Annotated in this window: 49 protein-coding genes and 1 pseudogene (1 of these 50 running past the window's edge); 19 read left to right on the top strand and 31 right to left on the bottom strand. The window is 54.2% G+C overall.

Annotation, left to right across the window (positions count from 1 at the left end):
- Positions 1–43 precede the first annotated feature (43 nt).
- From BUA44_RS02180 to BUA44_RS02195, 4 genes are all read right to left on the bottom strand, one after another.
- The gene (locus BUA44_RS02180) at positions 44–1,129 is read right to left on the bottom strand and encodes a hypothetical protein (RefSeq protein WP_143151828.1); all 1,086 of its coding nucleotides are present in this window, start codon (positions 1,127–1,129) and stop codon (positions 44–46) included.
- A gap of 163 nt (positions 1,130–1,292) precedes the next feature.
- Positions 1,293–2,039: a YebC/PmpR family DNA-binding transcriptional regulator gene (locus BUA44_RS02185; RefSeq protein ID WP_072808032.1), complete on the bottom strand. Its 747-nt coding sequence runs from the start codon at positions 2,037–2,039 to the stop codon at positions 1,293–1,295.
- Between the two features lie 31 nt (positions 2,040–2,070).
- The gene (locus tag BUA44_RS02190) at positions 2,071–2,811 is read right to left on the bottom strand and encodes a hypothetical protein (protein WP_072808035.1); all 741 of its coding nucleotides are present in this window, start codon (positions 2,809–2,811) and stop codon (positions 2,071–2,073) included.
- 29 nt (positions 2,812–2,840) lie between these two features.
- A complete protein-coding gene (locus BUA44_RS02195) occupies positions 2,841–4,454 on the bottom strand; it encodes a phosphohexomutase domain-containing protein (protein WP_072808038.1) in 1,614 nt (537 codons plus the stop codon).
- Positions 4,455–4,759: 305 nt separating this feature from the next.
- Between BUA44_RS02195 and dapA the strand changes: the two genes are divergently transcribed.
- The 3 genes from dapA (at position 4,760) to BUA44_RS02210 (ending at position 6,955) form a co-directional block, all read left to right on the top strand.
- Positions 4,760–5,716 carry a 4-hydroxy-tetrahydrodipicolinate synthase gene (gene dapA, locus BUA44_RS02200; RefSeq protein WP_072808041.1) on the top strand — a complete coding sequence of 319 codons (957 nt, stop codon included), beginning with the start codon at positions 4,760–4,762 and terminating at the stop codon, positions 5,714–5,716.
- Positions 5,717–5,837: 121 nt separating this feature from the next.
- Entirely contained in the window at positions 5,838–6,539 is a 702-nt protein-coding gene (locus tag BUA44_RS02205) for a hypothetical protein (protein WP_072808044.1), read from the top strand.
- Between the two features lie 56 nt (positions 6,540–6,595).
- Positions 6,596–6,955 (top strand): hypothetical protein, encoded by a 360-nt coding sequence (locus BUA44_RS02210; RefSeq protein ID WP_143151829.1) that lies wholly within the window; start codon positions 6,596–6,598, stop codon positions 6,953–6,955.
- 527 nt (positions 6,956–7,482) lie between these two features.
- Here the strand turns inward: BUA44_RS02210 and BUA44_RS02215 are convergent.
- Entirely contained in the window at positions 7,483–8,829 is a 1,347-nt protein-coding gene (locus BUA44_RS02215) for a POTRA domain-containing protein (RefSeq protein ID WP_255370425.1), read from the bottom strand.
- Positions 8,830–8,946: 117 nt separating this feature from the next.
- On the opposite strand from BUA44_RS02215, the gene BUA44_RS02220 reads away from it, so the two are divergent.
- The gene (locus BUA44_RS02220) at positions 8,947–9,414 is read left to right on the top strand and encodes a hypothetical protein (RefSeq protein WP_072808050.1); all 468 of its coding nucleotides are present in this window, start codon (positions 8,947–8,949) and stop codon (positions 9,412–9,414) included.
- A gap of 67 nt (positions 9,415–9,481) precedes the next feature.
- Positions 9,482–12,229, top strand: a complete 2,748-nt coding sequence (locus BUA44_RS02225; protein ID WP_072808052.1) for an ATP-dependent helicase C-terminal domain-containing protein — start codon at positions 9,482–9,484, stop codon at positions 12,227–12,229.
- A gap of 88 nt (positions 12,230–12,317) precedes the next feature.
- On the opposite strand, the gene BUA44_RS02230 is transcribed toward BUA44_RS02225, so the two are convergent.
- Positions 12,318–15,353 carry a CotH kinase family protein gene (locus tag BUA44_RS02230; RefSeq protein WP_072808054.1) on the bottom strand — a complete coding sequence of 1,012 codons (3,036 nt, stop codon included), beginning with the start codon at positions 15,351–15,353 and terminating at the stop codon, positions 12,318–12,320.
- A gap of 141 nt (positions 15,354–15,494) precedes the next feature.
- Between BUA44_RS02230 and BUA44_RS02235 the strand changes: the two genes are divergently transcribed.
- Both BUA44_RS02235 and BUA44_RS02240 read left to right on the top strand, forming a co-directional pair.
- Entirely contained in the window at positions 15,495–16,694 is a 1,200-nt protein-coding gene (locus BUA44_RS02235; RefSeq protein WP_072808056.1) for a glycoside hydrolase family 18 protein, read from the top strand.
- Positions 16,695–16,779: 85 nt separating this feature from the next.
- Positions 16,780–18,336 carry a hypothetical protein gene (locus BUA44_RS02240; RefSeq protein ID WP_072808059.1) on the top strand — a complete coding sequence of 519 codons (1,557 nt, stop codon included), beginning with the start codon at positions 16,780–16,782 and terminating at the stop codon, positions 18,334–18,336.
- Here BUA44_RS02240 and BUA44_RS02245 read toward each other — a convergent pair.
- The 4 genes from BUA44_RS02245 to BUA44_RS02255 form a co-directional block, all read right to left on the bottom strand.
- Positions 18,333–19,295, bottom strand: coding sequence for an ATP-binding protein (locus tag BUA44_RS02245; protein ID WP_255370426.1), 963 nt, complete (start codon positions 19,293–19,295; stop codon positions 18,333–18,335). The two genes, BUA44_RS02240 and BUA44_RS02245, sit on opposite strands and share 4 nt — an antisense overlap.
- A complete protein-coding gene (locus BUA44_RS15850) occupies positions 19,208–19,675 on the bottom strand; it encodes an AlbA family DNA-binding domain-containing protein (protein WP_255370427.1) in 468 nt (155 codons plus the stop codon). Before BUA44_RS15850 ends, BUA44_RS02245 begins: the two co-directional genes overlap by 88 nt.
- Before the next feature lie 142 nt (positions 19,676–19,817).
- Positions 19,818–21,056 carry an SH3 domain-containing protein gene (locus BUA44_RS02250; RefSeq protein ID WP_072808061.1) on the bottom strand — a complete coding sequence of 413 codons (1,239 nt, stop codon included), beginning with the start codon at positions 21,054–21,056 and terminating at the stop codon, positions 19,818–19,820.
- 4 nt (positions 21,057–21,060) lie between these two features.
- Positions 21,061–21,924, bottom strand: a complete 864-nt coding sequence (locus BUA44_RS02255; RefSeq protein ID WP_072808063.1) for a hypothetical protein — start codon at positions 21,922–21,924, stop codon at positions 21,061–21,063.
- A 372-nt stretch (positions 21,925–22,296) separates the two neighbouring features.
- Here BUA44_RS02255 and BUA44_RS02260 point away from each other — a divergent pair, with 372 nt between their 5' ends.
- The 3 genes from BUA44_RS02260 (at position 22,297) to BUA44_RS02270 (ending at position 25,781) form a co-directional block, all read left to right on the top strand.
- Positions 22,297–25,044 carry a valine--tRNA ligase gene (locus tag BUA44_RS02260; protein WP_072808066.1) on the top strand — a complete coding sequence of 916 codons (2,748 nt, stop codon included), beginning with the start codon at positions 22,297–22,299 and terminating at the stop codon, positions 25,042–25,044.
- A 151-nt stretch (positions 25,045–25,195) separates the two neighbouring features.
- The gene (locus tag BUA44_RS02265; protein WP_072808068.1) at positions 25,196–25,414 is read left to right on the top strand and encodes a hypothetical protein; all 219 of its coding nucleotides are present in this window, start codon (positions 25,196–25,198) and stop codon (positions 25,412–25,414) included.
- Positions 25,404–25,781, top strand: a complete 378-nt coding sequence (locus BUA44_RS02270; protein ID WP_072808070.1) for a PIN domain-containing protein — start codon at positions 25,404–25,406, stop codon at positions 25,779–25,781. The genes BUA44_RS02265 and BUA44_RS02270 overlap by 11 nt, the downstream gene beginning before the upstream one ends.
- Positions 25,782–25,867: 86 nt before the next feature.
- Here the strand turns inward: BUA44_RS02270 and BUA44_RS02275 are convergent, their stop codons facing one another.
- Both BUA44_RS02275 and BUA44_RS15225 read right to left on the bottom strand, forming a co-directional pair.
- The gene (locus tag BUA44_RS02275) at positions 25,868–26,464 is read right to left on the bottom strand and encodes a hypothetical protein (protein WP_143151831.1); all 597 of its coding nucleotides are present in this window, start codon (positions 26,462–26,464) and stop codon (positions 25,868–25,870) included.
- On the bottom strand, positions 26,461–26,925 hold the full coding sequence (locus tag BUA44_RS15225; RefSeq protein WP_143151832.1) for a hypothetical protein: 465 nt from the start codon (positions 26,923–26,925) through the stop codon (positions 26,461–26,463). The genes BUA44_RS02275 and BUA44_RS15225 overlap by 4 nt, the downstream gene beginning before the upstream one ends.
- 261 nt (positions 26,926–27,186) lie before the next feature.
- Here BUA44_RS15225 and BUA44_RS02280 point away from each other — a divergent pair, with 261 nt between their 5' ends.
- Positions 27,187–27,384 carry a hypothetical protein gene (locus BUA44_RS02280; RefSeq protein WP_072808076.1) on the top strand — a complete coding sequence of 66 codons (198 nt, stop codon included), beginning with the start codon at positions 27,187–27,189 and terminating at the stop codon, positions 27,382–27,384.
- Between the two features lie 132 nt (positions 27,385–27,516).
- Here the strand turns inward: BUA44_RS02280 and BUA44_RS02285 are convergent, their stop codons facing one another.
- From BUA44_RS02285 to BUA44_RS02315, 7 genes are all read right to left on the bottom strand, one after another.
- Entirely contained in the window at positions 27,517–27,852 is a 336-nt protein-coding gene (locus BUA44_RS02285; RefSeq protein ID WP_072808079.1) for a GerW family sporulation protein, read from the bottom strand.
- A 119-nt stretch (positions 27,853–27,971) separates the two neighbouring features.
- Entirely contained in the window at positions 27,972–28,835 is an 864-nt protein-coding gene (locus BUA44_RS02290) for a hypothetical protein (protein ID WP_254794705.1), read from the bottom strand.
- Between the two features lie 21 nt (positions 28,836–28,856).
- Positions 28,857–29,708, bottom strand: coding sequence for a hypothetical protein (locus BUA44_RS02295; protein WP_072808085.1), 852 nt, complete (start codon positions 29,706–29,708; stop codon positions 28,857–28,859).
- Positions 29,709–29,727: 19 nt separating this feature from the next.
- Positions 29,728–30,579, bottom strand: a complete 852-nt coding sequence (gene asd, locus BUA44_RS02300) for an archaetidylserine decarboxylase (RefSeq protein ID WP_072808088.1) — start codon at positions 30,577–30,579, stop codon at positions 29,728–29,730.
- 110 nt (positions 30,580–30,689) lie between these two features.
- Positions 30,690–31,535, bottom strand: a complete 846-nt coding sequence (locus BUA44_RS02305; protein WP_143151858.1) for a hypothetical protein — start codon at positions 31,533–31,535, stop codon at positions 30,690–30,692.
- Positions 31,536–31,567: 32 nt separating this feature from the next.
- Positions 31,568–32,509 (bottom strand): asparaginase, encoded by a 942-nt coding sequence (locus BUA44_RS02310; RefSeq protein WP_072808094.1) that lies wholly within the window; start codon positions 32,507–32,509, stop codon positions 31,568–31,570.
- A complete protein-coding gene (locus tag BUA44_RS02315) occupies positions 32,509–33,465 on the bottom strand; it encodes a tetratricopeptide repeat protein (RefSeq protein ID WP_143151833.1) in 957 nt (318 codons plus the stop codon). The genes BUA44_RS02310 and BUA44_RS02315 overlap by 1 nt, the downstream gene beginning before the upstream one ends.
- Positions 33,466–33,553: 88 nt before the next feature.
- Between BUA44_RS02315 and BUA44_RS02320 the strand changes: the two genes are divergently transcribed.
- The 5 genes from BUA44_RS02320 (at position 33,554) to fliB (ending at position 38,808) form a co-directional block, all read left to right on the top strand.
- A complete protein-coding gene (locus BUA44_RS02320) occupies positions 33,554–34,375 on the top strand; it encodes a TIGR02147 family protein (protein WP_072808100.1) in 822 nt (273 codons plus the stop codon).
- 5 nt (positions 34,376–34,380) lie between these two features.
- Entirely contained in the window at positions 34,381–35,928 is a 1,548-nt protein-coding gene (locus BUA44_RS02325) for a DUF2341 domain-containing protein (protein ID WP_072808102.1), read from the top strand.
- A gap of 225 nt (positions 35,929–36,153) precedes the next feature.
- Entirely contained in the window at positions 36,154–36,921 is a 768-nt protein-coding gene (locus BUA44_RS02330) for a prohibitin family protein (RefSeq protein ID WP_072808105.1), read from the top strand.
- A gap of 41 nt (positions 36,922–36,962) precedes the next feature.
- Positions 36,963–37,718 carry a fibrobacter succinogenes major paralogous domain-containing protein gene (locus tag BUA44_RS02335; RefSeq protein ID WP_072808108.1) on the top strand — a complete coding sequence of 252 codons (756 nt, stop codon included), beginning with the start codon at positions 36,963–36,965 and terminating at the stop codon, positions 37,716–37,718.
- 67 nt (positions 37,719–37,785) lie between these two features.
- A complete protein-coding gene (gene fliB / locus BUA44_RS02340) occupies positions 37,786–38,808 on the top strand; it encodes a flagellin lysine-N-methylase (RefSeq protein WP_072808110.1) in 1,023 nt (340 codons plus the stop codon).
- Here the strand turns inward: fliB and BUA44_RS02345 are convergent.
- The 3 genes from BUA44_RS02345 to thiL form a co-directional block, all read right to left on the bottom strand.
- Positions 38,805–40,223, bottom strand: coding sequence for an MATE family efflux transporter (locus BUA44_RS02345; protein ID WP_072808856.1), 1,419 nt, complete (start codon positions 40,221–40,223; stop codon positions 38,805–38,807). The two genes, fliB and BUA44_RS02345, sit on opposite strands and share 4 nt — an antisense overlap.
- Positions 40,224–40,385: 162 nt before the next feature.
- A complete protein-coding gene (locus BUA44_RS02350) occupies positions 40,386–42,320 on the bottom strand; it encodes a GspE/PulE family protein (protein ID WP_255370428.1) in 1,935 nt (644 codons plus the stop codon).
- A complete protein-coding gene (gene thiL / locus BUA44_RS02355; protein WP_072808113.1) occupies positions 42,317–43,300 on the bottom strand; it encodes a thiamine-phosphate kinase in 984 nt (327 codons plus the stop codon). Before thiL ends, BUA44_RS02350 begins: the two co-directional genes overlap by 4 nt.
- Positions 43,301–43,453: 153 nt before the next feature.
- Between thiL and BUA44_RS02360 the strand changes: the two genes are divergently transcribed.
- Together BUA44_RS02360 and BUA44_RS02365 are read left to right on the top strand one after the other, a co-directional pair.
- Positions 43,454–43,876 (top strand): hypothetical protein, encoded by a 423-nt coding sequence (locus tag BUA44_RS02360; RefSeq protein WP_072808117.1) that lies wholly within the window; start codon positions 43,454–43,456, stop codon positions 43,874–43,876.
- Positions 43,877–43,939: 63 nt separating this feature from the next.
- Positions 43,940–44,917, top strand: coding sequence for a hypothetical protein (locus BUA44_RS02365; protein WP_072808120.1), 978 nt, complete (start codon positions 43,940–43,942; stop codon positions 44,915–44,917).
- Between the two features lie 19 nt (positions 44,918–44,936).
- Here BUA44_RS02365 and BUA44_RS02370 read toward each other — a convergent pair whose 3' ends face one another.
- The 3 genes from BUA44_RS02370 to efp all read right to left on the bottom strand — a co-directional run bounded on the left by BUA44_RS02370 (position 44,937) and on the right by efp (position 49,454).
- Entirely contained in the window at positions 44,937–46,517 is a 1,581-nt protein-coding gene (locus tag BUA44_RS02370) for a sialate O-acetylesterase (RefSeq protein ID WP_072808123.1), read from the bottom strand.
- A gap of 111 nt (positions 46,518–46,628) precedes the next feature.
- Positions 46,629–48,350, bottom strand: coding sequence for a fibrobacter succinogenes major paralogous domain-containing protein (locus tag BUA44_RS15855; RefSeq protein ID WP_255370429.1), 1,722 nt, complete (start codon positions 48,348–48,350; stop codon positions 46,629–46,631).
- A 519-nt stretch (positions 48,351–48,869) separates the two neighbouring features.
- Positions 48,870–49,454 carry an elongation factor P gene (gene efp, locus BUA44_RS02380; protein ID WP_072808129.1) on the bottom strand — a complete coding sequence of 195 codons (585 nt, stop codon included), beginning with the start codon at positions 49,452–49,454 and terminating at the stop codon, positions 48,870–48,872.
- A 125-nt stretch (positions 49,455–49,579) separates the two neighbouring features.
- On the opposite strand from efp, the gene BUA44_RS02385 reads away from it, so the two are divergent.
- Positions 49,580–50,470, top strand: coding sequence for a KamA family radical SAM protein (locus BUA44_RS02385; protein WP_255370430.1), 891 nt, complete (start codon positions 49,580–49,582; stop codon positions 50,468–50,470).
- Positions 50,471–50,589: 119 nt separating this feature from the next.
- Here BUA44_RS02385 and BUA44_RS02390 read toward each other — a convergent pair whose 3' ends face one another.
- From BUA44_RS02390 to rpsT, 6 genes and pseudogenes are all read right to left on the bottom strand, one after another.
- Positions 50,590–52,263, bottom strand: a complete 1,674-nt coding sequence (locus BUA44_RS02390) for a BamA/TamA family outer membrane protein (protein ID WP_143151834.1) — start codon at positions 52,261–52,263, stop codon at positions 50,590–50,592.
- 254 nt (positions 52,264–52,517) lie between these two features.
- Positions 52,518–55,391: a hypothetical protein gene (locus tag BUA44_RS02395; protein ID WP_072808138.1), complete on the bottom strand. Its 2,874-nt coding sequence runs from the start codon at positions 55,389–55,391 to the stop codon at positions 52,518–52,520.
- A 4-nt stretch (positions 55,392–55,395) separates the two neighbouring features.
- Positions 55,396–55,905 (bottom strand): hypothetical protein, encoded by a 510-nt coding sequence (locus BUA44_RS02400; RefSeq protein WP_072808141.1) that lies wholly within the window; start codon positions 55,903–55,905, stop codon positions 55,396–55,398.
- 11 nt (positions 55,906–55,916) lie between these two features.
- Positions 55,917–56,333 carry a roadblock/LC7 domain-containing protein gene (locus BUA44_RS02405; RefSeq protein WP_072808144.1) on the bottom strand — a complete coding sequence of 139 codons (417 nt, stop codon included), beginning with the start codon at positions 56,331–56,333 and terminating at the stop codon, positions 55,917–55,919.
- Between the two features lie 403 nt (positions 56,334–56,736).
- Positions 56,737–57,300, bottom strand: a pseudogene (locus BUA44_RS16110) (ATP/GTP-binding protein); the annotation flags it as partial.
- A gap of 199 nt (positions 57,301–57,499) precedes the next feature.
- Positions 57,500–57,671, bottom strand: the 3' portion of a protein-coding gene (gene rpsT / locus BUA44_RS02415; protein WP_072808151.1) for a 30S ribosomal protein S20. 89 nt of this gene lie beyond the right edge of the window; 172 of the gene's 261 nt are visible here — the last part of the coding sequence; the start codon falls outside the window, past its right edge; it ends in the stop codon at positions 57,500–57,502.

A 57,671-nucleotide genomic window follows, 5' to 3' on the forward strand; every position in this document is an offset into this window, starting at 1 on the left:
CCAAGTAGATAAAGGCTTGCGGACGATTTCAGGTACCCAAATGTCATATAATCAAAAAGTACCTGTTTTTCAGGTACCTTTTTGTCATATAGACCTGTTTTTCGATTAGATTTAGACATTCCCAAAAGATATCTTCGTACTTTTCCCGATAGAGTTCGGTCATCTCGGGCGTTCCGTCCGCACAGGTCTTGGTCTTCGCGATGTATCCGTTAAACCAGCATTCGGAATCGTACTTCAGGCTCACGTATTCCAATCCATAATACTGCCCCCTTTGATAGGGGTACAGATTCCCTCTCAGGGTCTTCTCTTCTCGATTGATGATGCTATCCAGGAACGCCCTTTTCGCTTCGGGCAAGGTATCGTTTTTATCAAGTTCCTTCACTATCTCTTCGTACAGTCCCTTCTGCACATCGGCAAGGACATCTACAAACATGGCGAAGGAATCCCGCGGGCAGTTCGTGACCAAGTCTTCGGGCACGGAGCTAGAAGAACTTTCCGCCACAGAGCTGGAACTGTGCGTCTCGTAGTATTCCTTTTCTGTAACGTAGGCAACGTCACCCTCTTGCGCATATAAACTGTAATTTTTGCCATCGGAACATTTCAGATACGTGACCTGATAATGGGGGCAGACACGGGACACGATACCGTAAACTGTCACCGGCTCCTGAACGGCGCCGCACGAAAACAGTTTTTCTTCCCACTTGTTCAAAATCTTTTCCGAGACCGTGGTATCCTTTTTCAGGAACTCCTGCAAATCCATGCAAGAATAGTACGGTTCTGTAGATCCGGAGCAGCGTTCCTCCAAGAACTGGAACGTGGAGCAGGTTATGGATGGGTCCTGCGCCAACCTAAGCTGTTCGCCACTTGAAGAGCTCACCCCGTCAGACGAAGAACTCTGCGCGAGGTCAAGCCCGGACGAAGATTCCGGCACCTGCTCCTCCGAAGAAGAACTTGAAGGTTGCTGGGAATCAGAAGAAACACCCCCTAGGGCATCGGACGAACTTTCCGGTTCGAGACCGGGGTTCACTCCCGTCACACCGGTCGAAGAATCAGAATCACTGCCGCAACTTGCCCAAAAAAATCCCATAACGGACAGGCAGCTCAATCGGATAACTCTACGAATATTCATACTTCCTCCTTTTCTCCCATAAATATATTCTTTTTTTCGGCTCGGTAATAATTTATTCAAAAAAATTGTGGACAAAATGTAAAAACCGGATGCATACAGCACCCGGCTTTTAAAGTTTCATGGATTCTATCGGGCCTTCGGCCCTCCAGAATGACACACGAGATTACTCAGCGGCGTCCATGTCGGCTTCGTCGATTTCGGCGTTGTGGTAAACGTCCTGGACGTCGTCGTGGTCTTCGAACTTGTCGATAAGCTTGAGGAGCTTCACGGCATCGTCGTGACCGAGCTTCACCGGATCGTTGGCGACGTAGGTGATTTCGGCGCTCATCATTTCGATGTTCGCGGCTTCGAGAGCCTTGGAAACAGCGTCGAAGGCTTCGGGGCTCGTAGAGATTTCATGCACGCCGTCTTCGGTGCTCATGTCTTCGGCACCCGCTTCAATCACGAGGTCCATGACCTGTTCTTCGGGGTACTTCTCGGCATCGACGACAATCACGCCCTTGTAGGTGAAAGCCCAGGACACGGAGCCGGATTCACCCATGGAACCGTTGTTCTTGTTGAAGATGTTGCGGATTTCGGCAACGGTACGGACCTTGTTGTCGGTCAGGCACTGCACCATGATGGCAACACCTGCCGGACCGCGTCCTTCGTACAGCGGTTCCGTCATTTCGGTACCGGAGTTGGCACCCGTACCCTTGGCGATGGCGCTCTCGATGTTCTTGGTCGGCAAGCTCTGGCTCTTGGACTTGAGGATTGCCGCACGCAGACGCGGGTTAGCATCGGGGTTTCCGCCGCCGAGCTTGGCAGCAATGGAGATTTCCTTAATCAACTTGTTCCAAGCCTTCGCGCGAGCGACGTCAGTCTTGGCTTTCTTGCGTTTGGTGGTGGCCCATTTGGAGTGACCGGACATAGATTACCTCTAATATACTAGGTTGTGAAACTTACTTTTTCTTTTTCATCATGAGGCAGCGCTTCTTCTCCTTGGGAGTCAAGCCCGGATCATCGCATTCATCGCCTCTAGATGCCTTTTTCTTCTTTTTCTTCTTCGGCTGATCTTCTTCGTCAGCCATATCCTTCATGCGCTGCTTCTTCTTCTCGGAAACAGACACCTCAGATTCCTCCGATGCCGCGCTCTTCTTGCGCTTCAGAGCCTTGAGTTTGCCCTTGTCCATCGGGTCGGCAGAAGCCTTCGTGATGGCCTTCTCGTACTTGCCGCCCCAGATATTACCGAGCAGCGAACCCGAAGAGAGCGCATCGTTCAGGCCCGACTTGGACCAGTCGTCATCGACCGGCGGCAACAGCTTGAACTTGAGATTGCGAATCGTGGTAGGTTCGTCATCATAGTAAAGCATGATGTCGAAAAGGCCCACCTGGTATTCCTCGCCGTTCACTTCCACCGGGGAATTGTCGATGTAGGCAAGCACCGCATAGAGGTCGCCCTCGAAGAGCGCCTCGCGGATGGATTCCGCATCGCCTGTCGGGGAACGGACTTCGCCAATCGCCTGGAATGCCCACGGAGCAACGTCCACCTTCAGGGAGAACTTGAGTGTACCGGGCTTATCGGTATCCTTCAGTTTCAGGAGCGCTCCGGAGAACGCCTGGAACTTCGGTTTAATCGAACCTTCCTGTGCATAGCCGGCCATGACCAGCGCTAGCACGAGCATCATGATTATCTTTTTCATAGAACCTATCCTTTTCCCCAATCCAAAAGTTAATTCTTGAAGAACAGAGCCTTGGCAGCCTCGAACATCGGGTCCTTTTCGTCCGGATCGCGGCATTCGGTGTAAATGCGCACCTTCGGTTCGGTACCCGACGGACGCACGAGCATCCAGGAGTCGTCTTCGAAGATGATCTTCACGCCGTCGAGCGTGAGGAGCTGCTTCACGGTCTTTTCGTTCTTGCCGACCATGACCTTCGCACCCGGCTTCGCGATCGTTGCGATGGCATCGACCTTGGCCTTGAGCGGGGCACCCACGAGGGACTTGTCCACTTCGAAGCCCGAGCGGGTCGGGTAGAAGCGGCCGTACTCTTCGTACAGGGCGTCGAGGTATTCACCAAGGTTCTTGCCAGTCACCGCCATAATTTCAAGAGCGATGAGGAGGCCGAACTGGGCGTCCTTCTCGAGCGTGTTGTTGAGGCCAGAGATACCGTCGGATTCTTCGAAGGCAACGAGGGCCTTCTGCTTGGCATTGCGGCTGAGCCACGGGCGGAAGTTCTTGAAGCCCACCGGAGTTTCCATCACGGGTACGCCGAGCTTTTCGGCAATGATGTTCACGAAGTTGGAGGTCGCGACGGACTTGGCCACGCAGCCCTGTTCCTTGCGCCAGGTTGCCATGTAGTGGAACGCGATGGCACCGAACTGGTTCATGTCGATTTCGCGCGTACCGTCGTAGAAGCGGATGCGGTCGCCATCCGGGTCAAAGATTGCACCCAGGCGGAATTCGCTCTTGCTTTCGTCCAGCACCTTGCGGACCTTCTCGAGGTTCTTGCTGGACGGTTCCGGGGCGATGCCGCCGAACAGGGAGTCATCCTCGTTGCGGAGCGTGATGAGGCATTCCGGATTGTCGAGCAGCGCAGCCGGACGGCGGCGGGTAGAGCCGTGCACGTGGTCGCACACGAGGGTCAAACGGCCCTTCTTGATGAATTCCTTGATGCGGTCGAACTTGATGGTGCCCTGCTTGACGAGGAATTCCTTGTAAATCTTGAGGGAGTCGATAATTTCCCAGTCAACCTTGCCCACCGGTTCAAACTTCCAGGTGGCCATCATTTCGTTGCTGAGCTTGGTAATCACGTTCGTGATTTCCGGACCGGCAGGACCGCCGTCGGCCGGGTTGAACTTGATGCCGTTGTAGTGGCTCGGGTTGTGGCTCGGGGTCATGTTGATGGAGCAGGCGGCACCGAGCATCTCGATTGCGGCGCTGAATTCCGGAGTCGGCATTTCGCCACCGTAGTAGACCTTCACGCCGGCCTTCGCGAACTGGTCGGCAACGGCTTCGCAGAATTCGTGACCGAGCAGGCGGTTGTCGTGGCCAACGACCACACCACGCTTCTGGAGTTCGGCAAAATCCTTCACGCCGAGAGCTTCGAAAAGTTCCGGAGTAGCTTCCTTATAGAGGCGGACGATTGCCGCACCCACCACCTGCAGATTGCGGAGCGTAAATTCGGAACCAATTTCACCGCGCCAGCCGGACGTACCAAAGCTCACCTTAGCGGGCTCCTGGGAGGTCAGAGCGACCTGCTTCACCTGTTCGACCAGGCCCATGTCGGTAGCCGGGTTGAATTCGGGGGACTGAATCTTTTTCCAAATCTGCGTAATGTTTTCCATAAGGGTTCCTTTTGAGTTTTAACGCGGAAAATTTAGAAAAAAAAGTGCTTTTGCAGGACACTTCGCGAATGTTTGAGGCACATCAAAACATATTCGAAACGCCCTATTCGACCATTCAACATACTCGTAATCTATTACGTATCAATACTTTACATTTATTGTACAGCAAGCGCCAAGCCGATTTAATTTGCGCCAACGCCCAATCCATAGTTTGTATGTAGTTCCCCGACGGTAGGCCAGTTTCAGCCAAACTCCCGCCTATAACTCTCTCTTTTTCTTTCGTCTAATGCTATATTTACAGCACTATGCAGATTACAAAAGCTTCTCAACTTACTGGTGTTTTCCCCGCGTTGTTCACCCCGCTGATGAACGACGATCCCAAGTGTCTCCGCAACTCCGTCGACTACAAGAAGATGGAAAAGATGATTGACGACCTTATCGCTTCCGGCGTTTCCGGCATTCTCCCTGTGGGTACCACGGGCCAGAGTGCGACGGTCACCCACAAGCAGCACCTCGACATCATCAAGTTCACGCTCGACTACGTGGACGGCCGCGTGCCCGTGATTGCAGGCGCAGGCAGCAACTGCACCCGCGAATCCGTTGAGATGATCGAAGAAGTCCTGAAGATTGCGGAAGTCCCGGTCCTCTGCGTCACGGGTTACTACAACAACCCCTCGCAGGAAGGCATCGAGAAGCACTTCAAGACGCTCAGCTCCGAAACGGGCGCGAAGATTATCATCTACAACGTGCCGGGCCGTACCGCCAGCTACGTCCACCCCGACACCCTCATCGCCCTTTCCGAAGACAAGAACATCATCGGACTCAAGCAGGCGGTCGATTTCCGCATTGGCGAAAAGTTCCACGAAGACACGAAGCGCGTGATTAACGAGACGAAGAACAACGACTTTGCCGTTCTGAGCGGCGAAGACGGATTCTTCATCGACATGCTCGAGATGGGCGGCACGGGCCTCGTGAGCGCAACGGCGAACATCCCCGAAGCGGCAAAGATTTTCGTAGACCTGTACAAGGCTTTCCAGAAGGGCGAGTTCCAGAAGTGCGACGACCTGCAGGACGCCGCCCGCGACTACGTGGAAGCGACCTTCTGCCGCAAGAACCCGATTCCGCTCGGAACCATGTTCAACAGCCCGCTCTTCCAGCCGATGACGAGCGTGAAGGATACCGCCCGCGGTGACGAAGCCGTGGCCCGCATCATGAAGCTCATCAACGAAAAGGCTGAGAGTTTGAAGAAGTACCACGTTTAGCTATTAGTCAATAGTTGTTGGTTACTAGTTGAATATTAGGCGCCTGCGGCGCGATTATAAGAACTAACGACCAATGACCAAAGACTAATGGCCACTGAAGTTTAAAATAGGAGATAATACTATGGCCAAGAAATCCATTATTGACGAAATCTGCGACTACATCAAGAAGCAGAAACTCTCCCCCATTCCTGTCCAGACCCTGAACGAGGAAGCTGAATCGACCCGCTACTTCGGCGGCGACCTCAAGGAATTCATTGCCGCGGCCAAGACGCTCGGCGCAAAGGGAATCTTCGTGGAAGAACTCTACCTCGAAGACGACGAGTTCTACTACGACAGCGGCATGGACGACGACGAGTACATGGCGCTCTACGGCAACGAGAACGTGGAATGCAAGTGCTGCGGCGAAGACTGCAAGTGCGGTGCTTCGGCAGGCTCAGCAACCGGGAAGAAGAAGGCCAAGGACGACGACAGCGATGTCGACGCCGTGTACTTTGAACCCGAGGACCTCGACGGCCTCGACCTCACGCTGTTGAAGCCGCAGATGGCGAAGTTCCTCGACCGCATCGGTGAAGCCTGCGGCGCACGCCTCACGGTTCCGGGTGTCGACCACCTCGAAGTGGAAATCTTCGCCGACTGGTACGACGAGTTCGCCGAACTCGTGGACGAGGCTTCCGAAGCTATCGAAATCGACCCGACCGACGCTCTCCGTCAGGCACAGGCCGTTTACGAAGCCGAAGAGAAGGCTGCAAAGGCCGTGAAGAAGATTGCGGCTCATCCGCCGAAGGGTAATAAGAAGACCGCAAAGTCTAAAGGCAAGAAGTAATACTCCGGTATAGACTTTGCTCTCGCAACCGCCCCTAGTTAATACTAGGGGCTTTGTTGCTCACAGAAGACCGCAAAGTCCAAAGGCAAGAAAAAGTAACTTGGTCTAAAAAACTTTGTATTAAACGGCCCGCACTGCGGGTCGTTTCTTTTTTTTGCGAGCTACGCGCGTTTTTTGGTCAAATTAATGCGGACGAACTGCGGCTTTCGGGCTATCTGGCGGTGAAATCAGGATTTTTTCAGTTTTTTCACCGCCGCTTTGTTACGTTGTTCGCAAAAATTCAACTCAATGAGGATGTTTTTTTGAACATTGTGGCGGTGATTTCTCCATATTTTCTCCAATTTCACCGCCAAAGAAAGCATTTCAGCGCAACAATTTCGCACTTTTACTACATACAAAGTAATTTTTGGCAGTGAAATCAGGATATTTTTTGCAATTTCACCGCCACTTTTGCAATTTAGAGGTTTCAATGCCCGAGACGACGAACGAGCGGTATCACTGTGAGCCGGAGGCGACTCGTATTGACGAGTCGTCGAAGGCGAGAGCGAGCGAGGTGCCGGAGGTTTCAATGCCCGAGACGTCGAGCGAGCGGTCTTACTGTGAGCCGTAGGCGACTCGTATTGACGAGTCGTCGAAGGCGAGAGCGAGTGAGGAACCGGAGGTTTCAATACCCGAGACGACGAACGAGCGGTATCACTGTGAGCCGGAGGCGACTCGTATTGACGAGTCGTCGAAGGCGAGAGCGAGCGAGGTGCCGGAGGTTTCAATGCCCGAGACGTCGAGCGAGCGGTATCACTGTGAGCCGGGGGCGACTCGTATTGACGAGTCGTCGAAGGCGACCTTTGGACACTTGCGCTTTAGCGCTTAGTGTACATGGCCACCTTTAGGTGGGAGCGAGCGAGGTGCCGGAGGTTTAAATGCCCGAGACGTCGAGCGAGCGGTCTCATCTACTACGCCAACGAGATGAAGTCACCTTGTCGAACAGCCCGAAGTAAAACACCGGTTCTCCCCTGTCGGGGCTGTACCCTACCTCGAAGCGAATGCGGTCAAGCGCCGGAATCACGAGATGCACTCCGCCATAGACGGCACCCTCGTAGTTATCCCAGCCGGGGCGGCCCTTGTCCCAGAGCAGGCTCCCGTCGAAGCCCGCCACAAGTTGCACACCGTAGAAGAAGTTCACACCCATCACGCTTGCGGCCCGGCGCTCCAGCAGTACAAAGCGCTCCTCGAGCGTGAGCAGAGCCTCGTGGGTCCCGAGAGAGCCCGAGTCGGCCTCGTGCCCGCGAAACGTATTGGCTCCGCCATGGTAGTAATAGTCGTAAAATTTCACGTCTCCCGGGCGGTAACGCACAAGCGCCGTCGCACCCGTCACAAATCGCCCGAAGGTCTTGTAGGCGCGCGCATCGGTCAGGAGTTCCCAGTAGTTTTCGCCATTATCCGTGTTGCAAAAACGCGATTCCGTTTCGACCGGTTCGTCCGATTCGATATTGGCGCCGCACGCAACATATTCTTCACCCGCGCCCACGTGCGTAAGCATATATTCGAAATACACGCCATCGCGCGTGTCGAGCTTGCTGTCACGATAATCGAAAGCAAAGCCAAGCCCCAATTCAGGAAGATTCGCAAAGTCCCTCAACCGACGGTAGGCGGCAGTCCCCAGCAGCGACAGGTGCGGCAAGAACTTGTATTCCAGATCCAGGTCAAGCAAGATGCTTTTTTCCTGGAAATCGCGGATGTTGTCGTAACTGTCGGTCAAGAGGAACTCGAAGTTCCACCCGAGCGGAAGCCCGAACAGGTAGGGGGAACTCGCATAGAAGGCCGCCTCGTTCTTGTCGAAGAACGGGTCCACCGTCGTGCGGTACTGCACCTCAAGCCGAATGTCCTCGCCCGCAACATTGATGTTCGCAAGCGCGGCTCCCAACATCAGACCATCGCGGTCGGTCTTCTTGCCCGCGGGTGCCGGAATCCAGCGGAAGATTTCCTTGAAGGAATATGTGAGTTTTACGAGACCCGGTTCGGCAGGCTCACCGGCCTTTTCGCAGGAAACGGAAACCTCGGTGAACAGGTCGAGATCCTGCAGGCGGAGCTTTTCTGCCTCGAACTTTTCGGCAGTGAACGGTTCACCCTCACGGTTCACGAGTTCGCGCTCCACCACGCGGGGGTTCGTGTGCTTCAGGCCTTCCAGCCGGATAGACTGGACAACGGTGCCGTCGGTACAGGTAGCCTGGGCGGCAAGGCCAAGCGAAGCCAGCAGAAGCGCGAAGGCCGATATCTTTACATAATTTGTCACCACCTATAAAATAGAAAAAACTCGGTACCCACCGGACAGGTACGGGCTGCCAGCGCACAAGGGCTCCTGCGAAAATTTTTATATTTGCAAGCGAAAAATAGACTGTTGAGGTTCCCTATGCTAGATTTTCTTGCCAACTACTGGCCGTGGCTCATCGCCGTTACCGTTGTCGTCCTCGCCGTATTCGCGTTCCGCGGGCTCCGCAAGGCACTCAAGGAAGGCGGTGGCGCGTTCAACCTTGAAACCATCAAGAGGAACACCGACCCGAACTTTGCCGCTCTCAAGCAGAAGTCCAAGGCCCTCCTCGCCGATGCCGACATGATTTGCGAAACGAAGGAAGGCAGCAACCTCGTGATGCCCAAGAAGGAAGACATGATGTTCTTCCGCCGTGCGGTGAAGCAGAAGTACAAGCTCGCCATGTTCCTCGTGCCGGGCACCAACAAAGTCGTGTACTTCTTCTGCAAGACGGAACAGGGCCTGCGCCGCCGTATCGAGAACCTGGTCATCAACCAGAAGTTCCGCGAAGGCAAGCCGCCCTACATGGACGTGACCACCGGCGAAAAGCTGAAGTACCCGAGGTCGTAATTAGACAAGAGACCGCTGCGCTGGTAGACGAAAGATTTTCTTTCTCGTCTAGCAAAAGCCCCGCCTCATGACGTATAACGATTTAGCATTAGCCGAAGAAGAAGGCAAGCTTGAAGCGGCTCTTGCGGAGTCGCGCAACTTGTTGATAGAGGCGCCCACAGGGTCGGGCAAGTCGCTGTTTATCCCCTACTTTTTAAGCAAGCACTGCAAGGGGCGCGTCGTCGTACTGCAACCGCGCAGGATTGCGGCGCTCTCGCTTGCGCAGTTTTCCGCAAAGTTGCACAACGAGCCCTGCGGTAAAACTGTCGGCTACCAGTTCCGGCAGGACAGTTGCAAGAGTACTGGCACGCGCATTTTATTCCAGACGTACGGAAACTTTCTGCAGGAACTTTTACACGGCAAGTGCGATGCGGAATGGATTGTGTTCGACGAATACCACGAGCGCAAGGCCGACATGGATTTGCTGTTCGCGTATTTTAGGGGAGCCGAACGGCCTCGTGTGAGCCGTAGCGACCAAGCGCAAGCTGGTCGTGGAGGCGAGAGTGAGGCGATGCCGGAGGTTCTTCTTTACGATAGAGCCGAACGGCCTCGTATTGCGGTGATGTCGGCGGCGCTGAACCGCTCCGAACTCGAAACGGTTCTCGGCGTCAAGTGCCTAACGCTCGGCCATCCGCTTTACCCCGTACAGATTATCAACCAGACTCCCGCCACAGGGAACTCGCTCGTCTCGGGCGTGGGCCTTGACGCCGAAGTGGTGCGGGCGCTAAAGACGCTCTACCGCAACAACATCTGGCAGACCACGCTGGTATTTTTACCGGGAAAGGCCGAGATCGCCCGCTGCCACAGCGCCGCCGCCGAAGCGCTCGGGCAAAACTGCGCCGAATTCCTGGAACTATACGGCGGGCAGGACCGCGAAACACAGGACCGTATTTTTGAAGTCACCGAACGCCCGCGGGTCATTTTCACCACGAATATCGCAGAGACATCCATTACCGTCCCGAACGTTACAGGCGTAGTGGATAGCGGCATCGAGCGCGTAAGCATCTACGACGACAGCGAAAAGGTGAGCGTTCTCCGCACGCTCCCCATCTCGATGCAGAACGCCATCCAACGCTCGGGTCGTAGCGGCCGTACGCAGAACGGCTGCGCCATTCGCCTCTGGAGCGAAGAAAGCGAAAAGCGCATGCCGCGCGGAATCATTCCCGAAGTCACGCAGATTGAACCCTCGGAACTGTTGCTGCAGAAAGCGGCACTGGAATCCCTGGACCCTATCAGTCGTCCTACGGACTCCTTCCAGGGTGACAGGCAAGAGCATCCACGGACTCACTGCAGCGACGTGACAAAGCGAGACGAAGGCATAGTTCTTCCTACGGCGATTCCGGAGGCACGCGAGCAGGCCGCCACCAAATTACTTGAGGGTTTCGGAATGCTCAAGGACGGTGCCATTACGGAACTTGGCCTCAGGGCCATCCGCACCCCGGTTTCGAGCATCCCGCTCGCGCTGCTCCTCGCTACGGCAAACGGCCCGCAGGACCTCCCCGACCTGCTTCTCGCAGCGCTCGCGTGGATTCACTCCGGCACGGAGTACCTGCAAAAAACGAAGTACCCGCAAGATGTTTTGACGCTTGCCGCCGACACGCTTTCCAAGACCGTAAGCGCCCCGCGGGAGGTGACGTTTACTCTCCGGCAGTTGCGGGAATACCGTGACACACTTGCCGCTTCGCGGCTTCGGTGTGACGAAGGCGCGACTTCGCAACAGTGTGACGACCCGAATCGTCATACCGCAGTCGAGCGCCAGCGAGACAAGGGTATCCAAAGCGCATTTCTCTGCAAGCAGCTTCTCAAGGCATTCCCGGACAGGCTCGCCACCCCGAGCGGCAATGCATATAAACTTGCAAACCAGAACGTTATCCGGTTGCAGGTCAGCGAACCGCCCTACGCGATTCTCGCTCTCAGCATGCTGCGCACCGGCACCACCAAGTCGGAACTGAAGGTAAACCTGTTTGCCCCTATCGCGCAAGAAATGCTTGCCGGCAAAAGCGCGCAGGCCCGCTACGAACTGCTGTGGCGTAGCGGACAGGAGCGTTTCATCGGGGTCGAAGTTAGCGAAGCCGCAAATGCGGACGGGAGCACTACGGAGCTATCGCGTAAGGAAATCCTCACGCAAGAGGCTCCTCCGAAGGTTCTCGAAGAACTCAAGAAGCTTACCGTCACCGCATGGAAAGAAAAAATCGAGAAGGAAAACTGGAGCGGGCGCTACCTCACCGAATCCGTGCAGACTCTCCTTACCAAGATGCGGCTCGCCGCCAAGCTATACCCGGAATACGGGCTGCCGGAATTCAACGACGAGGACATGGAAATCATCTTCGATGAATTTGCCGACGGGAAATTCCTGCTCCGCGACATCAACGAAGACCGTTACAGGAACATCGTCGAAGATTATTTCGGCAAGTCGATGCTCGCCTGGCTCGGGAAGACATTCCCCGACCATTTTATGCTCCCCAACGGCAAGCGGGCGCGTTACAGTTACCAGGAGGTCGCCACCGACGAGATGCTCGGCGGGCAGGCGGTAGAAAGTGCCGAGGGCGTCCTGGTCGAAATTTCCGCCCGCATCGAAGATTTCATGCAGTTGCGCGGCGAGCACAAAATTGCAGACGGCAAACTGAAAGTGCGCTACGATATCCTGGCACCGAACTTCCGCACCATCCAGAAAACATGGGACCTGACTGGATTCTGGCAGAACACCTACGCCGAAGTGCGCAAGGAACTGCGCGGACGCTACCCGAAGCACCCCTGGCCCGAAAAAGTTATTTAGAAAAGACAAGGGAGGGGCTCGCACGACGGCCACTCCCTAAAAAACGGCTCCCCTTGCGGGGAACCGTCTTGGGGTTGGTTTGGAGTCTTTACTTGAAACTTGCCGTAAGGGTGGTGACCTCGCCCGGATTGAACGTGCGTGTCGCATTCGTATTGCCGTCGCTCCAGCCGGCAAACACTGCACCCGATTTCGGGACCGCCGTCACTGTCACGGGAACATCCCTGAAGAAGTTCACCGTCATGCTAGCCTTATCGAGCGGCAGGTTGTGTACCAGAATTTGGCCAGAACCTTGCACAGACAACGTTGTTTGTGCAGTTTCGCCTAGGTTAAAGTACTGCTTCATCTCGCTCATAATCGTCTGCTGGCGGCTCTGAGCGAAACTCTTTATCTTCTCCAGATTGCTAGACATCGACGAAGCATCGTAATTCCAGAACGAGGCGTCGCCCGAAATTTCAGCCTGGACCTGCGACTGCAATTCATCGATTCGCGCCAGGAGCCTGTCGGCAGCAAAGTTCATAGACAGAAGCACGCAGAAACGGTTAATGAAGGCCTTCTTGAAGTTCTCGTTTCCGAGCAAGCGAATCATGAGAATCGTATGGTCCGAAATCGAGCCGCTCTGCTGGCCACCCTGCTGACCCATGCCCGGCATCATCATGCCACCCATTCCGTTGGTGCCGTTCGGGTTAGTCACGTAGTTGAACACGTTACCATTCTGCGTATTGTAGCCTACACCAAAACCGAAGTCCACATCGTACAGGAACCATTTCCATTTTGTCTTCTGGCTTGCCACGCGCCATTTTTTCAGGTTATTGTGCGGCCAGTCTCCATTATTCAGGAACATTTCCGCCTGCATATAGTTCATGTAGTTGTCGACATCTATCTGGTCGGCAATCTTCTGGTAGTTCGCATCGCTTGTAAGTTCGTTGCTCTGTAGCCAGCTCAGCATATTCTTGTAATCCGTCGCCGAGCCCGCACCCGCCTCGTTACTGGCGTCAACGAGATCGATGTCGTTCGGGTCGAGCCCGTACTTGGTTTCGTAATAGTATTCGTTGTTGCGTTCACGCAGGTCGTGCAAGCCGTAGTACTTGCCGTTATAGTACACCACCACGTAGCGCCCACGCTGGTAATCTACGCCGAGCCCTTCCGTCATCGAGGTTCCCAGGCGGTCACGCACATAGTCGTCGCCGCTGTTGTTGCCAAAATTCCTGAGCGAGAATGCCTTGAATTTCTTGAGTTCCGGATTATCCGGGAACAGCGGGTACTTGAGACGCTTGCTTCCATACTCCTCGCGGAGCGTCACGGAGAAGGACTTTTTCTCCTTAGCGCGGCTATACTGGCCCGAAATCTTGTAGTCGCCCATCACGCCGAACGCGGGTGCCTTCGGCGAGCCGGGTTCAAAGAGTTCCACATACACGGGGAGTTCGCGGTTGCTCCAGAAATTCGCACCGTATTGCGGATCCATGCCACTCGCTCCGTTACCCTTCACGTACAAGCCCGAATCCGCGCTGAACATCGAAAGCGGGTCAGTTGTCACGAACATCGTGGCAATGGACGGCATCTGCCCAAAAACATACGTGCGGATAATCTCTTCGCTCGGGTAGCTGCCATCGACATACGTGCGGCAACGCAGCACCGTCGTAGCAGAAACATTCAGGGACTGCACCACGGGCGAACTCGCCGTCGCTTCGGCACCGCCCTGTTCGCAGCGCGTGCCCGCCGCAAACGTCACGGAAACCGCCGAGGAATAGAACCCGGAAGGAGGAATGTTCACCTCGCCAGATTCGGCCTGAGCGGCAAACACCTCGCCCACCGCGTTACCGTACGGGGACGGTGCCGCAAAGCCCCACTTGCCCGCATTGTCGCGCGACCACGACGCACCTGTCGGCACGGCGGAATAGCGCACGGAATCCAGCACGCCCGTTTCGCTCACCAGGTACAGCACGCCACCCTGGTCCTCTGCCTTGAACGTCGTGTGCGGTTCGTGCCCGCGCTTACGCGCGATGTAAGACGTAATCTTGAGCGTCGTAGATTCGCTACCTTCCGTCTCGGTAGCAAACGTCGTGGCAGTCACGTTATTGCGCTTGATGTCGCCCGCATTGTCCGCAAGCCTTACGTAATACACCGCCGAGGAATCGCCCGTGCCGCGAAGGTTCTTGCCGGTCCACGCACTAAGCGCATCGCCCTCCTTGAAGTTCAATCGGATCTTGTGGTTCTTGGTAATGAACCCGCGGACCACGAGCTGGTCGGCATTGCCGGGCTTCGCGCTGGACTTCATCACCACGCGCGTATAGGAGCCCTTGTTCGGGGAAACCTTCACGACTGCGCCAAGTTCACTTGCACCACCCTCGCTGTAACACAGGGCCGACTTGCCCGGCAAGTTTTCTGCATTAGAGGTCGCGTTCGCGCCACCGGCACCAACACCGCCACCGATGCCGCCGCCAAAATCGCCCATGCCGCCGCCCCAGTCACCCATGCCGGGGAACGCGCCGAACCCGCCCGTAGAGGATTCGGAACTGCAATCCGTTCCCATCATGTTCACGGAATCAGAAGGCGGGATATAGTCCGCATAGTTCTTGCCCGAAAGGAAGACCACCATGTGGCCCTTCGCGGGTATCGTCGCGTCGCCGAACACCCAGCGACGCGGGAACTTGATGTCGTTACTCAGGGCAATACCCTTGAGGCTCACCGGAGCGTCGCTCGTGTTGTAGAGTTCAAGCCAGCCGGGATCGTTACCGTCGTTGTCCTTGAAGTTTGCGTTCGAAGGGGACACCTCCGAAAACACGACCGGGAAATTCCCGACAAAGGGTACCGTCGTATCGACAGCGACCATCTGCTGGTCTTCGCCCGGAAGCGGGCCATCGTGAGAACCATCAGTTTTTTTTGAGGAAGAAGACGCGGCAACCACACCGGAACTTGCGCCCCCCTGCTGCGGAATTTCGCCAATCGACGAAGAACTCGCAATAACCGGCAGGCCATCGTCACCGATGACAAAACCGCTGCTAGAAAGGCCTTCGGCACCCGAATCTGGAGAAACCGGGTCCGTCCCGGAATCGTCGGAGCATGCCACCACGCATGCCAAGCCAAAACACACCATGCACCAGAAAGAAGAACTCCTGATATGCATACCCTAATTATACCCGCAAAAATGTCGTTTTTCAAGAAAAAACGCGGTTTACAAGCCTTTCGCCGGCCGCAAAAACGGAACATTTTGCCCCTTTTTACGCCACACGGGACTATTCGCCCCAAAAAAGGATATATTAGGAGCATGAAGGCAATTTTTCTCCTCTTTTTGACAATCGCGGGCGCATGCGTGGCAAGCGCCGAACCGCTGTTCATCGGCTACTACCCCGACTGGGGAAAATGGCACAAGCCCGCCTACACTGTCGATAAAGTCCCGTACGAAAAGCTGACTCACGTGCTGTGGAGCTTTATCACGCCGGATACCGACGGAAGCTTGCGTGGCGATGCCGCAGACGACCCGACCGCCCTCGACGAAATGGTCGCACTCGGGCATGCCGCAGGGACGAAAGTCATCGTCTCGCTCGGCGGTGGCGGGCAGAGCGAAAACTTCGTGCCCGTCGCATCGGACGACGCGCTCCGCCAAAAGTTTGTGACGAACCTCGTGCAGTTTGTCGCCGACCACAACCTGGACGGCCTCGACATGGACTGGGAATGGGAATACAACCCCGTACCCGATGCAGACACCATCGCCTACAACAAACTGCTCACAGAGCTCCGCGCCGCACTCCCCGAAGGCAAAACGCTCTCGGCTGCGCTCCCCTGCTCGCAGTATTACGGGAAATACTTCACGCCCGAAGTCCTCGTGAAGAACCTGGACTGGCTCGGGTTCATGACCTACGATATCACCGGCGACTGGGACGAAAAAGCCATGTTCGATTCGCCGCTCTACCCGCACAGCGGCTACACCACCTGGTCGTGGGAACAGACCCGCGACTACTGGAAAAAACGCGGCGTCCCCACCGAAAAGATGGTCTTCGGAATCCCCTCGTTCGGATTTGAATTCAAGGGCGCAACGGGCCCCGGCACCGATTTTACCAAGGGTTCAGCCAAGCAGGTCCCGTACAAGGACATCGTCGCGAATTCCGAATGGGAATTCTTTTTCGACAGCGTCTCCGTGTCACCTTACGGCGTATCTTCGACCGGCTACGTGACCTTCGAAGACCCGCATTCCTCTGCCGTCAAGAGCCGCTGGGTCAAGGATAACGGCTACGCGGGCATCATGGTGTGGGAAGTCTCGCACGACTACATCGAAGGTACAGGCAACCCAATCCTCGACAGCATCGCCGAGGTGTTGCGCGACGGTTCAACCGACGCAATTCCTAACATCCGCAAGGTCCGCACTAGCTCACAGCCCCGGGCGCAAGGCACCTCGGGCAAGCAGGTGGACGCTCTCGGCAAGAGCGTGAAAGGTAAACCGAAGTTTATCCGTATTTTCGAACCGTAAAAGACCCGTTTTTTTACTTGACTTTACGCATATTCTGTATTAGATTAATAACATCGGGTCTTTTCCCGAAAGGTGCGTGGATTATATGGTGAAAAAATATCTCGCGGGCGCCGCCCCCGTTATCACAACTGCGGCATTGGCAACAGGATTGCTTGCCGAAATGTCATTCGCGGCGGACCGTTCCGTCGCCCTCAACAAGGAAATCGAGACGCTTGAGCCCATGAAGGGCATCGTGTTCTGGCCCGACCAGGCCAAGAGCCAGAAGGATTTGCAAAAATCCATTTCGCTAGAATTCTCGTACTGCCTCCCCTGCGCCGTGGTGAAGGGCAAGACCGACGACAAGATTGACTACGACTGGAGCAGTTTCGAAAAGATGCTCGACGATATCGCGAGCCGCGGGCACCAGGCTATCGTGCGGTTCCGCATCGAGTACCCGAGCGCAACCATCACGAACGCATCGGGCTGCACCGAGAAGGTGAAGGGCGCCACCGCAGTCCCCAACTACATCAAGGCGAACAAGTCCTACACCGAAACGTATTCCGAAAACCCGGGCGGCGACGGCCCCACGTATTATGCCGACTGGAGCAACAAGGAACTCCTGTGGTTCTACAAGCAGTTCTACACCGACTTTGCCGCAAAATACGACAAGGATCCGCGCATCGCATTCGTGCAGGCGGGTTTCGGGCACTGGGGCGAATATCATATCTACGGCACCAAGCTAAACTTTGGAGTCAACTTCGCCACCAAGGATTACCAGGCCGAATTCCTGACGCATCTTGATAGTTTGTTCAAAGAGACCCCATGGAGCATCTCCATCGATGCGGCAGACAACAACTACACACCCGTCGCAGGCAACAAGACCTTGCTCGGGCTCAATTTCGGGCTGTTCGACGATTCCTTCATGCACGCGGAACACGACATTTCGCAGGGCAACGGCGACAACGAGCGTAACTGGCGCGACCTGGGTACGGACCGCTGGAAAACCGCCCCCGGCGGAGGCGAAATCAGCTACTACACCGAAAAGGACCAGCGCGAGTTCCTGAACCCGGCAGGCCTTTACGGAGTCACCTGGGAAGATGCCGCCGCCAAGTACCACATGACCTACGTGATAGGCAACGACGCACCCGAAGGCAGCTATGCCACCAAGGAACGCGTGTACGAGGCCAGTTCCTATGCGGGCTACAAGTTCGAAATCACGGGCTATGCGGTCAACGGAATTTCTGCAGCCGTGCGCGTAAAGAACATCGGCATCGCACCGCTTTACCACAACGCCTACGTGACCGTGAACGGCGTGCGCAGCGACAAATCGCTCAAGGGCCTCCTCCCCGGTGAAGAAGCGACCTTCACCGTCGCGGGCCTCACAATCGGCGATAGCGAAACGCCCGAACTCACCATCACCGGCGACAAGCTCTTGAAGGGCGCGACCATTCCTTACAAGGCAAACCTCAGCGCAAACGCCGAAGTCATCGAGGGCCTGCTAGATGAAAGCGGGACCACCGGCATCGCGGGCGCGCGCAGTTTAACCCACGACAAAGGCAAGGCCACAGGCAACCTCGGCAAATCCCGCGCCACCGACCTCAAGGGGCGTAATGTTCCGGCCAAGGCTGCACACGGAGCGTATTACCCCGTTACAAAGCGCTAGTTCTTTGTAATTTGCCAATGACCGCCTTTATCAGGGCCTATCCGACGGATAAGCCCTTTTTGCTGCAGTTTCTTTATATTCTCTTTCGTTTTTCTAAGCGAAATCCCTAGAATTTTTGCAAGACTTACTGCCGTAATAAAAGAATCTTTCTCCATTTCTCTTATTATTATAGCCTGATTTTCAGCGACCTTTTCAGTGACCCTTTCAGTGACCTTTTCAGGCCGTTTATCAGAAGCATCCAATTGAGGAATTTTGAATTCCAGCATTACATCGCAAGGATGCACCGTATATTCCGTCTTTACGCCATAATCGGCACAAAGCTTGCACATATTCTCAATTCCGCGACCCCAGGCCTCCACATAGCCAGCCCTAAAGAACGCATTTGCAATTTTAGGATTGTATTGTTCAGAACGATGTCGTTGCATCAGCGTTTCAGCAGTCCAATTTGCAGGAAAAACACAATCATTGCTGATTAGTACGAGATCTTCATGTATTCTTATTTGAATTTGCACCCCAGAATCGTAATTAGAATGCATCAACGCATTGAATACGGCTTCGCGCATGGCATCCTTAGGAATCGGATAACGCTCCACACGAATCAAGCCATCATAACTGATACGAGCCTTAAAATACTTGAGATATATGAGTTCAACAACCCTGTCTGCCTGAATAAATAACGACCCGTAAATTTCATCCTGATATTGCAAATCAGGACCATCGCCAAAGAAACCAATTTTCACATAAGCACCGCCAAACCATCTTTCCGGTTTGCGATGAAAAAGCAAAACCGCAGCCCGAGTCAATTTTCCGTTCACAGTCAAATTCAAATTGTCGAGCAGTTCTTCATTCGTCATCGCCAAATCCTGCGCAGTCATTCTGCCGGATTTCTTTGCCTCACGACGAAAAATGTCGAAGCTTTCCTTGTCCAAATCCCTAAATTCAACACCATCAACAGGCATAGCATCCCATTTTGTCCGGGTCCTGTCCAAAAAAAATGCGCAAGAGCAGGCCCCTGCAAAAGCTGCTTTGTACTTCCGCTTCTATAGTGATATTCTCCCCTGTAATTTATGGGTTCAGAACTGGCAGGAACCGATATTTCAATGTATTCCTTTGAATCTGCAGAAAGCAAATTCACATCAACAAGCATGCCTAACGATTCCCTAATCTTGTTCGGGATATCTTCCATGAGCCTTTTGGCGTTCAGCACACCGCATACTTGTCCATCGTCGCTGACGCCGATATACAACTTGCCGCCCTGCGCATTGGCAAAGCCGCAAATCCACTTGAGATATTCATCTCGCCACGACGATTTGTATTCGATATTTTGACTTTCTGGCATAGGAACTCCTTGAAAAAAAAGAAAAACATTTGATAATCATCAAATGCCTTTCGGAGCCTACACTATTAGGAACCGCAGCTGAAATGTAGATTATGTACTAGAATTGGCAAGGGGCGAAAGGAAATTTTACAATCTATTATAATTAAAAACCATACCAACTAGGAGGTATTTTTCCATAGGCTGTATTTCCTAAACGACCCTTTCCATATATATGTTCAAGGACCTTTTCTGCATTACTTTTAATCGTATTCCTTGGAAAGGTTTCGTAAAAGCGATGATTAGCTAGTTCACTAGATATCCATTGGCAATACAGGACCTCTTTTCCACTGCTGAGTTCATACCAGCTAGGCGGCGTCTTTGCCCGCGCAGAGTTAACCAAATGTCCTTTTCCATATTTGTGTTCTAGTGCTTTTTCAGCCACCCAATTACTCGTATTCCTTGAAAAGGCTCCGTAAAAGCGCTGATTTACTAGTTCACTAGACACCCATTGGCAGTACAGGGCCTCATTCTCACCACCGAGTTCATACCAGCTGGGCGGCGTCTTTGCCCGCATAGAGCGTCCCAAACGTCCTTTTCCGTATCTATGTTGAAGAGCAATTTCTGCATCCCGGCTGCTAGTATTCCTTGGAAAGGTTTCATATATACATTGATTTAATTCGCTAGATATCCATTGACAATATAAGAGTTCCCTGTTTTCCGAACCGTTTTCGGTTGTACCAAGCGTTAGTAAACCCGCTAGTTTAATTACAGAATCTACGATAGATTCTCCTGATTTTTCCCTATTCGATGGCTTACTTCTTCTCGAATCACCAAACGATTCTTTTTGTTTTCTACTACTTTCATTTCGATCAGACAATTCATTTTTATAGAATCTCTTTGGTAGAAATTTTTTATTTCTCATGAAAATCGCAAGTATCGCTAAGGCAATGACCAGTATTGCATACCCCGTCCCAACATGAAAAACATCCAATAAAAGCCATAAGCATGATATTGCAACAACTGCCCCCGCTGCAGAAATGCAACCGATTTTCTTTCTCAAGCCCAATTCCGTAACACCAAGAGCAAGAACAATGAATAGAACCAAAACACCCCAACCATCGCTAGAGGATTTTTCCGCATCGGCAGATGTGCTGGAAACGGGATTCAAAAACTTTTCGCTAACATAGCCTGAAGTTGACCTGGATTCAATTTTGCAAAAGCCACTATTACAAGATTCTACTTGTACGACATCCTCTTTTTGAAGCTTTCCAACAACCTTTGAAGTTGCAGTCGGTTTTTCTCTAACATTCAGTGTGTTAGCAACAACAGTCGCTTGATACGAAGACACTGCGTTCACTACCAAAAATATTGTAATGACGAAAATCTGTTTCAACACTTTCATAAAATCAACCTTCTTGTTTAAAGATATTGTAATAATGAGCCAAATACGCTTTCACCCCATCAACTTTACCTTTGTAATCATCTTTTAAAATCCGCGTATAGGAAGAAATAAATTCAGCAACATTTTCATCTAACTTTTGGTATTCTATCCCCCATTCACCATCAGTATTCAATTTACCCGAGGCTCCGCGTAAAATCCAAGACGGATCATTAACTGAATAGAGTGTATAGCCAAATTCTATAGAATAAGACGCCAGCATTCGAAGTTTATAGCCATTAAAAGAAATTACATACTTTGGACTTATTGCGCCGAGTTCCTGACGGACGAGCTTGTCATTAAGCGCCCAGTATTTATATTGATCTTGATTATTAAAATGAGATATTTTTCCATCGGGATTGATATCCCTAGCCTCAGTATGCAGAGAAAATTTGTAGTAGTTCGTCACCCCACAATAATCGAGTATATGTTCGGCAGGAATTTTAGTTCCTGTTTTAGCCATTATAAAAACGGCAATTAATGCAGGAATAACTCCATTCTCAAACGGAGCTATATCTACATCGCTTATATCAAAATCCGTCTCGCCATAATGGCGATTAAAGTCATCGCCATATTCCAATCGGCAGTTCAACTTTTCAAAATTATCTGAATACCGTTTTACTAAAGAGTTGTTATGCGGAATATTTTGCGCCGTACAATATACTAGAACACCATATTCATCGAACAATTTTCCTAAAAAGGGAACATATGGAGGGAAAGCCCCTTTTTCACTTTTAGTGGACAAGTAATTCAAGACTTCTCTACTGAAAGCAGCGCTCAAATCCATTTTCCGAAACTCATCCTTCAATTTTTCAAATTCGGCCTTATCCATCAATGTACCACGTTATATCATAAGCATATAAGTCCTCTCAAAATTTAACATAATGTATATAATTTCACAAACGATTTTAAATTCTACCCCATAATTTCAACAGCAGGAACTTTGCGAGCCAAGGGAAGGCATTCCCCTACCCTTCTTTGGATTGCTTCGCTGCGCTCGCAATGACGAAATGGGGACTTTTTCTAACTTGGCGCCCCTTTGGGGCGCATTTAGTACGGCTCGGCCATGTCAAAGCAATGAATTGCTTTGACGTCTGCGACGTCCGTGGCTACGGCTCGAAAATGCAAAAAACAAGTTTTTCGCGCTTTCTCGCCTTGCACACTTTTGCCGCGGCACTCGCCTTTTACTAAATTTGTGCCCACTATGGAAACTCGTTACAATTCTAAAGATGTGGAAGCCCGGTGGCATAAGACCTGGGCTGAGAATAACAGTTTTGCACCCAGCGGAAAGGGCGAACCGTTCTCGGTCGTGATTCCGCCCCCGAACGTTACCGGCGCGCTCCATCTGGGACACGCGCTCAACGATACGCTCCAGGACATTTTGGTACGCTACCGCCGTAAGACGGGCCGCGACACGCTGTGGATTCCGGGTACGGACCATGCGGGTATCGCCACGCAGGCCGTGGTCGAAAAGCGCCTTTTCCAGGACGAACACAAGACCCGCCACGACATCGGCCGCGACGCATTGGTGGAACGCATCTGGAAATGGAAGGACGAATACGAAGCCCGCATCACCAAACAGCTCAAGAGCCTGGGCGTCAGCTGCGACTGGAGCCGTCAGCGCTTCACGCTGGACCCGGTCTGCGCAAAGGCCGTGCGTCACGCCTTCTTCAACCTGTTCAAGAAGGGCCTGATTTACCGCGGCAAGCGCCTGGTGAACTGGGATACCAAGCTCCAGACCGCCGTCGCCGACGACGAAATCTATTACGAACACGTGAAGGGCCACTTCTGGACGTTCAAGTACCCCCTGGCCGACGGTTCGGGATTTATCCCCGTTTCGACTACCCGTCCGGAAACCATCATGGGCGATACCGCCCTCGCCGTGCACCCCAACGACGAACGCTACGCGCAGTTCATCGGCAAGATGCTCAAGGTGCCCTTCGTTGACCGCGAAATTCCGGTGATTGCCGACGCAATCCTCGTGGACAAGGACTTCGGTACGGGTTCCGTGAAGGTGACGCCCGCACACGACCCGAACGACTATGCGACGGGCCTGCGCCACAAGCTCCCGATGATCAACATCATGAACGATGACGGCAGCCTGAACGAGAACGCCGGCAAGTTTCAAGGTCTGAAGGGCCAGGCCGCACGCGACGCCGTGGTGGCAGGTCTCGAAGAACTCGGACTTTTGATCAAGGTGGAAGACCACGAAATGGACGTGGGCCACTCTGACCGTTCCAAAACTGTGATCGAGCCGTACCTCAGCGACCAGTGGTTCGTGAAGATGGATGTGCTCGCCGAAAACGCGATGAACGCCGTGAAGTCGGGCGAGATCAAGATTATCCCCGAACGTTACGCCAACAAGTATCTGGACTGGCTCGCTGAAAAGCGCGACTGGTGCATCAGCCGTCAGCTCTGGTGGGGCCACCGCATTCCTATCTGGCACACGGACGCTAGCGAAGACGAACTGAAGGCCGCATTTGCTGGCCGCGACGACATCTACTTCTACAAGGCCGAAAACGGCGGCTACCTAGTGTGCAGCCAGGAAGAAGACCTCAAGCCCGACGCGGTGCCGGGTCACGAACTCAAGCAGGAAGAAGACGTGCTCGACACGTGGTTCTCCAGTGGACTCTGGCCGCATTCTACCATGGGCTGGCCGGAAAACACCGACACGCTCAAGCGCTACTACCCCACCAGCGTGCTCGTGACTAGCCGCGACATCATTACGCTGTGGGTCGCCCGCATGGTGCTGTTTAGCCAGGAAAACATGGGCACGGTTCCGTTCCACACGGTGTACATCCACCCGAAGATTCTGGACGGCAATGGCCAGACCATGAGCAAGTCCAAGGGCAACGGCGTGGACCCGATGGATATCGAAGAAAAGTACGGTACCGACGCTCTACGTTTTGTGATGGCAAGCCTCTGCACCGACAACCAGGACGTGCGCCTGCCGGTGAAGAAGGAAAAGCAGCCGGACGGCCGCGAAATCAACACCAGCGAAAAGTTCGAAATCGGCCGTAACTTCAGCAACAAGCTGTGGAACGCCTGCCGCTTCCTTTACCCGCAGCTCGAACAGGCCGGCGCACTTGACAACCAGCTCCCGATGGACAAGAGCTTGTTCGCACTGGAAGACAAGTGGATTTTGAGCCGCCTGCAGACGACCATCAAGGACGCCACCCGCATGCTCGAAGAATACCACTTCGCCGAGCTCGCCGGGTTCCTGTACCGCTTCGTGTGGGACGACGTGTGCTCCAGCTACTTGGAAATCAAGAAGTCCGTGATCAACAGCGAAACGCTCACCGCCGAAAAGAAGAACGCCATGGCCATTCTCAGCTACGTGCTGAAGAACGTGCTCGACCTGCTCCACCCAGTGATGCCGTTCATTACCGAAGAACTGAACAGCATCCTGTTCCAGGGCAGCGAAATGGTCATCAGCCGCGCCTGGCCCAAGGCCGACGAATCTCTCATCGACGCAAAAATCGAAGCCGCATTTGACCAGGCTTTCGCCGTGGTGGAAAGCGTGCGTGGCGTGCGTGGCCGCTACAACGTGAGCCCCGCCACCAAGCTTAGCGCCGTGGTAAGCGTCGACGACGCCGCGACGGAAGCAAGCGTGAAAGACTGCATGGCAATCATCACCGAACTTTCGGGTCTCTCTGACCTGAGCGTCGCCGTGAAGGCCGCCAAGCCGAAGTTCAGCGCTAGCGCCGTGGTGCCCGGTGGCGAACTCTACATCCCGCTGGAAGGTATCCTCGACCCGGCTGCAGAAATCGCCCGCTTGGAAAAGGAAATCGAGAAGGCCAAGGCATTCGCCGCTTCGATTGAACGCAAACTCTCGAACGAAAAGTTCGTGAGCGGCGCCCCCGAAGCAGTCGTGAACGCCGAACGCACCAAACTCGCTACGCAGATGGATATTATATCCAAAAATGAGGCTGCGCTGAAGGAACTGAAGTAAGCCTCCACTCGTCATCCCCGCGAAGGCGGGAATCTCCCAAGCAATTTAAAAGAGGTGTTCCTAACGGAACACCTCTTTTTTATCCCCCACATTGGTCTATTGACTATCGTTGTCAAAAAATATATATTGGTAATGTAAATGGAGGTTTCCTATGTCCGAAGCCATGGTTGCAGAATTCACAAAACGAGCAGCGTCCCTTTCTAACGAAGAGACGATTTTCGTCATTTCCATTCTTTTGGAAAAGCTGAAAGCACCTGCAACCGCAACTACGAAAAACGGCTCTTTGGACAGTCTTTTCAACTTGGCTGACAAGCTCCACTTAAACTCTGCCGGAAAGTCCTGGACACGCGAGGAGCTTTATGACCGCTAGTTGTTTTCTGGATACAAACATTCTTATATATTCAGTTGACGAAAAGGACAAAGTCAAGCAACGCACCGCCAGAGATTTGATCGCCACCTTGGTCCAAAATGATGACGCAATTATTTCCACGCAAACCTTGCAGGAATTTTATAACGCAGCAACCAAGAAACTGATTGCATCAAAGAAAGATGCCGGAACATTTGTCAAGCAATTCTCCGACATCATTCCAGTCCATAGCAACACCGTAAACGATGTGTTGGCGGCGATAGACATTAGTGAAGCGTCTCAGCTTTCCTTTTGGGATTCTCTTATTTTGGCATCCGCAAAGGCATGCGGTTGCACAACGATTTATTCAGAAGATCTGAACGACGGGTAAACGATTAACGGCATAAAAGTCGTGAATCCGTTTAAGTAAAAGCGAAATTCTGTCGAGGCACGCTACACAAAATGTAGCGGGATTTTTTAATAACTAGGTTCCTTAAATTTTTCAGTTTCACGGCACTTGGGGTCGTCGTAAAAAATCGCGTATCGGATCGCCCAGGGTCGTCGTTCATCCTCTGGCGTTCGATAGTCTGGCATATGAATAAACTTCCTTCCATCGAAATCCAAGTAAGCGTTCATACAAAGTCTTCGTTCTCCATTCCAAAGAGCCTGAATGGAAACAATTTCACCATGCTTTATCGTATATTCAATTTTCAAGGTTTGATAAGCAATTCCCTTATTATACCAAACAATTTCATCAGCTGGTGTATATTCTTCAACAGATACTCGATAATAAAAATGCGGCTCGTTTAAATCTGGTTCTCCATTTTTCCTTTCATATCCATAGTCCATCTGCAATAGGTATGGTGCAATTTTTTTGTCTAGACGTGTCTGATACGCAACAATCTGAATATCCTTGGGTGAAGTCCCTTCTGGCAGTTCTCCAACGACCACAAAAAGAGTATCCGCCAAAGCAATTCTTTGCGGAACCTTGCTAGAATAGTTCGATGTTACATGACTGGACGAACCCGTGCAGGCAACAAGAATTGACACCAACAGTAAAAAAAGAAATCTCATTTTACCTCAACCACCAAGTCAGCAAATTCATCATCAGAAGTTCTCAAAACAGACGCCTCTCTGGATTCATCACCGGACAGGAAGACAGCCTTTAAAACTCGGGTTGAATCGTCACAAGATATCATCAAAGTTCGGTACGGAACGCCCTCTTTGTACCAAACCACAAAATACCTATCACGACTACGGTCGCCCCAAAGTCTGCTAGGTTCACAAGACTTTGGTCCATACCGATAAAACTCTATTTGACGAGTATCTCCATCATAATTCAGAGCATACCAATGAACATTTTTATTTTCTAAAGGACAATCTCCACTAGAACAATCTCCTTGAGCATAGGCAACAATAGTTTCTTTTTCAACAGGGGCATTTTTAGGCAAAGATTCATTAACACGTATTAAATGGCTTGGATAAGGACAAGCCGTAAAAAACAAAGCAATAGGAACTGTTAGTATAAATTTCATTATGATTTAAAATAATAACTTTTTTGAGAAGTTCTTTTGCGTTAGGGATAGTGACCCCTTGGGGCGGAGACCTGCGTAGCAGGACTCCGTTTTAGGAGGCGGGCGACGAGCGAAGCGACGGCGGCAGCCCCTAAAATATAGCCCGACCCGCACGGGCAGTGCGGAGAACGCCTTGAATTACATTTTTCCCGGCTGCAGAAATCGCCCGCCTCAAAAAGGACAAATGCGTAAGCCGAGAGGCGCGGGCAAATTTATTTGCCCATGACCGAGGCAAGCATTTGGCACGAAGTGCAAATCGAGAAGGCCAAGGCATTCGCCGCCAGCATCGAACGCAAGCTTTCGAACGAAAAATTCGTGAGCGGCGCCCCCGAAGCCGTCGTGAACGCCGAACGCACCAAGCTCGCAACGCAGATGGATATTATATCCAAGAACGAGGCGGCGCTGAAGGAACTTAAGTGACAAAAGCCGCAAAAGCGGAGTCGAAAGATCAAATAAGATTTAAGCCTCGGCCATGCGCCGAGGCTTTTTTATATAAAAGACGCCCGCCGGAGCCAGTCCTGAGCAAGCCGATAGGACGGGCATGACAAAGCGCTATTCTGCGTCAGTCTTCTTGCTGAACTTGTTCACCACGTCGGGGACGATGTCCATGACCTTCGACACAAGCGAGCTATCCTTGCTGATGGGCATGATGCGCACGTCGTCGCCCTTGATGACGAGGAACGCTACCGGTTCGACCGAGGCGCCACCACCGGAAGCGGAGGTGTCACCCTTGGACTGGTGGCCGCCAAAGCCGAAGCCGACAGACACGCGGCTCACAGGCACGACCGTAGATTCACCGGCCTGGATAGGTTTTCCGATAACAGTCTCCGCCTGCGTGATGAAACGGAGCTTTTCCAAAAGAGTTTCTGCAAGTTTTTCGATAGCCATGATTTTAATATAACAAATAAAAAGGTTATTGGTCACTGGTCATTAGTCATTAGTTTAAATCAAATCGGGCAAACTTTCTTTTTTCTAATGACTATTGACTAAAAACTAATGACCAAGTATTAATAGCGGGCCTCGTAAACGCGGTCGCTTGCGGTAAAAAAGCGGCGTTCCAGGTCAAACCAGCTGAGGTACCCCCAAACAACCACCACTCGACCGCCCGGCAGGTGCGTCGCCATCCCGTTTACGCCCTCACCCACGTTAAAGTACGAGACCTCGACATCCCGTGCGATTCCCTGCGGCGTAACCGGCTTCAACTGGGCTGCCCACTGGCGGTAGACATCGTCTTCCACCTGCTCCCAACTGCGGGCCACGCTCCACTGCAGGTTCGCATCGCGGTAGCTTTGCACCAGCACGGGGAAAAACGACTTGAGCCCGAGAAAATTCTGCGTCTGGATAGACGTGCGGTTCGCATCGCGGTGCTCGAATGGCAAACTCAGGAATTCCTGCGGGAAGCCCCCGTGATAGCCCGGGAAACCGCGCACGTAGTTTTCCAGGTCTATGCGTTCGTACCTGCGGAAACTGTCATGCGTGAAGATGAATATGCGGGCATCGGAACGGATACTTTGTTCAAGATGTTCCCCGCGGAGAATCGGGGTTATACCCTGGAAGCGCCCGCTGTTGATGTAGTAATCCATCGCGTACACGTCGCTCTTGAACTCGAGAATCGTCACGTCGAGCGTATCGCCCACCATCATGGGGTAGCGCATATCGATACGCTTCTGCAGTGCCGCGATATGTTCGCCCGCCGGAGTTTCGTTCTCGCGGACCTCAATCGGGCGCACGCCCTTGTAGAGAATTGCCGTATGGTCCACGGGCGGTTCGGGTTCCTTTTCACACCCGAGCAGCCCGAACGTTACCGCGCTCAAGGCGAGCGTGGCGGCTATGCGGGCAACCCCCGCAATATGGCAAAAACGTTCCGGCATACTCCCTAAATTTAGCATTGATTACCTTGAACGTCGGGTGGCATAATCGCAATATTCATAGAGCGGGCACTTGGCACAGCGCTTGGTGCGCTCGCGACAGACAAAATCATCTGCCCCCGCCTCCAGGAAAAACTGCAGGGAATGAGCCACCGTGTACGGGACCTCGGGGCAAAGCGCCTTGCCGTACACATCCATGAGTTTCTGTTTCTGTGCAGGAGCGAGGTCGGCAAACCCTTCTTCGCGGGCGGGGCTGAACATGGCAAGGAACCGGCGGGCACCCATCGTCAAGGGAAGCGGGGGGAGCCCATGCAAGGCCTTCCTCGCGCTGCCTTCCGGCATGCGACACTGCACGCCAAGCCCGAGCGGTTCTGCCGACACGATGCGGTAAATCGCGGCACAGGCCTTCGGGCGGACGGCCGCCTTCCCCATGAAGTAAATTTCACCGAGGTCGCGCCACATTTCTTCGGGAGAGCGTTCGCGCGCCCAGGCAACCAGGTCCGGATGGTGCCGCACAAACAGACCCACGCTCCAGAAGATTCCCGCGACATGCTCGAACATGCTCCAGTTCCGGCCTTCGAACGTACGTTCGACCACATCGTTTATCGCCCCCGCCGCAGGTACCGGGAGAGTCCAGAGTTTTTCTTCCGGGAAGGCTTCGTAGAAGGCGGAAAGCAGCCTCATGATTTCGGGAATGTCCCTGTCCTGGTAAATCGCCGTCCCGAATAGCACCCAAGCGACTTGCGCCGTCTTGCTTTGGGCGCGCGAGGCAACAGCGACAACCGGGTCGGGCAAGTGCGAAAAACCGCAGATAAACTTGCGGGTTGCATCGACCAACGCAGGTTCATCCTGCATGAATCGCTTTACCGAAACCATCTACCCCACCGCAATATCGCTAAAGGGACTCGCCCACCTTGACCGCCTGGCCAAGCCGCGAAGTAAACAGTTCCGGGTGACGTTCATGGATCTTCTTGTCGACAACGAGAATCACGGTGCTGCCCATCTCGAAGCGGCCCAGTTCACCGCCCTTCTCGAAGGTAACCTTCGTGCTCGGGACCCAGTCAAATCGCTTGCAATCCCTGGGAAGCCTGCCCGCATTCACAAGCAGTTCATCGCTATAAACGACACCGATGCGGCCCACGTTCGTAGCCCCCACCTTCACCACGAGAATCTCGGAACCATCCTCAAGGCGGATACGGCTCGTAAGACGCTCGTTAATGCAGAAGAGCCCTTCCACGCGTTCGACACTCCCCACATTCACCGGCCAGAGCGTGCCCGGGCAGTAGGCGGCATCCACGAGTTCACCCTTCACGGGACTATGGATGCGGTGGTAGTTGAACGGGGCAAGGTAGATTGTCGCGAAAGCGCCACCCTCGAAACGCTTTGCCATTTCCTCGTTGCGGAGCAGGTCCTTGAGCGTGTAGTACTTGCCCTTCGCCTGGATGAGTTTCTGGTTCTCGTCGAACACGCCTGTCTGCGATAGCACGCCATCGACCGGAGAGACAATCTCGCTATCGGCAATCGGGCGCGCACCGGGCTTGAGCCTGCGGATAAAAAGTTCACCGATGTTGCGGTAATGGGAAAGCGGATACTCCGACTCTTCCATGTTCAGCTTGTAGTAGTTGGCAAAAACGTTGCGCAGGGCCTTGGACACAAAGGGAATGCGGAGGCGCGTGACAATACCGAAGGCACGGCTCGCGGCGTTCTTCGGCAGGAGTTTCATAAAGACGTAGAAGGGAGTATTCATGTTTTAAAATTAGTAATTAGTCATTAGTCAATGGTCAGTAGTTTCTTATAAACGCGCCGAAGGCGCCATATCTTAATCTAAGAGCCAATGACTAGGAACCAGTAACTATATTAGTGGTTTTCCAGTTTGTTCACGTCGGTGCTGAACATTTTCCAGAGGCGCGAAGCAAACGGGGACGCCCATTCCTTTTCGGGAGCGACACGGCTTGTCGTTTCGGCGGTAAATTCAGAATACACGAGGAACACAAGTTCACCATAGCGGGCATCCCACATGCACCAGAGAATCTTCCAGGTGAATCCGCCGCTCTTGCCCAGGTCAGGGAGCATTTCCACATCAAGACTTACGGGCATCGTGATGTAGCGCAGTTCGTACCGGGCGGCGACATCGTTCAGCAAGTTCTTGAATGCGGCGGGCAGTTCGCGGGTCAGCGTCTGTTCCACCCCGTCACGGGAAACCCACGGTTCCAAATTCGAAAGCGCCTTCCCCTCGACAAACTCGCTCTTCAGGAACTTGACCGACAGCGTATCGATGTAAAGGGAGTCCGCTTCGGGGAGCCGCATGCCGGGCAATAGCAGTTCGCGGCGCATTTTCGGGAAGGCCTTCATGAACAGGGAATCCTCGACGCGCGCGAGGTCAAAATCAAGGGCGTCCGCGCTGAAGCTATGGCACATGCGGCACTTTTCGGGTTGAAGCGCCTTCACCCTGAGCGTCGGGAGCACGCCCACCACCGCAGAAGAATCCAGGCGGGAATACGCCTCGCGGTTCCATTCCCGGTACGACTTTTCGTCGCTTATCTTGAGTTCAATTTCGCCGCGGGCACCGCATTCCTCGCACGGAGCGTCGCGCATGCCGGAATCCCCGCCCGCAGAGCCCTCGCGGGCATCATCGCGCAGGCCGGCACAGGAAACAAGCCATGCGGCAAGGAACAGGAAGGAAATTTTCAAGAATGCTTTCACGTTCTGCAATCTAAAAAAATATCTCGACACATTCAAACAAAGAACTTCTGGATGACCGCATTCTTGTGCGTCACCGTGAGGGCCAGCCGCAGAAGCACCGCCGCCTTCTGCGGCGGGAGCGTCCCTGCACAGATGCATCCGGGAGCAAGACGTTCGTTGAGCGTCACTACCCCATGATGCGTGCGGCTCGCAATCACGACAGGAATATCAATCTCCCTGAGGGCTTCTGCCCAGGAGAGGCTGAATTCGCCCGAGCCCGCACCCGCAATCACGAGCCCGTTGGAGACACAGGCGGCATACTTGAGCACCTTCGGGTTCGCATCTACGTTAAAGTACACGATATTCACCTGCGGGAGGCTTTCCTGGCGCGAGATATCGAAGAAGTTCCTTTCGGCAGGGGCGTTCAGGACTGCGCCAACTCCCGGAGCATCCACCCCCATGGCGTTCAGCGCGTTGGCGCTGCACTTCTGCACACCACGCGCATCGAAGAGTTCCCCTGCAAAATAGACCCACACCTTGTTGGCCGGCTTGTCGTCATCGACGGCGAAACCCACCGCCACGCGCACCGCCCCGAGCAGGTTTGCAGGCCCGTCCGGGTTCTTCGCCGTCGCGGGCTTCATCGAGCCCGTAAAGATTACAGCCTTCTCGCACCTCACAGTAAGGCTCACGAAGTACGCGGTCTCGTCCATCGTGTCTGTCCCGTGGGTAACGACAATCCCGTCTACGGTGTCATCTTCCTGCAGTTCAGCAATGCGCCGGGAAAGCGCAATCCATATTTTGTCTGTAATGTCGTCGGAATTCACGTTACAGACCTGCTCGGCAACCACGTCGGCATATTCCGCAAGTTCCGGAACCGAGGCAACAAGCGCCTCGCCCGAAATCTGGCCCGACACGTAGCCCGAATCCTTGCCCGCCTCGCCCACGCCGGCAATCGTGCCGCCCGTGGCAAGTACCACAATACGTTTTTTCGCCATCACCTTACCTCGTCGAGCAGTTGCGCCGTCTTTACCCCGTAGTAACTTTCGAGAGCATCGTCTGTTTCCATTTTACGCATGCTCTGCACAAATTCCCTGAAATGCACAAAACTCGGGTTCCTCGCAAGCATGCGTTCCACCATTTTCTGCGAATACCAATATAGCCGGACGGCAACATCGGCGGAGGGCTCCTTCACGAACGGCTCCGTCAGCGCATTCATCGAGGGAACCTGACCTTCTGGGCGCGGATTCCCCGTTCGCGAGCCGTCGATGACCTGCGCAATGCCTTCGTTAATCCAGAGAGGCACCTTGGCGTGTGTCATCGCCCGCACAAACGAATGCGTGAGTTCGTGAAAAAGAACAGGACGGTATATTTCGCGGTAACGCATCATTTCCACGGGGACGCGGAGCTTTCCGTCGTAAACCGCCCCAACCCACTCGGGTCTAGGCCCCATGCCCTGGTATTCGTTCGACCTGTAAAGCACGAGGCTCATCTTGTTCTTGGGCCTAAAATCAAACAGGCGGCAGAGGGAATCATAGGCCACCTCGAGAACCGCAAGCGCTTCCATCACGTCGCTTTTCGAAGGGTGCCCCTCGAATTCTACGCGAAAATGCATCGAGCGCTCTATTCCGAGTTCCTCCATCTCGCGTATGAGCTGCTCTGACTTTTTTCTCAGGAACTCAAAATCGGGAGTTTTTACCCCGATACTGTCGATATAGCGAATACATTCCTCGTACCTTTCCTGCTCGTACAGGATGCCCGCCAGGTGTAGTTGCAGGTTCGAATCGTGAGGAGCATCACACAAAAGGTCCCGGACGCTCTTCTCCGCACATTCCCAATTCCCCGATTCCAAGCATTCCGTGGCATTACGAACGAGAGCTTCCCTACGCTCGAACTCGAATTTCTCGGCCCTCTGCGCCTCAAAAAACTGCCAGCCCGCATAGAGCAAAAGCATTGACAAAAAGATAACGATATAATTCTTCATAACCGGGAATCCGCCCATATCAAATTATATATTTTTTTACAAATACGGGGCAAGAACAATGCCAACTATATACGATTATACAGACTACCGCGACGCCATTCGGGACTTCTACCTCGAAAAGAAGAAGAGTAACAGCAAGTACTCCTATAGCGTGCTCGGGCTTGCCATTGGCTTGAACGCAAGCCATGTGTTCTGCGTCGTGGAAAAGAAGCGGAACCTGCCCGTCCGTTGCGTCCCCGCCATCAAGAAGCTCCTCGGCCTCACGGGCCGCGCAGCGCAGTACTTTGACCTGCTGCTCGCCGCCACCCGCACCAAGTCCGAAAAGACCCGCGAAGAAATCCTCGCGAAGGCAAGCCTGCTGCGCGACGTGAAGAAGCATTACCTGCAAGAGAAGGAACAAAAGTACCTCAGCGACTGGTGGACCCCCGTCATTCGCGCCCTGATCGAAGTCAACCAGGGCAGAATCAACGCCCAGGAAATTGCAGAGACTCTCGAGCCCAACATCGGCGTCGAAAGCGTACAGGAAAGCATAGACCTCTTGAAGGACCTCGGCTTTATCCAGCCGCTCGGAAACGGTCTCGTGAAGCTTGCCGACGCCCATATCAACATTTCGGGCGAGGAACGTGCCCAGGCCATCCGGAATTTCCAAGCAAATGTCATGCAAATCGGCGCCCGTTCCTTGAACGCGATACCCCCTGCGGACAGAGATATTTCTACACTTACAATGGCAGTTGACCAAAAGGGATTTGAAGATATCAAGAATATGATCCAGGAATTCCGGAAGGAAGTGCAGGTACGGGTGGACAAGTGCGGCAAGCCGACACGCGTCCTGCAAATGAACCTTGCGTTATTCCCGGTCGCATTCAACAAGAAGAAATAGTAACCATGAACGCCTTGTATAAAACATTTGTACTTGCTCCGTTCGCGCTGTTCTGTGCGTGCACCAATTCCGGTACCGCCGGCAGCACCACCGAAACGGAAAACGCCATCGCACGCGGTGACGGTACGGTTACTATTCGCCTGAACGATGCCGCCAGGGCTGCATACAGGGTTCTCCCCAACAGTTTTGTCGCCGATACGGCCGGGACCCCCGTCCCCGACAGCGCCTATACCTACATGGGCGAAACCGACTCCGCCGGGAGCATCCTTATCAAGGACCACCTCGAAGGCTCGTTCACCATAGAGATTGAAAAAGGCGATTCCGCCATTGCGTTCCAGTACACGCTGAGCAAGGAAAACAAGGAATTCGCCGTCAAGAGCGCGAAACTTACCGCAAGGGGCGCCGTAATGGGAGCCGTTTCCGTTCCTGAAAATGCTCCGCACGCCTGGGTACATGTGCCGGGTGTCGGCAGGGTCGTCAAGACCGACACGCTCGGGAACTTCCTCATCGAAGGCCTCCCCACGGGCAAGCTCTCGATTGTCTCCTGGAACGTGCAGACGCAAGACACGATTGCGGAAACCTCCGTCGAGGTTCCGGCGAAGGACACCCTCGACCTGGGGCATATCCTCGCCCCGGGCGAAACAATCAACAAGCAATCCATGTCCGTGACGGCAAGCGACATTATCTCCAGCTGGATGAAGCCGGTGAGCATCCCCTCCGTGATGACCCTCAGGCTCGACTCCGCGAATTTCGACTTTGCAAGCGCGAAGGGCGACGGGAGCGACGTGCACCTGCTAGACAAGGACGGCAACGAAGTGCCGATGCAGGTTGACTTCTGGGATTCCACTCGCCAGAGCGCGGCTATTTTCGTGCGGCTCGAAAGCCAGAAGGATACATCTGCCACATGGACTCTGGAATGGGGCGACCCGTATGCCAAGCCGCAGAAGCAGGCTGACGTGTGGGATTCCATCAGCGACACGCTCAAGTACGCCCTCAATTCCGTAGAATTTTTCAACTTCGACAGCAAGGCCATCGTAAACGACCTGCCCTCCCCGCTCAAGAAGTACGACTGGTACGTGCAGTTGCACACGGTTGACACGCTTTCTGACTCGGTGACGGTCAAGACCCTCTCGCCCGCAAGTTTCTTGCAGGCCGATACCAAGGGGCGTCCGGGAACGGTAGCACATATCGAGTACACTGCCGACTATCCAGACTACATCGTGTTCGGGACCCGCGTTGCACAGCACACGCACGACTGGGGCCGCATGGATTCGCTGGTCGTATGGCTCCGCGGGGACGGCGACTACGAGATTATTCTCGAAAACCTTCTCGACAGCCTGAACTACAAGGCGTCGCACAAGGGCAAGTTGAGCAGCAGTTGGGAACGCATCACGCTCAAGCCTGAAGATTTCGACTATGTCCAGCGCGATTACCACGGATGGGAAGCGGCCCGCGACAAGATAACGAACTTCACGATTTTCGCCTACAATGGCTCGGAAATCTGGATTGACAACGTGCGCGCCTACGGGATAAACGTCGACGAATTCAAGTAAGATTCGCGGCTTTTACTACAAACAAGTTAACAAAATACAGACAAGAACCGCATCTTTGCGAGCATTTAGTGCGTATCCAGCGCGATTCCAGCGTGCATTTGCGGCAATTCGCCGATTTCAAGTCCCCATTCACCGCGATTTCAAAAAAATCCAGCCACATTTTTGCACAAAGAATTATATTATGCAGAGAAATTCAAAAGAGCTACACTCAAAAGGATTTTGATAATGAAAAAGATTTTCCTCACTATGGCAACAGCCCTCGTCTTTTTCGGTTGCGCACAGATTGACGAAACGGAACGCGGCGTTGTTCTCCAGTTTGGCAAGTACAGCGAGACGTTCGAACCCGGCCTCAACTTCTACAACATCATCACCAAGGAAGTCGTCCGCATCCCGGTCAGCACGCAGCTCGAAACCGTCAAGATTGAATCCGGTTCGAAGGACCTGCAGACCGTCTACGTAGGCACGAACGTGAACTACCACGTTGACCCGCTGAACGTCGACAAGATTTACTCCAAGTACGGCACGCGCTACGTATCTACCGTGCTCCAGCCCAAGATCAAGGAAACCATCACAGGCATCACGCCGCAGTACGTTCCCGAAGAAATGCTCCAGAAGCGCGAAGAAATCCGCAGCCGCATGGAAGCGGCGCTCAAGGCAAAACTCGATTCCGCGGGCGCACATATCGTGATTGACGGCTTCACCATCACCGAATTCCAGTTCAGCCGCGCATTCAACGAGGCCATCGAGGCCAAGCAGGTACAGGAGCAGGAAGCCCTCAAGGAAAAGAACATCAAGATCAAGATGGACTACCAGAACGAGCAGCGCGTCGCGAAGGCCAAGGCCGATTCCGCCGTCATCGCGCTCCAGATGGAAGCCCTCAAGAAGCAGAATGGCAAGGAATACCTGATGCTCAAGTGGATTGAGAAATGGGACGGCAAGCTCCCGCAGGTAAACGGGAACGATAAAGTCATCCCGATGATCAACATGCAATAAAAAAAGGTTATATTTACAGACAACCTGCACCAGGAGTCCATATGAGTACATCGTTTATCGTTTTCGTAGTCCTCGCCATAGTCATTGTCGCCTTCTCGGCATACCGTCTAGGCGTCAGGGTCAGCAGGGCCGCAAAACAGGAGGCCCCCGAGGCCCAGAACAAGATTCCGTACGAAAAGTGCGTCGAGAAAAACACGAAGGCGTTCAAGTACGGCACCTTCACCGATGCCCGCGATGGCGAAACCTACCGCACCGTAAAGATTGGCGGACAGACCTGGATGGCAGAGAACCTGCGTTTCAAGACCGAGGGGACATTCGCCCCGAACGACGAGGAATCCAACGTGAAGCAGTTCGGCCGCCTCTACACGTGGGCGACCGCACTCAACATTCCGGCGGAATACACCGAAGAGTCTACGGCAAACGACAGCGAACTGCACAGCAAAATCAAGGACAAGAACTTCCAGGGAATCGCGCCGGAAGGTTGGCACATCCCGAGCAACCAGGAATGGGAACAACTCCTTGCCAATATCGACCCCAAATCGGACGGCAGCGAGTTCCGCAGCGCATGCTCTTGGCAAAAACCGGGCAAGGATACCTTCGGGTTCTTCGCCCTGCCGGCAGGCTACCGCTTCAACAACGGCACGTACCACCACTTCGGCAGGCGCGCACGCTTCTGGAGCAAGGACGAATACGGCAAGGCGAACGCCTTCCGCCTGAGCATCACGGACAACTCCATCGACATCGAGGGTGTATACCGGTCCGACGCCGTTTCCATCCGATGCGTAAAGAACGCCTAATGCAACAATCCATAGCGAGGCACCGAGCCCCGCTATTTTTTTACCCTCTTCGCCAGGAACTCTCAAGATGATTCTGCGGAAGCCTGATTTCTACGACACTTTCAAGTGCATCGCCTCGCAGTGTACCGACACATGCTGCGTCGGCTGGGAAATCGATGTGGACAGGAACTCGCAGGAAGTTTACAACAAAGTAGCAGGAACGTTTGGCGAGAAGTTGCGCGCGAACATCGAGGACGGGCATTTCAAGCTGCTCCCCCACGACCGCTGCCCGTTCCTTACCGGCGGGAACCTCTGTGAAATCTACACGAACCTGGGAGAGGGCGCGTTGTGCGACATCTGTCGCGAGCACCCGCGATTCGTGGAGGTCTACGGCAACGTTATGGAGCGGGGGCTCGGCCTCTGCTGCGAAGAGGCAACGCGCCTGCTGCTTGCGGGGAACGGCCCGCTTGCATTCGTGAGCGAGGAAAGCGACGAGCCCGAAGACGAACTGAGCGAAGATGACCGCGAGATATGCAACGAGGTGCTGTACGAGCGGGAATACATTTTCAGGACTCTTGCCGATTTCGACAAGCCTTTTGGCAACCGGCTATACGACGCCTTCGGGTACACAGGAGACAAGCCATTCGCCCCGCTGAACGATGCCCGCGGGCTATATGAATTGCTCGCCAAGACGGAAAGTTTTGGCCCCGCGTGGGACGAAGCGCTTACTCGTATCAAGGAAAGTATTGAAAATGCCGCAGGGCTCCAGGACGAGGGCTACTTCTCGGAAACAGAAAGTGCACGCCTCCTCGCCTACCTCGTGTACCGTCACTACGCCAAATGCCTCTTTGAGGGGCGCGAAGAAGGCAAGCGCAACTTTGCCCTCTTCTTCTGGAATGCTGTCCGGTTCTTTACCCGCGAACTCGCGGGCATCCCGGCATTCGAAACAAACAAAGCATCAGAAATAAACGGCATCGCAGAATTAAACAGCGCCGCGCCCGAGGGGCAGACCGCACAGCGCGTAAAAATCAACGCCATCAAGATTCTCTCCCGGCAGCTGGAATACTCCGAGGAGAACATGGAACTCATCGAAAAAGAACTGGACGGCTAGTTGCCCTTTTCCAGCACGTGCCTGCGCCACTTGCCGCTTTTCCACCGCATCCAGAAAATTATCGGGGCTGTCCCGTACACGGCAACGACGGCAATCCATGCGTAATGCGCCGGCAGGTGGAACACGTATGCGGCAACGTAGAGCGCACCCGCAACACACCAGTTCATTATGGCACAAGTAAACATCACCCACACCGTATCGCCCGCGCCGCGCAACGCCCCCGCATACACCACAAGCAGGACTTCCACAAAAATGTAGAGCGTAGCAATCTGCAGCATGAATATGCTCATGGGGCGCGCCGCATCGAAAATCGCAATCGCTTCCGCAGTCGCCTCGGCCACATCGGGCTTGAAGATATCCGTCAATACGCCCGGCAAGAACACGAAGAAAATTCCCATGATGAGCGAGTAGCCCCACCCAAGCTTGAGCCCCGAATAAGTGGAGCGGCTTGCGGCAGCGCCATCCCTTGCCCCCACATAGCGCCCCACCAGGCTAGTAGACGCAATTTCCAATCCCATCAGGGGCACGTACGCCACCATGTCCCAGTTGAACATCACCGAAGATGCTGTCGCCGCCTCGGGCCCGAGGGCATGGAACATGAGGATAAGCAACTGGAATGCGGTCATGTTCAGGAACATCTCGACACCCGAGGGGATCCCCTTCTTCAACAACTCGCGGGTAAGCGGCGCGCTAAATGCAAAAGACTTGCGGGAGCTGAACCGTTCGCTGCAATCGCGCCCGAAGAACTTTGCAAACAGGATGACGGTCGATACCAGGTTCCCGATGAGCGTCCCGTACGCGGCACCCGCGACACCCAGCGCGGGGATTGGCCCCAGGCCGTATATCAGCACGAAGTTACAGACAACGTTCACAATCATGCCCACGAACGCAGCCTTCATCACAATCTTGGTCTCACCGATGCCGCTAAAGAAGCAGGGAGCCGCGTTCCTTACCAGGGTAATGACCCCACCGAACATCAGGATATTGAAATACGTTTTCTGGTATTCCAGCTGGTCGGCAGGCAGGTGTTCGAGCCCGAAGGCAAAATGCCCCACGGGAATAGTCAGGTACAGGAGCGGCACGCAGACAAGCGACAGGTACACCGCCTGCATAAAGACCTTCGCGCAGTCGCCCCGCTGCTTTGCACCCAGGCGCTGCGCCACCATCGCAGTCGTATAGCTGATGGCGCCGGTGAAAAACATCGTGAGAGCAAGCTGCACCGCACCCGCGCCAAGCGCGGCATTCATTTCGGCGGGGCCGAGCTTCGAAAGAAACAGGCGGTCGATAAACGTCATGATGGTATCGAAACTCATCGACAAAAGCATCGGAAGTGCCACTACGAGCACATCCTTTACGTCCCCGTTCTTCTTGAATTTCGACGGCCTGTAGAACCTGTTCAATATCGCATCGACCATATTGGGCGGCAAATATAGAAAAAAAGACAAGGGAGGGCATCAGCCCTCCCTAAGACCCTCCCGACACTTAATAATCCGCGACATTCTTGTCACTAGATTATGGTACTGCGGATTATTTGCGTGGGCACCTTACGGTGCCCTGTACTTCAACAGAATTATTTATCAATCATCCGGTGCAGAAGCACCCACGGCCTGTTCGAGAGTCGTAAGCCCCTGCAGCGCCTTATTGATACCGTCCATACGCAGCGTAATCATGTCGCATTCCTTCATGGCGCAACGCTTGATTTCGTCGCCGGATGCGCGCTTGATAACCAGGTTACGTACGGATTCGTTCGGCACGAGGAACTCGTAGATACCGCAACGGCCCTTGTAGCCCGAGCCATCGCACTTGTCGCAGCCCTTGCCATGGTAGAACTGCATATCCGGAGACAGGTGCAGTTCTTCGCGCAGGGAGTCCGAAATTTCCACCGGCTCCTTGCAGTACTTGCAAATGCGGCGCACAAGACGCTGGGCCAAAATGCCCTTGATAGCGGTAGAAACAAGGAACGGTTCCAGGCCCATTTCCAGCAAGCGCGGGAACGAACCAGCAGCATCGTTTGTATGCAACGTACTGAAGACCAAGTGACCCGTCAATGCGGCTTCAATAGCCATGGACGACGTCTCCTGGTCACGCATTTCACCGATCATGATAACATCCGGGTCCTGACGGAGCAGGGCGCGAATGCCCGCCGCGAAGGTAAAGCCTGCGGCGTTGTTAATTTGTCCTTGGTTAACGCCATCGATGTTCAATTCCACCGGGTCTTCCATGGTAGAAATGTTAATCGTGGAATCAAGAATCTCGCGAATGGAGGCATAAAGCGTAGTAGACTTACCGGAACCCGTCGGGCCGGTCACCAGCACAATTCCGTTAGGAGCATTAATCGCATCGATAAACTGCTTGAACACGCGCGGGTCGAAGCCCATGTCCTTCAGCGGGAACTGACCCGAGTTCGGGTCCAAGATACGCATAACGATCTTTTCGCACACGCCGCGCTTACGCAGAGAAATCGGGAACGAGCTCACACGAAGGTCAACTTCGGAACCCTTGTAGCGCACCGTGAAACGTCCGTCCAAAGGTTTACGCTTTTCAGCAATATCCATCTTGGAAAGGAGCTTGATACGCGAAAGGATCTGCGGCATCAGTCGCGCCGGAATCGGGGCCATCACCTGCAGGTCACCGTCAATACGGTAACGCAGCTTGAGGAAGGTCTCCTGCGGTTCCAGGTGAATATCAGATGCGTGGCGCGCAATGGCTTCGTGGATAAGCGTCGTCACAATCTTCACGACCGCGCGGCCTTCTTCGTCAGTCAGTTCCGGTTCGTCGCTGCCGCCCTGACCGCGTTCCACGGTCTCAAGTTCTTCGCCATCCTTGCTTTCGCTGATAAGTTCGGCAAGCGATTCCTCTTGCGGGCCGTGACCCGCAAACACTCGTTCGATGGTCTTCTGCACGTCGACTTCGGATGCCATCACGACATCCACTTCCATCTTGACCTTGAACTTCACAATCTGGATGACGCGCATGTTCGTGGGGTCGGTCATCGCAAGCGTCAAGGCCTCGCGGACGGCCTTGCGGTCGTCATCGTTCTTCGAAACGAACAGCGGTACAATCTTGTACTGCTTGCACATGTCCTCGGGCAGGTACGTGTAGGCATCCGGGTCGATATTGAAGTTCTCGAGTTTCACGTACGGGACTTCGAACTGCCTCGAGAGAATCTCGACAAGCCTCTCTTCGGGCATGTAGCCCAGTTCCACGAGCGTGCGTCCCAGGCGCTTGCCCGTCGACTTCTGCGTTTCGAGAGCCTTCTCCAGCTGTTCGGGCTTGATGTAGCCCTGCGCGAGGAGCATCTCGCCGATACGCATCTTGGTCGTGGACTGCATCTGCACGCCAAGGATGCTCGTGAGCGTATCTTCCGACACCATGCCCAAGCGCACAAGGATTCGCGCGAGGGGAATGCCGGTACGCTTGTGTTCGGATGTAGCGTGAGCCAGCTGGTCTTCGTCGAGCACGCGCTGACGGAGCAACAACTCACCGAGGTTCATTTTCACGTTACTAATCATAAATGTGACCAAGCCTGTGCTTTAACAATCGAAACCTTCCCGTCCAAGCCCCGCATGCGGACTTCCGTACCTTCTACGACAGTCCCAATTCTGTAGGCTCCGCCCGGGATGGCCCCTTTTTCAAGAAATATATCATTTTTGAAAGATTCGGTGAACAGGAGTTCGTACTCTTCGCCACCATTTAACGCAAAATCAAGAGGGTCAAGGCCATAGCGCTCTGCCATACGCAAGACTTCGGGGTCTACCGGCAACTTTTCGCAGTCAATCTCGATACCCACGTGCGACGCTCCTGCCAGGTGGTTCAGTTCCGAGGAAAGCCCGTCGCTTATGTCCATGCAGGCACCCGAGACGCCAAGTTCCACAAGGCGTGCCCCGCAGCGTTCGTCTATTACGGGAGCGAGATGATAATTTACCAGCGTCGGGAACTCATCGCGCGCTTCCGGGTGGTTCAACAATAACCAGAGTCCAGCAGCGGACTTGCCGAGGGTGCCTGCGACATACACGCCGTCACCCGGCCTTGCACCGGAGCGTACCAGAGGTTTTTCACCCACGCAAGTTCCTAACAACGTTGTACTGAACATACCGCATTCGCCCGCAACCGTATCACCGCCAATCAGCGCTATTCCGCGCCTGGCGAAGCCTTCGGCAAGGGCCTTGCCCACGCGGGTACGCACCTCATCGCTCCAGCCCCTGTTCACGCAGAGCCCGCAAACGGCAAACCTGGGCACGCCACCCATCGAAGAAATGTCCGACACGTTAGAAACGATATGCTTCTCTACCGCCTGCTCAGGGCTCGACCAGTCCATGCGGAAATGCGTCCCTTCCACGGAAAGGTCCTTCGTCACGAGCCAGCCGTCGAACATGGCGCAGTCATCGCCCACGGGGAGCCAGCCCCTCCTTTCGGGAGCAAATTCACCCATCGGGAGCGACTTTTTTAGCACGGAATCGATAAACTTGAACTCACCCAAATCAACAGACATACCGCAAATTTAAATAAGTCTTGGAACCGCGCAAAAAACATCTTGGCGACAAATGGTGGATAAGTTGGCAATATTCGTGGGGTAAAAAATAAATTTTGAAAATACCCCTAAAAATCTATCCACAATCCGCAATAAATACCTATCTTTTAGGCCATGGGACACATCTTCTTCATATCGCCGTCCGCCCCCGGCAGTCTCGACAAGATGAGCCAGTGGACTCTCCGCTGGCTGCTCGAGAACGACATGGCGGAAGACTGCACGATGTACACCTGCAATTCCGTGGAAGAAGCCACCGGAATCCTCGAAACGGCGCTCATCGTCGGCGAATCCCCGTCCCTCATCATCTTCGACCATGCCGACCGCCCCACTGACGTGAACATCGCGTTCAGCAAGACGCTCCACAGCAGCATCCCCGAATCGTGGATTGTGGAGATTGTCCCGGACTCCATGCCCATCCAGAAAAGCGACGACAGCAGCCTCTACTGGGTACGCAGGCCGCTCGACGAGGACGAATGGCGCGAGACGCTCGAGCAGGTGCTCCGCAGGACCCCCACTCCGCAGTGGGCGAATGATTAATGTGAGATGTGAAGTGTGAAATGAATTATTTCACACTTTATTTTTAAATACTAAATTCTACACATGATTAAAGGTGTAAGTTATTTTGGCGTGCGCTCGCCCAAGCACGTACTTGCCGACATGGCCGACATCAAGGCGGCGGGTTTCAACGCAGTACTCCACACCTGGAGCGAAGAAGACCAGCAGTATTACTACGGAACGATGAAGGACATCGTGGACGGGAGCGCCGGAATGGGCCTCAAGGTCTACGTGAACCCGTGGGGAGTGGGCCGCGTATTTGGCGGCGAAGCGTATTCGGAACTCACCGCAAGGAACCACGACATGTGCCAGGTGGCGCTCGACGGCAAGCCCAAGGTGGCCGCCTGCCCGAACCATCCGGAATTCCGCGCCTACATGCACAAGTGGATTGAATCCGTTTGCGCGACGAAGGTCGACACGATTTTCTGGGACGAGCCGCACTTCTATTTCGAGAAGGGCGGACTTAGCAACTGGAGCTGCAGGTGTGAAAAGTGCTGCGCGCTGTTCAAGGCGCGTTTCGGGTACGAGATGCCCGCAGAACTTACCGACGACGTGAAGAAATTCCGCGAAGACAGCCTTATTGACTTCTTGAAAGAAATGACCGAGGACGTTCACGCCCGCGGGAAGCGGAACTGCGTGTGCATGCTCCCGCCGTGGTTTCCCGCGGGGCTCGATGACTGGGGCCGCGTCGCAGGCCTTGCGAGCGTAGACGAGGTGGCCAGTGACCCGTACTGGGAACGCGGCGCCACCGAGGAATGGGTGCGCGAAAAGTACGCCGAGACTGCTCGCAAGCTGACCGAAGTCGCCGCCAAGTACGGCAAGGCCGTGCAGATGTGGGTGAAGGCGTACCAGATTGAAGCGGGCCGCGAAAACGACCTCGCCATCGCTGTTTCCGAGAGTCGCGCCGCAGGTATCGACAACATCTTCGCGTGGAGTTACCGCGGCACCGAGACGCTCACCTGGCTCAAAAGCGACAACCCGGACGAAGTCGCCCGGGTGTTCAGGAAATCGCTCGATCTCTAACGGAGCGCGCGAACGCTAATTACTTCATCACGCGTACTGTCGTGGAGCCTGCGCGGGATTTTGCGATGAACGTGCCGCCGGTCTTCACGAGGGTTTTCGCGCTGGCACGGAGTTCCTGCATTCCAGAGGCCCGCACCGTTCCAAGATAGTTGCCATTCATGTCGAACATGCGGTAGCTTTCGGTTCCGGTCGCATGCGATAGCGCAGGCCTTACAAAGTCTGTGCATCCGTCAACGCAAACGATTTCGTCTTCTCCGAACACAAAGTAATCCACATCCATCCAGGAACCGGTTACCGTAAAGCGCAATATGTGTTCGCCCGCAGGGAGGTTCACCGTCGAGCGCACCTTGCTATAATCGTCGTAGTTGTCCTCGCCTTCGTTTTTCGGGACAGAGATTACGTCCGTGATGTTCTTGCCGTCAAGCGACATCTGAAAGTTTGAGGTCTCGTTTGCGGATGCAACCGCCGCCAAGAAAGCGTACTCGCCCGCTTCCTTGACTTTCACGCTGTATTCGAGCCATTCGCCTTCCTGGTTGTAGCCCACGATGTAGCCCGTCGCCTTCTTGTAAATATCGACGCCCGTACCTTCGCGGTAATTGCTGCCGCCGTGGTCTTCGGAATCGTTTTCCTTGTAGGAGTCGTTGCCCGAGCCGACACCCGGGATGTCGAAGTCTTCGGCCTCGATCTTGCCCGGAATTTCAAACGGCTTACCCTTGAAAGGCTTTTGCGGTTCGGGAACCACCGGAGCGCGGTTTATTGCCTTGAGCATCTGCTCTGCATAGCGCTTGCCAAATGTCACGTAGGCATCGTGACCGAAGTGGTAGCGGTCCACGCCGTTGCCGTCAAGGCCTTCGGAAGAAGCGTAATAGGTATTATCCATCGTGTTCGGGAGTTTAGACACGCGGTCGGAATAGCAGCAGCCCGAACGCAGGAGTTCGCCTGCCACGAACGGCACCGTGTCGGAACTCATGTCGAGCGCCTTGAGGATATCGTCGCGGGTCTTCTTCACGATTTTCGGCCAGTCCGGGTAGCCGCCGTCGGTTTCGCCCTGGTGGAAGATGAACCCCTTGATGACACCCACCTGTTGCGCCTTCTTCGCGATATCGATAATCGTCTTGGTGACGTTGCCGTCACTCGCGTATTCCTTCGCGTAATTCTGGAGCCAGCTTTCGGCAGTCGAGAGGTAACTCGCATATTGGTCCTGGTCGAAGAGTTTGATGCTCGCGCCGCCTACCGCGACCGGGATAATCCCGATGGTCACGTCCGGCATGCTGTCGGCCATCGTGCGCCCGAACCAGTCGGCGATGGAAATCGTATTACCGCAGTTGAAGAGCGATGGCACCGCCGGGTAGACCTCGCCGATGGTGTTGCGGCCCTTGCCGCTGCACTTTTGCGAGGCGAAAATCTTGAAACGCGGATTTTCGACCTTGTCGGCGTTTTCGGCATTGGCCGTGCCGCCCATGTTGGACTGGCCGTACGCGATGTAGATGTGGAAATTCGGGTCCGGAGCGGCACCAGCAGGCGCGGTTCCGAACGCAAAGAAGCCCGCGGCAAAACACGCCACGGACGCAAACCGTGAGAGTTGTTTAAACATTCCCATACATACTCCTTTCAAACAACACTCTAAATTTAGCCTCCAAAATGTGAAAAAGGCGCCCGAAGCGCCCTTATTCCATAGACAGATTGTCAATGCGTAAACTTTTTGAAAGGGTTAGGAATCGTCCTGGAGGCAACGAACTGAAACCCCGTTGATCTTGTTAAAGTTGTACAGGCCCGCACTCTCGTCGTCATAGTAAAAGCACATTCTGTAGGCAAAGTTGTCTTTGAACTCAACGGTACTCCAAAAGTTGGCGTAGATGCCATCGTCGCGGAAAATGCCATTGATGTCCCTGTAGCCGACAGACAGCGCGAAAAAGCCCACGCCATCCGTACCACTGCCTTTATTGTACCAACCCGTCTGCGACTTGAGGACCTTGCCCGCTGTCAAGCCTCCACCCACTTCGGCAAACAGGGTGTTCCATTCTGCTCGTGTCGGCAAGTGCCAGCCTTCAGGGCAAATGCCCTGCACCTTTGCCGGGAGCGTACAGATCTTGCCATAGCCGCAATCCTGCGGATTGTCTGCATCGGTCGCAAGTTTCACCGAGTCAATCGCCGCCGCCCAGGTGTAAAGGCGTCCCGCCACGGCACAATTTTCAACATTGTTATTATAGCACCAGCTGCGCTTCAACAGGCTCGGGGTCTTCGTGCTGTCGGCGTAGTTCAAGTTTTCGGCCATCCAGGTCTGCTCACCAATCTTTACGGTCTTGTAGGTTTGTCCGTCACGGGAGTCGGCCATGGTGCCGTAGGTGATGTCTGGGTTGAAGCGACATTCCTTAGGAATATCCCAGCTCCAGCCGTCTGTTCCTTCTAAAAGCGCAGAACAATTCAGTTCAACAGATGAACTGCTAGAAGCTGCCTCTCCAGCGCTGCTACTGGATTTCTCACTATCGCTGGAAGATGAATTCGACGAATCTTCGCTACTACTAGATTCTTCAACAACGCTTATGTCAGAGGACGAAGAACTCAGAGTGACGGAAGAGGAGGATTCGTTCTTGACGCTGGACGAAGACTCGTCATCATAGTCCTTGAGGCAACGAACCGAGAACCCGTAGTTTTTACCGTCGATGTTCAGGTCCGCAGGGTCGTAGCTGTAGTACAAGCCCATGTAATACGCGCCATTGCTATTGAACTCCGTAGAACTCCAGAAGTACGCGCCGCGGCCCTCGTAGTTGTAATACCCATAGTAGTGCCTGTAGCCAGCAGGGGGCGCCGAGAACCCGAAATCATCCGTGCCGTTGCCACTATTATACCACCCGGACATGAACTTGAGTTTTGTTCCGGCAATCGATGAACCGCCGACTGCGTTGAACAGGGTATTCCATTCTGTTGTGTCGGGCAAATGCCAGCCGCTGGGACATACGCCACGCACTGGGTAGGTCGGCGAGCATGTCTTGTTGTATCCGCAACCCATGCCGTTTGCGCTCCACGTCCCTGCGCTGTCCATGGCTACCGCCCAGGTGTAAAGGCGACCGTACTTCTCACAATATTCGACAGAATCGTTGTAGCAGAAACTGGAGTCCGTTTTGTAGTTGAGGTTCTCCGCCATCCATACCTGATCGCCGATCTTTACGGTCTTGTAGGTCTGGCCGTCGCGAGCGTCTTCAAAGCAGTTCTCATCTGTTTCGACATCACATGGCACCCTTGTATATTCCGAGCGGCTGCTAGACTTAGTACTGCTACTGGACCCTTCGGCAGGCTCAGGAACCTTTGAAGAACTGCTCGACTTCGGTGTGACACTCGAAGACGAATCGTCCGAAGGACGAGTCGCGAAATCGCTGTCGTCGTCACCGCAGGCGACAAGAACAAGAAGCAGGAAAGAGATTGCCGCGGTCACTATGTTCCCTCGCAATGACATACAAGGCGAATGCCGCGACAGTCTGTTTACAAGACTGGCATGGCTGAGCCGCCGTGTCATGCACTTGTGCAATGACATTCTAAGCATATTTCCTCCAAATTATGGTTCGTTAAATAATAGAATTTTTTCATTCTGGCGGTGAAATCAAGATTTTTTTATCATTTTCACCGCCGTTTTGTTAGTTTATCTGCACTATTTCTCTCGTTTTTGGTCAACAAAGGCAACATGTGGCGGTGTTTTTCTTTATTTTCACCCAATTTCACCGCCAACAGAGGCATCAATCAGCGTCTATCGCTCCATTTTTATACATACAAAATAATTTTCGGCGGTGAAAACAGCAATTTTTCTTCCATTTCACCGCCACTTTTGCATTTTCAAGCATTCTAGCAATAAAAAAAAGACCCCCGAACGAGTCGGGGGTGACAAAGCGTCATTTTCGCGCAGGCGAAAGGGAGATGCCCGCCTTCGCGGGCATGACAAAACGACGAACGAGCGGTCTTATTTGGCGCGTTCGAGGTAAGAACCGTCGCGGGTATCCACGCGGATCTTGGTGTTGTTCTCGATGAACAGCGGGATCATCACCTTGGCGCCAGTTTCGAGAGTGGCTTCACGCATCACGTTACCGCTGGTGTTGCCCTGCACTGCCGGAGGAGCTTCCACGATCATCAGGTCGACAAAGGTCGGCGGGATGACTTCGATGGGGAGCGTAGACCCCGTCTTCGGGTCCTTCCACCACGTGACCTCGACGGTAGCACCGTCAAGCAGCCACACTTCGCAGCCGTTGAGGGCTTCCTTCGCGATTTCCATGGTTTCCTGAGTGGTATTGTCGAGGAAGTACCAGGTGGAACCGTCGTTGTAGAGGTAAGTCATTTCGGTGTAGGTCACGTCGGCTTCTTCGACAGTGTCGCCGCTCTTCCAAGTACGTTCGAGAGTACGACCAGTAACCAGGTTCTTGATGCGAACGCGGTTGAATGCCTGGCCCTTGCCCGGCTTCACGAACTGGTTCTCGATGATTTCGTACGGCTGACCGTCAACCATGATCTTGAGTTTCTTGCGGAATTCGTTGGTGCTTACAGTACCCATATTATCCTCTTGTTGATTTTGATGCTAAATTTAGCAATATAATGGACGATGCCACAAAAGTTTTCACGCAAATTTCCGCTTTTTTAGAATATCTGGGCCCGGAATGCGCGGCTACAATCGCAAATGTGACCCCGCAAGGCGAATTGGACCATAGCCCCAAGTTCCCGTTTTTGTGTTCGAGGCACTATGCCGACCTAATCAGGAAGGCCACTGAGCCCGAGGCGCTTTTGCGCGAAATATTGCCGCATATCGCCGAGCGCGAGAATGTCGCCGGATTCGTGGACGACCCGGTAGGCGACCTGCCCGCGGGCAAGGCGGACTGCGTCATCCAGAAATACGACCGGAGGGCATTGATTGTCTCGACCGCCACCTGCGGTGCGCGTTGCCGGTTCTGTTTCCGCAAGAACTACCCCTTCCAGAACATTCCCGATGTGGCACGGCAGGTGAGCGACTGGCTCGACATGCACAGCGACATCTGGGAAGTCATACTTTCGGGAGGCGACCCGCTCATGCTGGGGCCCGGTGAATTCCGCGACCTGGTGGAGGCGATAGCCATGCACGGTTCTGTCACCACACTGCGCATCCACACGCGACTCCCCGTAATGCGGCCCGATGTGGCGATGCAGCACTTCGAACTGCTACGCGAACTGCCCGCGCGCTTTGACTGCGTGCTTACGGCACACGTAGACCACCCGGACGAACTCGACGAGGAATCGCAGATGATTTTCGGGCAACTGAAGTATTCCGGCTGGACACTCCTGAACCAGAGCGTGCTTTTGATGGGAATAAATGACAGCGCCGAGACTCTCGAGAAACTAAGCCGCAAACTGTTCACGCAGGGAGTACTCCCCTACTACCTGCACCAGCTGGACCACGCAAACGGCGTCGCGCATTTTGAAGTGAGCGACGAGAACGCACGTGCGCTTATTGAAGAAATCCGCAAGCGCCTGCCCGGCTACCTCGTGCCGAAGCTGGTGAGAGAAATTGCGGGCGAAAAGAGCAAGACGCCTGTGTAAAAGATGCTCGCCTTCGCGAGCATGACGAAGGAAAGGTTCGCGAGAAACGCGCGGGTTTAAAAGATGCTCGCCTTCGCGAGCATGACGAAGGAATGTGTCGCGAGCATGACGAATTCCATCTAGAACAGCGTCTTGACGCCGAAGCCGATGATACCGTCGAGATAATCGCAGCCGTTGCGGAGCGCATAATACAGGTTCACACTCCAGTTGTTGCGGTACTGCGTAAACCCGATGCCGTAGCCCTGCTCGCGTGCCCAGCCGTGGCCGGGTGCGAGCCTGCGGTACAGTCCCGGCTGGTAGAACGCCTCGATGCTCAGGTCATAACCGTCCTGCCACAGGAGGGCAAATTCCGAAAGCCCGTAGGCGCGACTGCGGAGCATGCGGTACTGCATTCCCTTGAAATCGCCCGGGCCGCCAAGCGCAAACAAATCGCTGCGCCGGAGCGTCGCCCCACTCGGGAAAATTCCGCCCGCCATGCCGGCAAAGCGCGCAATGAAGTTGCCGTACAGCGGGTAATACGCCATTACGTTCGCCTTCGCCGCGAGGTAGTTGTCGAGCGAATCGGGCCGGGCCATCTTCCATGTGGCAGAAGCATCCATTCGCCAACCACTGCGGGGTAATACAAACCGGTCAAGCGACACGTAAGACATTTCAAAAGAAGTGTGCTTGTCGTCTTCGCTTATACCGAAGAACACGCCGATGCTGAAATCGAACCCGATATCGCGCGTGATTCCCGCCTCGCCCACGATAACCCTCTCGACCGTTTCCTGCGTAGCACCGGACGTGTCGGCGACATCGGCAATGTCGCCAGCATCGGCTGTACCGCCGTTCATGCCGTCTGCGGGTGCATCAAGCGTCTCTTCGTCAAAGTTCCCGCGCACCACTACGTTCCAGGCGGTCCCTAGAATCCAGGGCTCCTTGTAGCTGCCCGAAAGGTGCCGCGTATTTTCGCCCGTAAAGCCTTCCAACTGCAGGTCGCGCGCAGTTCCCGCGATGTTGTACAAGTTCACGTCCAGCTTGCCTTCCCACACGTTGTCCTCGCTGGAATAGGTCAGCACGCCTTCCGCTTCCGACACGTTCGCCTTTCGCATACTGAACACGGGTACAATCCTGTTTCTTGCGGGGTCGCGGAAGAGGCGCGTAGGAGCCGTGCGGTTGTAGTACCCGATGCGCGAAAGCCTGCGCTCGCTGCGTTCCAGGTCCGTGAGAGACACAGCCTCTCCCGCCTCGATGCCGGAGAGTTTCGCGAACACCTCGCGTTTTGTCCCGCTGGAATCGAGATTCTCGGGCGGAGCCCACACGTAACCCGCGCCCCGCTGGATTTCAATTTCCAGCACATTCCTTTCGCGCAATTCGCCCGCGGGCGATTCCGAGCCCGCAGCAACACCCGAATCCGCGGGCACGCTCGTTCCCGCAACAATGCCCGAACCCGCGGGCACGCTCGTTCCCGCAACATCACCCGAATCCGCAGGCATTCCCGAACCCGCAATTACCTCTGAACCCGCGGGCGTCCCTAAACCCGAAATTTCTTCCGAATCCGCACCCACAGCCACGTGCCGGACTTCGCCCCGCACGTGCGCCGCGATGAACCCCTGGTCCTCGTAGTAGCGCGTAAGCTTGGCGGCGGCAGCCTTCCACGCGTCGCAAGGCTGCCCGAGGGCGCCCTTCATCAGTGTCTCGTCAAAAGCGGTATGTTCGCCCTTCCATGCAATGCTGTCGACGGTACACGCGCCCTCGCCCTTCGCAAATGCGAAGGCCGCCAAGAGCAATATGCATACCATCAACTGTCTCATACCATATCCTAAACTACAATTTCCTTCAATCACTTTTCAACTAGATCCTGCTCCTTCGAACCTAACTCAACTAAGTCAACAAGTTGACTAGTTTCGTATATCGACTCCGCAACTACGTTGCTCCGCTCAGGATGACACACCCCACACTTCACATTCCACATTACACATCATTCATTCTCCATCATCCATCATCCATCATCCATCATCCATCATCCATCATCAATTATCAATCATCCATCATCAATCATCAATTATCAAAACATCGCCCTCGCTTCCATCGAAAGTTTCTGGAAAATATTCTCTTCCGCATCACCGAAGCGCAAAACATAATGCAGTCCAAAAGAAATGTTCTGGTTCACCGACAACTGCGCCGAAGCCTCCAGGCGGTACGTCATGCCCGCGCTGTAGCCCGACATCATCTGGTATGGGATATTATCGTCGGTTTCTACCCGCACCGTCGAGAATCGCGCAAATCCGTCGAACAACTTGGTTCTCGTATAGCCGAACCGCAGGCTCGCCTCCCAGAGATACGCGTCAAATTCATTGCCAGCAATTTCTTCGCCGGAGCCGTAACGGTAGCGGCCACCAGGTTCAATACTGAATCCATCCAAGAAACTGAAACGGTAACGGCCGGCGACACTCTTGATATTCCATTCCAAGTCCTGCAACGCCTGCAGTTCCACGTTTTCCGTAAACGCTTCCGCCCCCACATAATGGTTATCGTTTATCCTGAATCCGCCCACAATTTCGTGATGGAAAACCGACTCGTAGTATTCGATAAACGAAAGCTTCTTGTCAAACGCGGCAGAAGGCTTGTACGCGAGCGTCGCTCCCGAAGGGTGCGCCCATTCCACATTGCCCGTCCACTGTATGGAACCCGAAGAAAAATCACTGAGCGTAGACGGCAATACCATCGGGAAGTAGATTATCTTGCCCGACGTATCTTCGGTAACCAGGCTGAGCGTACCGCCTAGCTTTATATCGCGAAGGATTCCGTAATCAATGCCGAACGCACGACCGGGAGACCACTCGAGACTCGCGTTAAAACTCGCGTTCGAAGCAAGCACCGCCCCGATGGAATCGTTACGGCCCATGCCCTCGTACACGAAGTCGCCGTTGTCCACGCCCTCGATAAACGCGCCCGTCAAACTGTCGTACCGCACATCGCCCGTGCCCTTCGCCACCGCCTTGTATATCGCCGTGTAGGTCTGTTCCTCGGTAAGCCCCAGTTTGTACGAAACATTCCCTTGTATTCCGGTACGCTCGTTGCCGAATTTTGCGTTCAGGTCGCCCGCCCAGGCGTGTTCCTCGCCCGAAGCCTCCAGGTCGCGGTGCTCGTACTGCAAAAAGTGCGAAAGATCAAAATCCTTGAAGTGCATTTCCGCCGACTGCGTCCACCTTATCTGCCTCAGGGAATCGACCCAGTCGTCGAAAGTTTCTTCTCCGGGCTCAAAGTAGGAATCACCGCCGTGGCTTATTTTCCATACTTCGACAACCTCGCGCACATTCCAGGAACTTGCGGCAAGCACGGTACCCACATTGCCCCGTAGCGAAAGTTCAGCATCGTCAAGCGATGCGCTATCACGTTCGGTATAGCGGATATCCGCCCCGACAAGGGGCTGCACCAGGCCGCGGATCCACTTCTCGGAGAACATGCCCTGGAAACGCCGGCGCTCCGCCTCCGCCTCGCTCTGCACATGCACGAGGGAAATTTCCCCCACGCGGTTTTCTTGCTTGTGAAGCAGCGTTCCCTTTATGCGCGAGGAATTCCAGTTCATGTCATCGCCCTGGCGGTAACCCCACGACAAGTTGCCCGACCATTCCGGCCCCAAGCGGACACGCATCGCGAATTCATCGTGCCTGTAATTCCCGCGGGAAAGCAAGGAACTGTCCAGGTCCCACTCATCTTTTAACTTGTACGAACTCCAGTCGTCATCGCTCCCCTTGAAGCCTGTAACATCAAAGCCGTTCTCGACATAATTGCCATACACGGAAAAAGCCACCGGGAAGCGTTTCATCGCCGCAGAAGAATCCGTTGTCAAGAACCAGCGGAAGGCGCGGCCCTCGGGCCCACCGATGTTTTCCGAAACCGTATTGGAATCACGCCGCGACATGGCCAGTTCAAGGTCAATAAAATAGCGGTGCCTCCCCTGGAATCGCAATCTTGCTGCAGCCGCATCTACCTTCGACGGGCGGGATAGGCTCCCGAGCGAATCGTCTCGAACAAGTTCACTTCCGTCATCATTTTTCAACTGCGCATAGTCTTCGTCGGTCCATACGCCCTTCTTTAAGCGGCTCACATCATTTTCCAGGCGGAAACCCGATACGTCCAGGTATAAATTCGGATGTCGGAACTTACCCGTAGCCGCATACAGGTTCTCGATTTGGTCTTCATCGTAAGCATCGTACTCCACGCGGATTTCATCTTCGATACCTGGCATGCGGAGTCCCTTGAAATTCAGGAGGCCGCCCGCATAGTTCACCTCGTAATCGGTACCCCTCTGCAACTTTTCGCCATTCAGCCATACGGATTCGGAACCGGGAACCACCGAGATGTATTCACCGAACCCGCTAAGCGCATACCCTTCGCGCTGTCCGCTCACTCCGTTGAACGTACGCACAATGCGGTTTGCCTCACCCGTACCTGCCGCCGCCCGCACTTCAGACAAATTTGTCTTAAACCCAACCATTGCCCCCAGTGTACTCCGTTCTATCGACATGAGTCCCAGGTCAAAGTCAGTCCAGGTAAGGTCACCCAGGTGTAGCATCCAATGCCTCGAAGTGGCGCGGAAATACACCTGGTCCACTTCCTGCAGTGTCGCCGTGGTCTGGTCGCCCGCCTTGCGGTCCACGTCGCTGAGCAATGCGTCGATATACACGCTATCGCCCACATAGCCCATTATGGAAAGCTTGAGCATCTGGTCGACCTGCGTATCGCCGTCGCCCACCGTCACCTGCATGGTCTTGATTCCGTGCGTCTCCAGGTGTGACTGCGTACCCGCCGAATCCTGCGCAACAGGCTCAACACCTCGCACGAGAATCTCGGGGTTCCACACCGGGAGCGAATCAATATCGAGAGCGAAGGCCTCTACCGCCACAAAGGCGCCCACAAGAAGCATTCGCCACATAAGGCTACCTATCGGATTCTATCCGGAATTGCTTGCTAGATAAAAGCTTACGCCCGGCAACCAGGTCAACGCTCCACTCTCCGGGCTTGAGCAACTTGGGGGCGATTTCGGTATGGCACACGCTAAGGGTCGACTGCGACTGTCCGCGTGGATCCATGCCCTTGCGGGTTTCCTCGGTCTTCAGGATGCAGGGCACCTTCTGGATGGTATCCGTGCCCCAGAACCAGATATGCAGGAGCGTATCGCCGGAATAGCTCACGGCGTTCGAGATCGTGGAGTAGAAATACAGGCGCGTCGTTTCTTCAAAAACAGTATCTACGCCGAAGGGAGTGCCGCGCACCACGTCACGGCATACCACGCTCTGCGCAGGGGAAAGTTCCGCTCCGTAGAAATTCTGGTACGAGGAGTCCTCCATCCAGAAGTTGACGAACCGGTGAACGAAAAAAGCAAAAAAGACAAGCGCCACGACGACGGTCGTCTTTCTCAAGTTGCGAAGTGGCGGAAGGCCTGCCACGGGAAGGGCTCCTACCTGAGTTTACTCGTGTTCTGCGTGAACGCGGGAACGGCATCCACAAGTTTTTCGACCAACAGGCGGTTGAAGTCGTCGATGCGGTTCGGGAGCCTGGAGCCCGGGAAGACCTGCACCAGCAGTAGCGCCTCGTCGACCGGGGAAATGTAGATGGAGCGGTTTTCGCCCGAATAGGATACGGACTGGAACGTTTCGCCGCCAAGCATAAGTCCGACCTGCTTTGCAGAGTCGAATGACGCGGTGCTGAGCACGGCAAGCGGAGTCGCATCGATACCGAGAGAGCCAACTTCGGCGATAATGGAACCATCACGATGGCAGAGTACGATATAGTCAGCCTTGACGCTCGCCTGGTAAGCGAGCATGAGCCTGCGAACCTTACCTACGTCATCAGAATAAATCGTAAAATCACTCATTCAAACCTGCTACGATAGTCGTAAACTACTTCTTTTTCGGCACGTACGGGCGCAGTTCGATTTCATCGTCCGACACCTCCGCATTGCCCTTGTCCACTACGCGGCCAAACGTCGGCATGCGCGGGGGTTGCGGCACGGCACGGGGCCTGCCAAACGGGGACGACACCGGTTTCTGGAACGGACTGCCACCGCTAGACGGCATTGCGCCGACAGGGGGCTTGGCTGCGAACGAGGGCATCTTGAACGGGGTCGCTGCCGCGGGAGCGGCGGGAGCGGCGGGCTGTGCAGGTGCCGCCTGCGATACGGAAACGCCTTCCTTGGTGAGGTTCACGTCGTGCACGCCCGTGTTGTTCACGCTTTCGGCCGCCTTGCGGAGGAACCCTTGCTTCACGTTGAACTTTTCAATCACGAGCATCGCTATAGTCTTGAGGGTCGTAACCACGCCCTTGCCGTTGTGGGCCGTAGCCGGGAAGAACGGCACGTTGCGCGGGTTGAGTTCCGCGTTCATCTCTTCGAGGGTGAACACGTTCTCCATATCGCGCTTGTTGTACTGGAGCACGAACGGCATATCGTCGAGGTCCATGCCGTAGTCCTGCAGGTTCTGGCGCAGGTTCTGGAGGCTTTCGAGGTTTTCGGCCTGGCGGGAGCGCTGCGAGTCAGCGACAAACACGATACCGTCTACACCGCGGAGCACGAGCTTTCGTGTACTGTTGTAATAAACCTGGCCGGGGACCGTGTATAACTGGAAACGGGTCTTGAAGCCTTTAATATCACCAAGATTCAGCGGAAGGAAGTCAAAAAACAGCGTGCGGTCACCTTCGGTAGCCAACGACACCATGTCCGTGCGCTTGTCCGAAGGCATCTTCTGGTGGATTACCTGCAGGTTCGTGGTCTTGCCACTAAGACCCGGTCCGTAATACACCACCTTACAACTGATTTCGCGTGTTGCAAAATTGATTGAAGACATTTCTAATCCTTGATACTTGTCCGTAATCTAGTAAATTATCAATCAATGATTTAGCGATATTGTCAAAAAGGGCGTTTTTTCGGAATTTTCGCCACTTTTGAGAAGTTCATCACATATTTATGCACATCTCAAAAAACACAAAACACCGGTGCAGGGGTATGCACCGGTATTAAACCGGACTAAGCCGTTTGCCTAACGATTAGGCGAAGCCGTTAACGAGCTTTGCGACCTTGGCCTTGTAGTTGGCGGCACGGTTCGCATTGAAGCCAGCGCGGCTCTTGTTGGCAGCAACGTCCAACAGACGGAAAAGCTTCGGCATTTCGGCAAGGGCGGCATCCTTAGAGGTAGCAGTACGGATGACCTTGAGGCTT

The sequence above is a fragment of the Fibrobacter sp. UWR3 genome (genome assembly GCF_900143055.1).
Taxonomy (GTDB): Bacteria; Fibrobacterota; Fibrobacteria; order Fibrobacterales; family Fibrobacteraceae; genus Fibrobacter.

What these genes read in the sequence shown, in the direction of transcription:
- BUA44_RS02180 (WP_143151828.1), bottom strand. Translation starts at nt 1,129, where the DNA reads ATGAATATTCGTAGAGTTATCCGATTGAGCTGCCTGTCCGTTATGGGA.
- BUA44_RS02185 (WP_072808032.1), bottom strand. Translation starts at nt 2,039, where the DNA reads ATGTCCGGTCACTCCAAATGGGCCACCACCAAACGCAAGAAAGCCAAG.
- BUA44_RS02190 (WP_072808035.1), bottom strand. Translation starts at nt 2,811, where the DNA reads ATGAAAAAGATAATCATGATGCTCGTGCTAGCGCTGGTCATGGCCGGC.
- BUA44_RS02195 (WP_072808038.1), bottom strand. Translation starts at nt 4,454, where the DNA reads ATGGAAAACATTACGCAGATTTGGAAAAAGATTCAGTCCCCCGAATTC.
- dapA (WP_072808041.1), top strand. Translation starts at nt 4,760, where the DNA reads ATGCAGATTACAAAAGCTTCTCAACTTACTGGTGTTTTCCCCGCGTTG.
- BUA44_RS02205 (WP_072808044.1), top strand. Translation starts at nt 5,838, where the DNA reads ATGGCCAAGAAATCCATTATTGACGAAATCTGCGACTACATCAAGAAG.
- BUA44_RS02220 (WP_072808050.1), top strand. Translation starts at nt 8,947, where the DNA reads ATGCTAGATTTTCTTGCCAACTACTGGCCGTGGCTCATCGCCGTTACC.
- BUA44_RS02225 (WP_072808052.1), top strand. Translation starts at nt 9,482, where the DNA reads ATGACGTATAACGATTTAGCATTAGCCGAAGAAGAAGGCAAGCTTGAA.
- BUA44_RS02230 (WP_072808054.1), bottom strand. Translation starts at nt 15,353, where the DNA reads ATGCATATCAGGAGTTCTTCTTTCTGGTGCATGGTGTGTTTTGGCTTG.
- BUA44_RS02235 (WP_072808056.1), top strand. Translation starts at nt 15,495, where the DNA reads ATGAAGGCAATTTTTCTCCTCTTTTTGACAATCGCGGGCGCATGCGTG.
- BUA44_RS02240 (WP_072808059.1), top strand. Translation starts at nt 16,780, where the DNA reads ATGGTGAAAAAATATCTCGCGGGCGCCGCCCCCGTTATCACAACTGCG.
- BUA44_RS02245 (WP_255370426.1), bottom strand. Translation starts at nt 19,295, where the DNA reads ATGCCTGTTGATGGTGTTGAATTTAGGGATTTGGACAAGGAAAGCTTC.
- BUA44_RS15850 (WP_255370427.1), bottom strand. Translation starts at nt 19,675, where the DNA reads ATGCCAGAAAGTCAAAATATCGAATACAAATCGTCGTGGCGAGATGAA.
- BUA44_RS02250 (WP_072808061.1), bottom strand. Translation starts at nt 21,056, where the DNA reads ATGAAAGTGTTGAAACAGATTTTCGTCATTACAATATTTTTGGTAGTG.
- BUA44_RS02255 (WP_072808063.1), bottom strand. Translation starts at nt 21,924, where the DNA reads ATGGATAAGGCCGAATTTGAAAAATTGAAGGATGAGTTTCGGAAAATG.
- BUA44_RS02260 (WP_072808066.1), top strand. Translation starts at nt 22,297, where the DNA reads ATGGAAACTCGTTACAATTCTAAAGATGTGGAAGCCCGGTGGCATAAG.
- BUA44_RS02265 (WP_072808068.1), top strand. Translation starts at nt 25,196, where the DNA reads ATGTCCGAAGCCATGGTTGCAGAATTCACAAAACGAGCAGCGTCCCTT.
- BUA44_RS02270 (WP_072808070.1), top strand. Translation starts at nt 25,404, where the DNA reads ATGACCGCTAGTTGTTTTCTGGATACAAACATTCTTATATATTCAGTT.
- BUA44_RS02275 (WP_143151831.1), bottom strand. Translation starts at nt 26,464, where the DNA reads ATGAGATTTCTTTTTTTACTGTTGGTGTCAATTCTTGTTGCCTGCACG.
- BUA44_RS15225 (WP_143151832.1), bottom strand. Translation starts at nt 26,925, where the DNA reads ATGAAATTTATACTAACAGTTCCTATTGCTTTGTTTTTTACGGCTTGT.
- BUA44_RS02280 (WP_072808076.1), top strand. Translation starts at nt 27,187, where the DNA reads ATGACCGAGGCAAGCATTTGGCACGAAGTGCAAATCGAGAAGGCCAAG.
- BUA44_RS02285 (WP_072808079.1), bottom strand. Translation starts at nt 27,852, where the DNA reads ATGGCTATCGAAAAACTTGCAGAAACTCTTTTGGAAAAGCTCCGTTTC.
- BUA44_RS02290 (WP_254794705.1), bottom strand. Translation starts at nt 28,835, where the DNA reads ATGCCGGAACGTTTTTGCCATATTGCGGGGGTTGCCCGCATAGCCGCC.
- BUA44_RS02295 (WP_072808085.1), bottom strand. Translation starts at nt 29,708, where the DNA reads ATGGTTTCGGTAAAGCGATTCATGCAGGATGAACCTGCGTTGGTCGAT.
- asd (WP_072808088.1), bottom strand. Translation starts at nt 30,579, where the DNA reads ATGAATACTCCCTTCTACGTCTTTATGAAACTCCTGCCGAAGAACGCC.
- BUA44_RS02310 (WP_072808094.1), bottom strand. Translation starts at nt 32,509, where the DNA reads ATGGCGAAAAAACGTATTGTGGTACTTGCCACGGGCGGCACGATTGCC.
- BUA44_RS02315 (WP_143151833.1), bottom strand. Translation starts at nt 33,465, where the DNA reads ATGCTTTTGCTCTATGCGGGCTGGCAGTTTTTTGAGGCGCAGAGGGCC.
- BUA44_RS02320 (WP_072808100.1), top strand. Translation starts at nt 33,554, where the DNA reads ATGCCAACTATATACGATTATACAGACTACCGCGACGCCATTCGGGAC.
- BUA44_RS02325 (WP_072808102.1), top strand. Translation starts at nt 34,381, where the DNA reads ATGAACGCCTTGTATAAAACATTTGTACTTGCTCCGTTCGCGCTGTTC.
- BUA44_RS02330 (WP_072808105.1), top strand. Translation starts at nt 36,154, where the DNA reads ATGAAAAAGATTTTCCTCACTATGGCAACAGCCCTCGTCTTTTTCGGT.
- BUA44_RS02335 (WP_072808108.1), top strand. Translation starts at nt 36,963, where the DNA reads ATGAGTACATCGTTTATCGTTTTCGTAGTCCTCGCCATAGTCATTGTC.
- fliB (WP_072808110.1), top strand. Translation starts at nt 37,786, where the DNA reads ATGATTCTGCGGAAGCCTGATTTCTACGACACTTTCAAGTGCATCGCC.
- BUA44_RS02345 (WP_072808856.1), bottom strand. Translation starts at nt 40,223, where the DNA reads ATGGTCGATGCGATATTGAACAGGTTCTACAGGCCGTCGAAATTCAAG.
- BUA44_RS02350 (WP_255370428.1), bottom strand. Translation starts at nt 42,320, where the DNA reads ATGATTAGTAACGTGAAAATGAACCTCGGTGAGTTGTTGCTCCGTCAG.
- thiL (WP_072808113.1), bottom strand. Translation starts at nt 43,300, where the DNA reads ATGTCTGTTGATTTGGGTGAGTTCAAGTTTATCGATTCCGTGCTAAAA.
- BUA44_RS02360 (WP_072808117.1), top strand. Translation starts at nt 43,454, where the DNA reads ATGGGACACATCTTCTTCATATCGCCGTCCGCCCCCGGCAGTCTCGAC.
- BUA44_RS02365 (WP_072808120.1), top strand. Translation starts at nt 43,940, where the DNA reads ATGATTAAAGGTGTAAGTTATTTTGGCGTGCGCTCGCCCAAGCACGTA.
- BUA44_RS02370 (WP_072808123.1), bottom strand. Translation starts at nt 46,517, where the DNA reads ATGGGAATGTTTAAACAACTCTCACGGTTTGCGTCCGTGGCGTGTTTT.
- efp (WP_072808129.1), bottom strand. Translation starts at nt 49,454, where the DNA reads ATGGGTACTGTAAGCACCAACGAATTCCGCAAGAAACTCAAGATCATG.
- BUA44_RS02390 (WP_143151834.1), bottom strand. Translation starts at nt 52,263, where the DNA reads ATGAGACAGTTGATGGTATGCATATTGCTCTTGGCGGCCTTCGCATTT.
- BUA44_RS02395 (WP_072808138.1), bottom strand. Translation starts at nt 55,391, where the DNA reads ATGTGGCGAATGCTTCTTGTGGGCGCCTTTGTGGCGGTAGAGGCCTTC.
- BUA44_RS02405 (WP_072808144.1), bottom strand. Translation starts at nt 56,333, where the DNA reads ATGAGTGATTTTACGATTTATTCTGATGACGTAGGTAAGGTTCGCAGG.